Here is a 53,569-nt window from a genome sequence, read left to right on the forward strand (position 1 = left end):
GGAGGCCACCTGTTCGGCCGGTCCCGCGCCGTGCTCTACGAGCTGGCCCGCTCGGCCCACTGGTGGGAACGGCGCACCGCCATCGTCGCGACCTCCTACTTCATCCGGCAGGACGATCTCGCCGACACCTTCGGCATCGCCGACGTCCTGGTGGATGATCCGGCCGACCTGGTGCAGAAGGCCTATGGCGGCTGGATCCGTGAGGCGGGCAAGCGGGATCGGGCGCTGTTGCTGGCCTTCCTGGATCGGCACGCCGCCACCATGCCCCGCACCGCCCTGCGCTACGCCGTCGAACATCTCGACGGCGGTCTCAGGGCGCACTACATGGGCCTGGCGAGACACGCTCCCGAAAGCGACTGAAGTAACGGGCACGGCTCAGGTGCCGGGACGAGGCCGGTAGTTCCGAGGAACTAGGCAGGTCAGTGCCGTCGGCCGATGTGGCGGAGGCGGCCCGGATCCTACGCTCGGGCCGTGATCAACCGTCTGACCTCGGTCCTGCTCGCCCTCGTGGCCGTGCTCGCCTGGGCGTCCCCCGCGGCCGCGCACGGCCTGGACGCCGAGGCCGATGTGCGTTTCGCGCAGACGATCGGCGGCATGGAGCTCACCGTCGTGGTGCGGGCGAGCATCCGGGTGCCGGCTCCGCTGCAGGTGGACGTGGTCGCGCACGACCCGGGGAAGGGCGGGCCGGTCGAGCTGGCCGTCCGGTCCGTCGAGGACGGCGGCTCGTCCACCGCCTCGGTGCGGATCGAGGCCGGGCGGCCCGGCATGTACCCGGCCGTCCTGCGCGCCGGGCAGGTGGGACCGCACGAGCTGGAGGTGCGGGCGGGCGGTGAACGGTCGGTGCTGCCGTTCAACCTGCTGGTGCCGCGCACGCCGCGGTGGGAGGTCGTCGTGTACGCGGCCTTCGCGTGCGGGGCGGTGGCGCTGCTCGGCGCACTGGCGAGTGCGGCGCTCCGGCGCAGGGGCACGGCGGCCGGGTTCGCGGGGACGTTCGCGGTGGCGATCGTCGTGGCGTTCACCACCGGAGCGCTCTCGCCCTGGATCGCGCCGGAGGAGGCGCCGGCTCCCGAGACGCTCACCCGGCCGAACGCGCAGCCGCTGGTGGAGGTGTCTCCGGAGCGACCCCCCATCCGGTCGGACTACCGGCTGCGGGTGACGTTGTTCGACGGCTCCACCGGGGCCCCGGCGGACGACCTGGTCGAGCACCACGCCGCACTGGCGCACCTCGTGGTGACCGGCGACGACGGCCGCTTCTTCCGGCACGTGCACCCGATCAGGACCGCGCCGGGCGTGTACGAGGTGCGGCTGCGCGCGGAGCGGCCGGGGCGGCACCTCGTGTATGTCGAGTTCGAACGCACCGGTGCGGGCGGCCAACTCGTATCGGGCGCGTTCACCGTGCCCGGCCCGGACGAGCGTGATCCGGGGGAGAGCCCGGTGACCGTCACCACCGGTGCCGTGCCGGTGATCGAGCCCGCGCGACCCGTCGCCGGACGGCCCGTCCGCCTCACGCTCGACACCGGCGCCACCGCCCTGCGGCCCTGGCTCGGCATGGCCGGCCATCTGATCCTGCGCAGCCGGGACGGCGGCTACCTGGGCCACGTCCACGAGGCCCGTTCCATGGCCGATGCCACCGCCGACGCCACCGCCGCCCGGGCGCCGGACGAGTCGGTCGCCCGTTACGGGCCACGGCTGGAGTTCGTCTTCAGCTTCCCCCGGCCGGGCCGCTATCTGGTCTGGATCCAGTACGCCCAGGACTACCGGATCGTCACCGTGCCTCACGTCGTCGAGGTCGCCGAGGAAGGGAGCGGCCGATGAGGCGCCGCTGGTACATCGTCCCGCCTGTGCTGCTGATCGTGGCCGGGATCGTCTGGCTCGTCCGAGGGGGTCCCGCTCCCGCCCCGGCCGAGCTGCGTGGCCGGGGTCCCCACCACGCCGTCGTGGTGCGCCTCGAACCCCGTACCGGCCCCCTCGAAGCGCGTGTCGAGCTCCGACCGGCTTCCCCGGCGAAGGTCTCGATCTTCGCGGTCATGCCGCACATGGGGCACACCACACCCGAGATCCCCGCCCGGCCCGACGGGCCCGGGCGCTATGTGGCCGGCGGCGAGCTGTTCACCATGACGGGCCCATGGGAGATCGGCATCCGCGTCCAGGGCGCCTCGGGCACCGAGGTCATCAAAGTCAACGCATTAGTCGCAGAGTAGGAGAAACTCCCATGTCATCCGAACTTCCGCACATACCCCGCCGGGAGGTCACCGGCGCCTGGGTCCTGCTCCTCGGCTACGCCACGCTGCTGACCGGCATGGTCTGGGACGGGCAGTGGCACGGCGACGTCGGCCCCGACGACTTCTGGACCGCCCCCCACCTGCTCCTCTACGCCGGCACCGGCATCATCGGGATCACCTGCCTGACCGTGGTGCTGCTGTCCACCTGGGCGCGCGGCGCCGCCACCAGTACGCCCTCCGTGACGGTGTGGCGTACGTTCCGGGCGCCGTGGCCGTTCCTGGTGGGCGGGCTGGGCGCTTCGGGCAACCTCCTGTACGCGGGCTCCGACCTGTGGTGGCACGAGGTCTACGGCTTCGACATCGCCGCCGGGGCCACCCCGTCGCATTTCGGGCTCGGGCTGTCCATCCAGGTCGAGATCTTCGCCATGATCATGGCGTTCGCCGTGCTGAGGCGTACCCGGGCCGAGCGATGGGGCCTGGCCCTGGCCATCGGCCTGGCCACCCTCGGCTCGACGTCGGCCTTCGGCATGGTGTCCGAGATGATCTTCGAATGGCTGCCCGGGGTGGCGCCGCGCGTCCTGGGCCTGGGCGCGGCGGCGGCGCTCATCCTGAGCCTGGTCATCGGCCTCACCCGTTCCTGGCACTGGCCCGCCGCGACAGGACTGACGTTCGTGCTCGTCCAAGGCGGGCTCTCACTGTTCGCCCCGGCCGCCACCCGATGGTACGCCGAGGCGATCGGCCAGCCGATGCGCGACTACGCCGCCAACATGCCACAGGCGCTGATCGGGTTCCCGGTCACCTATCCGCTCGTCGCGCTGCTGGCCGGGGGCATGACGGCGTGGGCGGTCCGGCGCGCGGTGAACCCGGTGCGGATCGCGGTGGCGGCCGGCGCGCTGGCCGGACTCAACACGGCGCTCTTCTACGGCGTGCTCGGCATCCTGGAGATGAACCTGGTGGTCACGCTGGTCGCGGCGACCGCCCTGGGCGCGGGGACGGGATGGCTGGGCTGGCAGTGCGCCGTCATGCTGCGCCGATTCAGCGAGCGCGGCCTCTCCGTCCCGCGGGCGGTGACGGCATGAGGCGCGTCCTGATGGCCCTGGCGGCGGCCCTGGCCGTGCTGACCGTCGCGGTACCGGCCGCCGCCGCCCCGCTCCCCGGCGAGATCGTGCACACCGAGACCGTCTCCATGAGCGACGGGGCACCGATCACCGTAGGGTTCACGGAGTGGCCGGTCCGCGCTCTGCAGTCCCTCGACTTCACCTTCGAGCCGGCGGGCGGCATCGACGGGCGCACCGGCCTGGTCACGACCGTGTCGCCCAGCGGCGACCGCAAGGGGCTGAAGGGCATCGTCCTGCAGCGCCGTGGCGATGCCATCGTGTTGCCGAGGCATCCCCGCGCGAAGCAGGTCTGGGGCCTGGACGTCGTCTCACTGCCGGAGGAGGGCACATGGCGGTTCGAGTTCGCCGTGGAGAGAGCGGGCGTGACCTCGACGGGCGTCCTTCCGGTCCAGGCGATCGTCCAGCCGGGGCCGCCGCTCGGGGTGAGCTGGACGATCGCGCTGCTGCCGTGGGCACCGGTGGCGGTGCTGGTGGCGGGCGGCTGGGTGCGCACGAGGACGATCCGGCGCGGCGCGAGACCAAGCTGGAGTGGCTGAGCGACGGCCTGCCCGCCCTGCTGCCGCCGCTGGCCGCCTGGCTGCTCGTGCCCGGTGCCGAGCCGCATGCGCAACTGGCGCTGGCCGGCGCGCAGTCGGCGGCGCTGATGTGGTCGCGCCGCTTCCCGCTCTCCGCGCTCGGGGTGAGCGTCGCCCTGGAGCTGACGCTGATCCTGGTCAAGATGCCCGTCCTGGTGGCGCCCCTGGTCGCCGCGTCCCGTCTCGGGGCGTGGGGCCGGGGCGGCCACCGGGTGCTCGGCATCGCGGCGGTGCTGGCGCTGCTGGGCATCGGGCTGCCGGTCACGCTGGTGTCACTCGGTGACCCACTGCGGGTGGTGGCCGTGTACGTGGTCGCGGCGGTGCTCGTCGTCGGGTTCTGGGTCATGGGACGGATGGACGGGCGCCGCCGTGACCGCATCCTCGAACTCCAGGCCCGCTCGCGGCGGCTGGAGGCCGAACGTGAGCTGGCCGGGCGACGCGCGGCGGAGCGCGAGCGCACCCTGCTGGCCAGGGAACTGCACGACATCCTCAACCACTCGGTCACCACCATGGTGGTCGACGCGGAGGCCGGCGCCGACACCCGTGACGACATGGAGGAGACGCTGCGGCGGGTCGCCCGCACCGGCCGGGAGTCCCTGGCCGAGCTGCGGCGGCTGCTCGGCGTGCTCAGGCAGGCGCCGCCCGGCCACGATCCGCTCGCCCCTCCTCCGCGGCTCGAACAGCTCGACGCCCTGGTGGCGGCCATCCCGCCGGGCGGGCCCCGGGCGACGCTGGCCCGCTCGGGCGACGTACGCCAGGTCGACACCAGCATCGAGCTGGCCGCCTACCGCGTCGTCCAGGAGGCGCTGACCAATGTCACCAAGCACGCCGGGCCCGTGGACGTACGGGTGTCGCTCGACTACACCGCCACCCGCCTGAGGGTCACGGTCGCCAACGCCGTCCCCGCCGAGGCCCCCGCGGGCGGGCCGAGCGGGGTGGGGCTGATCGGCATGCGCGAACGCGTCGGGCTCCTCGGCGGCACCGTCGAGGTGAGCGCGGGGCGCGAGACGTTCGAGGTGTGCGCGACGCTGCCGCTGCGGGAGGTGTCGTGACCGCCATCCGCGTCCTGGTCTGCGACGACGAACAGCTGCTTCGCGAGGCGCTGGTCCGCCTGGTCGGGGCGGCGGACGACCTGACGGTGGTGGCCGGCGTGGGTGACGGCGCCGCCGCCCTGGCCGCCGTCGCGGAGCACCGGCCGGACGTGGTGCTGATGGACATCCGGCTGCCCGGCATGGACGGCATCGAAGCCACCCGCCGCATCGCCGGCGGGCACAGCCGGGTGCTCATCCTCACGACGTACGACCTGGACAGCTACGTCTACGCCGGGTTGCAGGCCGGAGCCAGCGGCTTCCTGCTCAAGGACGCGCCGGGCGAGCGCATCCGCGACGGCATCAGGATCGTCGCCGCCGGCCAGTCGGTGCTGGCGCCTGAGGCGACGACCCGGATGATCGAGGCGTTGCAGCCCGCGCTGCCCACCGACGCCGACAGAGCCCTGCTGGCGGCGGCCGACCGGCTCACCGATCGCGAACGGCAGGTGTGCGAGCTGATCGCCGAGGGGTTGTCCAACGACGAGATCGCCCGCCGGCTCGTCATCAGCCGCTACACCGTGAAGGTGCACGTGTCGAGCATCCTGACCAAGCTGGGCCTGCCGGACCGGGTGCACGTGCTGCTGTCGTGGACCCGGCTGCGCGGCCTGCGCCTGCCGTAGGCGGCCGGCCCGTCCGGGCCCCCGGAGGCCGCCGGTCGTCGCGATCCTCGTGCCGCCCCGGGTTCGGCGGCAGCGGCCACCGCGATCCGCAGGAAGCGGCTCTGCGCCCAGAACCAGCCGGGCCGGTGCACGGCACGCAGCCTCGCGCGGAACCCGAAACGGCTGCGCGCCAGGAGTTCCACCTGTTCACCGTCCGGCGATACCCAGCTGCCCGGTGGCGGCGACGCGATTGCCCAGCGTGATTGGCGTCCAAGGTAGACGCGCCCGTAGCCGCCGTTCGGGTCGTGCGGTGAATCATCTGGGCCTCACGGGATCGGATCCGCTGCAAGGATGACGGCCGTGCGCCGGTACGAGACGAGTATGTACGACAGCACCCGCTGGGGCGGCTTCGAGCTCCGCCCCGGCGACATCATCATCAGCACCCCGCCCAAGTGCGGGACGACGTGGACGCAGATGATCTGCGCCCTGCTCGTACTGCAGGAACCGGAGCTCCCGCTCCCGTTGGACGTGCTCTCGCCGTGGATCGACATGGTGACTCGCGCCCGCACAGACGTGTTCGCGGACCTGGAAGCCCAGACGCACCGCCGGTTCATCAAGACCCACACGCCGCTCGACGGGATACCCAACGATCCGACAGTCACGTACATCTGCGTCGGGCGGGACCCGCGCGACGTGGGGCTGTCGATCGACCGCCATATCGACAACACCGACATCGGCGCGTTCCTCAACCAACGCGAACGGGCGGCCGCGATCGACGGCATCGAGCTCGGACCATTGCGGCCACTGCGGCCGCGCCCCGACGGCGAGCGGGACCGCTTCTGGCAGTGGGTCGACGACGAGACGCCATCGACGCAGGTCGGGTCGTCGCTGCGGCGCACTGTAGAGCACCTGCAGACGTTCCGGGACGCCGCCGACGATCTCGACATCGTGTACTTGCACTACGACGACCTGAAGGCCGACCTGGAGGAGCGGATGCGGCAGCTGGCCGCGCGCCTCGGCATCGACGTCGACGAGCACCGATGGCCCCGCCTGGTCCAGGCGGCGACGTTCGAGTCGATGCGCAGCAGGGCCGACACGACCGTCCCCGCCGGCGGTCCGGAGCACTGGATCGATCCCGCCGCGTTCTTCAGCCGCGGCACGAGCGGCCAGTGGCGCGACCTCCTCGACGACGCCGACCTCGCCCGGTATGCCGCGCGCGTGCGGGCGCTCGCGTCCGACGATCTCGTCGAGTGGCTGCATCGCGAGCCGATCGACTGAGATCCCCGTCCGGCGGCGACCGCCACGAGAACCGCCACCGACAGCGCGGCTCCCAGGTACGCGGCCCCGCGTAACGCGGATCCCTCCACCACGATCGTTCCGCTCATCCTGGCATCGTCACATGCCGGCTCCTGAGCATTCAGGGAGATGCCCGCCTCGGCCGATCACGATCGACTGTAGTCATGACAGGCAGAATCGTGATGGCGGCGATGCTGGTGGTCGCCGCGTTCGTCGTCGCGCCCCAGGCAGCGGCGGCGCGATCGGCATGCACCTGGCGGATGCAGGCGCTCCAGGCCCCCACCGGCGCGACGCAGCACCAGGTCGCCGCCACCGATCACAACGGCGGATACTCCGGCAGCGCCTACTTCCCCGACACCGGCTGGCGGATCATCTACTGGAAGGACGGCCGGGTCATCGACTACGGATCGTCCGGCCACGGCACCGACCGGGTCGTGGACCAGAACAGCAGCGGGACCATCGCCGGAACGTCCGTGACGGGCCTCTGGGGAGCGTCCGCGATCTCCTTCCGCATCCGCGACGGCCGGCGGGAGAGACTGACCCCGCTGCCCGGCGCGGAGCTGAACAGCAGGGCCATCGGGATCACCGAGAGCGGCGACGTCTACGGCTCCGCCGTGGTCTGGGAGGGCACGACCAGCGTCGGCGTGGTGGTGCGCTGGCCGTACGACCGGCCCGGCGTCGTCGAGCGGGTGCCGGGCCTGCCCGAGGGCATGAAGGTGATCGACGTGGACCACGACGGCACCTTGCTGGTGGGGACCGAAGCCACCTATCCGTGGCCGCACCTGTGGCGCGACGGCCGGCTCACCCGCCTGCCGGAGGCGCCTGACATGCAGTTCGGGTACGCCCGGGCCATCGCCGACGGCCTGGTGGCCGGATCGATCCGGCTGGGCTCCGACCCGAACCGGCCGGCGTACTGGGACCGGAACGGACAGCCGCACGTGCTGTCGCAGAGCTCGCAGGCCGATCACATCAACAGGAACGGGCTCGTCGTCAGCTCCCTGACGTCCACGCCGTACCGGGTCTGGCGGTTCGGAACGCTGGTGGGCGAGCTCACCGGTGCCGCCTCCGTCACGACGATCGGAGACGACGACACCATCGGCGGTACGACGCGCGGCCAGAACAGTTTGCCGGCCGCGGCCGTCTGGCGCTGCACCTGAGTTCTCCGTCCTCCTCGATCTCGCACGTGTGGCGGATCACGAAAGGTCGGCCGGACCCGGCTGAACACCTGCCGAGGCCGAGGCGTCGAGGCCGGCCATGATGTCCGGAACCTCGGTTCGCGAAGTGTAGTCAGGGTGGACGTCGATCCATCGAAGGACGTGAGCGCCGTCGACGATGGCGACCGTGGGCATCGGCACCGTCACCGTGCCATCGGCATTGGCGGCGGCCACGTCGATGCCCAGCCCGGCCAGTGATGCCAGGGCGTCCGGCGTCGGCCGCGTAAGGATGCCGAGACAGGCGGCCAACCGGTTTCCCACGTCGGAAAGGACCGGAAACGTCAGCTCGTTCTTCTGCCGCATGGCCAGCGAACCCCGGGAGGTCTGGGGGCTGATGCCCAGTAGTTCCACGCCCCGGCCGGCCAGTTGCGGCAGCAGCCGCTCCTGGTACGTCCGCAGCGCCAGGTTGCAGTACGGTCCCCACACGCCCCGGTAGAACACCAGCACGGTCGTCCGGCTGCCCGTGATCGCATACAGCGACGTCGCCTGGCCGCCGACCTCGACGAGGGGCAGGTCGGGCACGACGAATCCCGGCCTGGCGAGCCCGGCGGGAATCCCCTCGGCTCGCAGGGCGGCCTGTTCGGCGGTGAACGGGCTGAGCGCGCCGGCGGGTGCCTGGCTCGTCATGGTCGCCGTCAGTTCTCGCGCCTGCTCGGCTATCGACGTGTCATGTGTGTGGATGGTCATAGGAGCCCTCATGAACGAGTGAGTCCCGCGTGGCCGGCGGGACACGCGGTTGTACGGGTGGACGGCGTACATGGCGTACATGGCGTAGGAACTGGGGCGGGCGGGCATCCCGGCCGGCCGGCGAAGACACCCGCCCGGCGGCTTTCAGGTAGGTGGCGTCAGGCGAGACCCAGCCGGGGGCGCACCCACTCGGCCAGTTTCCTGATCGCCTCGTCGGCGGCCGGGGCGCGACCGGCGCCCATGTGCCAGGTGTGCTGCTGCCCTTCGAAGATCTCCACCTCGACTTCCACGCCCGCCTTCTCGGCGAGCGCGGCGAGCCTGTAGCTGTCGTCGAGGATCATCTCGGTGCTGCTGGCCTGGATGTACAGCGGGGGCAGGCCGGCCAGGTCGGCGTAGAGAGCGTTGATGGCCGGGTCCTTGGGGTCGCCGTGCTCGCCCAGCAGAATCTGCACCAGGAATGCCAGGTTCATCGGGGTCTCGCCGCCGAACAGGACGTCCGTCATCCGGTTGGCCGTGCGGGTCTCGCCGCCGTTCTCGAGGTCGAACCAGGGTGACAGCGGCATGACGGCCGCCGCGACCGGCATGCCGCTGTCGCGGGCGTGCAGCATGGTCTGCACGCTGAGCATGCCGCCTGCCGAGTCGCCGGTGACGGCGACGTGCTCGGCCTTGACACCCTGATCGAGCAGCCAACTGTAGGCCGCGCCGGCGTCGTCGATCTGGGCGGGGTGCTGGTGCTCGGGCGTCAGGCGGTAGTCGACGATGAGGGCTCTGGCCCCGACGGCCTTGGCGAGATGCGCGAACATCTTGCGATGGGTGTACATCGAACCGCCGATGAACCCACCTCCGTGCAGGCACAGAAGCACCCGATCCGCCACGCCGGCCTTCGGCGTGGCCCACATGGCCGGCACGCCGCCCGCGTCCACCTCGGCATAGTCGACCCCACCGGGTTCGGTGGTCGCGTCGCTCCAGTGGTCGTTGAGGTCACGGGACTCTTCCAGCGAGATCGGCGGGTTCTGTGCGAACCCCGCGTTGACCTGCCGATAGTGCTCGGTCAGCCAATCGGTCTTGCCTGCCATGTGCAGAGTTCCTTCCGGTATACGCCGCCGTGCCATGCGGTCGCGCAGGGACGGCATCGGTTTCCTGAGTGGTCGCGGGACTTCCCGCCGGGCGAGGCGGGCTTCGGCAAGGGAGACAAGCCGCACACTGAGAAGGAATCGCGACCCTCGGCAGCGATTCCTTTCGCCGTCCGGGATGGTCCCCATTGGTACGGCTCCGCAGGAGTCGACAGAAGAGACGGGGGAGGACCACGGTGAGCTCGATCGAGGACTTCGCCACGCTCGCGGAGCCGTACCGTCGCGAGCTGCTGGCACACTGTTACCGCATGATGGGCTCGGTGTACGAGGCCGAGGACCTGGTGCAGGAGACCTACTTGCGCGCCTGGCGCGGCTTCGAGAAGTTCGAGGGCCGGTCGTCCCTGCGCACCTGGCTCTACACGATCGCCACCAACGCCTGCCTGAACGAGCGGAGGCAACGCAGCCGGCGTCCGCTGCCCTCCGGTCTCGGACCGGCGGAGGGCGACCCCGACGCCCCTCCCGAAGCCGCGGGCGGAGACGTGCTCTGGTTGCAGCCGATCCCCGATGCGATGGTCATGCCCGGCCCGGGCGACCCCGCCTCGATCGTCACCTCGCGAGAACAACTGCGCCTCGCGCTCATCGCCAGTCTCCAGAAGCTGACGCCGAGGCAGCGGGCGGTCTACCTGCTGCGCGAGGTGCTGGAGTTCCCTGCCGCGAACGTGGCGGCCATGCTGGAGACCTCCGTGGCCGCGGTCAAGAGCTCGCTGCAGCGCGCTCGCGCGGCCATGGCCGAGGCCGGCACCGCGGACCAGGAGCTCACCGGGCTCGATGCCCAGGACCTGCTGGAGCAATACATGACCGCCTTCGAGAAGGCGGATCTGGCGGCTCTGGAGCGGGCCTTGCGCAAGGATGCCGCGCTGGAGATGGTCGGGTACTCCAGTTGGTTCTCCGGGCTGGACACCTGTCTGCGTTACCTCGTCCGGGTGCTGGGCTCTCCCGGTACCTGGCGGATGCTTCCCGTCCGGGCCAACGGGCAGCCCGCCGCTGCCGCCTACCTGCGCCGTGACGACGGCACCTACGAGGCCTTCGGCCTCGCCGTCCTCACCGTCACGTCGGGCGGCATCAGCCGGATCACCGTGTTCGGCAAGGAGGACCTGCTTCCCTGGTTCGACGTACCGGGCGCTCCGGCGCGCCAGGCGAGGGGCGGGTGATCGTGCTGGTCAGACGGCCCCGGTGCGGGCGTGGTGGCGGCAGAGCACCGGCGGGCCGGCCTCTCCGGCGAGCCACTTGTCCCCCCAGCGGGTCATGACCATGAGCAGGTCGATGAGCTCGGCGCCCTTGGCCGTCAGGTGGTACTCGTAGCGCGGCCGGTTGTCGTAGGGGCGGCGCTCCAGCACGCCGTGCTCGACTAGGTGGTTGAGCCGCCCGGTCAGCACCTTGCGGGAGATCCCGAGATCGGCCTGGATGCGGTCGAACCGCGCCATGCCTGCCGAAATGTCATGCAGGATCAGCGGCGACCACGGCTCCCCGATCACGTCGAGCGTACGCGCGACGGAGCAGGCCATCTCCCCGAACTTCGTGCGTTGCATGCGACTATTCTAGCATTCGGGGTTCCTTCAAGGAACTCCGAGTCGCTTCGGCATCGTCGATCGAAACGCCTCACAGGCCGACGGCGGTCAGGAAGCGCCGGGCCGCTGCGACGTCGCCGGCCAGGGTCAGCCGTCCGGACTCGACGGCGGCGTCGGTCGGCTCCTCGTGGTTGACCAGCATCCCGAGAGTTTTGTTGTCGGTGGTGATGATCGCGTCGGCGGGCGTGGCCGACTGACCCCGGGCCATCTCGGCCAGCCGGTCGCCGGCGATGCGCACGCTGAACATGTCGGATCCGATGTGGATCTCGTAGTTCGCCGTCCAGCCCCGCTCGTCCTGTGACGTGAAGGCGGAGCGCAGGGAGAGCATCAGCGAGTCGGCGCGCATCTCGCCCTCACGCCGCATGACCGGCGTGCGGGAGCCCCACAGTCCGAGCGCCATGACGATCGGCTCGAGCTCGGCACCCCACTCGGTCAGCTCGTACACGCGGGAGGCCGAGGGCCGGGGCAGGGTGCGGACCCGGAGCACGCCGGTGGTCTGAAGGTCGCGCAGCCGCTGGGACAGCACGTTGGGGCTGATGTCCGGCAGGCCCGCCTGGAGGTCGGTGAACCGCTTGGGGCCGAGCAGCAGGTCGCGCACGACGAGCACCGACCAGCGCTCGCCGAGGACGTCCATCGCGAGCGCCACACCGCATCCGTCGTCGTATCTGCGTTTCGTCGCCACACCCCGAGAATACCGCCTCCTCATCAAACCAGGATTATTTACTCCTAAATAAGAAGTAGATGCTACTGTTCGAGGAGTAGCAATCCGGGCGGCGCGGCTGCCTCGCGAGGCCGCGCCCACGGCTGACTGTTCGACGCGTCGCCGATGTCACGACCGTCCCCGGTGTGAACCTGCTCCACCTCGCCCCTACGGCCGGCCGGACAGAGCCGCGTCCCAGTGACCCGAGAGGAACCACGAAGCGATGTCCCAGAAAATGCTTGACGGAGCAGCCGGGGAGGCCGGGGCATGAACGCCGGCGCTTCCGCTGCGACGCTGCGTGCCATCCGGCCCGGCTGGAGCCTCGGCCTGGTGTCGGTCGGCGCGTTCTTGACCTCGCTGGACGTGATGGTGGTGGTGACCGCGCTGCCGACCATCCAGAAGGACCTCGACGCGAGCCTGGCCGACCTCGAATGGACGGTCAACGCCTACAACCTGGCCTTCGCGTGCCTCATGCTGATCGGGTCCGCGATCGGCGACCGGTTCGGCCGCCTGCGGGCCTATGTGCTCGGGCTGGCCGTGTTCACGGTGGCCTCGGCGCTGGCCGCGCTGGCCCCGACGATCGGTGTGCTGATCATCGCCCGTGTCGTACAGGGAGTGGCGGCGGGGATCGCGATCCCGGTGAGCCTCACCCTGCTCGGCACCGCCTACCCGCCGGACAGACGCGGCTGGGCGATGGGCGTCTGGGGCAGCGTCTCGGGTGCGGCGGTGGCCGCCGGGCCGGTGGTCGGCGGCCTCATCACGCAGGGCCTGTCGTGGCAGTGGATCTTCTGGCTGAACGTGCCGTTCGGGGTGGTCGCCACCGTCCTCGCGGCGGCACTCATGCGAGAGAGCTTCGGCCCACGTCCCAAACTGGACATCATCGGCCTGGGGCTGGCCTCGCTCGGCCTGTTCGGCCTGGTCTGGGCAGCCGCGCGGGTGCCCGGACTGGGCTGGGGACACTCCGAGGTGATCCTCATGGCGGCGGGCGGTGCCGTGCTGCTGGCGATGTTCCTGTTGTGGGAGCGCCGCGCGGAGCACCCCGTGCTCCCCCTGAGCTACTTCCGCCTGCGAGGCTTCGCCGTCTCGAACGGATCGGCCTTCTTCATGCATTGCGCTCTGATCGGTTCGCTGTTCATCATCTCGCAGATGTTCCAGCTCGGCATGGGGGAGGACCCCCTGGGCGCCGGCCTGCGCCTGCTGGCCTGGACCGCGATGGTGCTCATCGTCGCCCCTGTCGCGGGCCGCCTCACCGACAAGCTGGGCACCCGCCCGTTCATCGTCGGCGGGCTGCTCCTCCAGGGGGCGGGGCTGATCTGGCTCGGCGCGGTGGCCGCAACCGACACCGGCTACCTCGTCCTGTTCGCCCCGCTGGCGCTCGGCGGCATCGGCATCGCCATGTGCCTGCCGAGCACGATCAACCTCGCGCTCAGCTCGGTACCTCCGCAGGACATGGGCGTCGCCTCCGGGGCCAACAACGCGGTACGGGAGTTCGGCGGGGTGTTCGGCGTCGCGTTCCTCGGCGCGATGTTCGCCGCCCACGGCAGCTACGCCACGCCCGCCTCGGCCATGGACGGCTTCCAGGCCGCGCTGCTGCTGGGCGGTGCGATCTCCCTGGCCGGAATGGCCGTCGCGCTGTTCGCCCCGAGACGACGCCCGGTCGAGACGGCGCCGTCGATGGTCACGGCGGTCGAGGCCGGGGAGAGCGGCGGCTGATCGGCCGGCATCCCGGCCCGCCTCTGAGATGCGTCGGCCATGGAGGCCGAGTCAGCAGTCCTCTCGGCGGTCCGCGGTCAGGCGGTCGAGCCATTCGCCGAGCAGGTGTTGTTCCGCGTTGCTGAGCGTCGTCTGCTCGGGCAGCAGGGCACGCAGCGCCTGGGCGGCGCCCGCCGGGCCTGCGTCGCGTACGGCGGGCTCGTCGAGGGTGACGGCGGCGACCATCGCTTCGCGCATGGCGGTGAGAAGAGCGGGGTTGCGCCGATCGCCGGGCAGCGACAGCCAGGTGAGCACGGCTCCGCGGGCGGTCGCGTGGATGAGGGCGGCTGCGAGCTCTTCGTCGACGCGCAGCCGGCCGCTGGTGGCGACGCGGTGGATACGGTCGAGCAGGATCTTCATGCCGGCTCGGAAAGCGGCTGAGTCCGTGCCGCGTCTGGGCTCGCCGTACATCAGCGCGTACAGCTCGGAATTGACGAGCCCGAACTCGACGGCCAGGTCCCAGCCCGCGCGCAGGTCCTCGACGGGATCTTGCGGGCGGGCGTCGGCGTGCTTGGCGGCGAGGAACGTGGCGTAGCCGTGCTCGGCCACCGCGTCGAGCAGCCCGTCCTTGTCGCCGAACAAGCGATAGATCGCCGGGGCCTGCACCCCGGCGGCGGCCGCGACCGCCCGGGTGGTGACCGCCTCGCGTCCCTCGTGCGCGAGCAGGTCCGCCGCCGCCTCGACGATCCGCTGCCGGGAGACCTCACGTACCTCGACCTCTGCATGATCCGACTCACCAGCCATGTATCAACGATAGCAGGCGATTGTTTCCAACGATGATTCCAGTGATACGCTTTCGCCGATATCACTGGAAACAGCAAGTGAAGGAGTCGTTGGCATGTCCGAGAAGCTGCGCATCATCGGTCTTGAGGAACACGTGGTCCTGCCGGTTCTGCTCGACGCATGGAAGAGGGCCGGAGTGCAGCCGCACCGTTACGGTGACGACCACCCGGTCACGCGACGGCTGAGTGACGTCGGTGATCGGCGTCTCGCCGACATGGACGACCAGGGCGTCGACGTCGCGGTGCTGTCCCTGGCCTCGCCGGGCGTGCAGAACCTGGCAGCGGCCGACGCCGTGAGCGTCGCGCGTGCGGCCAACGACGCGCTCGCCGAGCTCGTCGCCGCCCATCCGCTGCGGTTCCAGGCGTTCGCGTGCATCCCGACGTCCGCCCCCGAAGCGGCCGCGGCGGAGCTGGAGCGTGCGATCACCAGGCTCGGCTTCCGCGGCGCCATGCTGTACGGCCGCACCGGCGACAAACTGGCCGACGCGGCGGAGTTCGACGACCTCTACGCAACGGCCGAACGGCTTCGCGTCCCGCTGCACTTCCACCCGCAGGCCCCGGTGCGGGCGGTCCACGAGGCGTACTACTCGGGGCTGCCCGACGGCGTGGGCCCGATGCTGGCGACCGCCGGGCTGGGCTGGTACTACGACCTCGGCGTGCAGTATCTGCGGATGATCTTCTCCGGGGTGTTCGACCGGCACCCCGGCCTTCAGGTGATCGCCGGACACTGGGGCGAGGTCGTCCTGTTCTACCTGGATCATGTCGGCGTCATGCAGGGCATGGCCGGGTTGCGGCGGCCGCTGGCCGACTACTTCCGCCAGAACTTCTGGGTGGCCGGCAGCGGCACGGTCAGCGAGCGCTACCTGCGCTGGACGGCCGAGGTCGTCGGAACCGGCCGCATGCTCTACTCGACCGACTACCCGTACACCTTCGGCACCCGCCCCGGCGGCTTTCCCTACCTGGACACCAGCGGCGGCGTCGCCAGGTCCTTCCTCGAGAACGCGCCGTTCACCGACGAGGAGAAGGTCGCCATCGGATCCGGCAACTGGGAACGGTTGACCGGCCACCTCGCGGCCGACCACGGCCGTCACCGCTGAGCCTGACGCCTCCCCGGCCGGTGGGCGGTGGATCACTCGTGGATCGGCCGGTACTTCATGAGGACGACCCCTGAGGGGAGGGCGTGGGCCGAGGCCAGCTTGAGCGGCACGGGCCGGTCGCCCTGGAACAGGGCCTTGCCCTGGCGCAGGAAGACCGGATGCGCCAGAAGGTGGTATTCATCGACGAGCCCGAGATCGGCTAGTGCGCGGATCACCGTGAGGCTGCCATAAAGCACGATGTCGCCGCCGGGACCGTGCTTGAGTTCGCTGATCCGATCGGGATCGACGGTTTCGAGGCGGCGGGTGTTCTGCCACGGGGTGGTGTTGCCGGAGGCGGAGACGACGATCTTCTCCATGGCGTGAACCCGGCGGGCGTAGTTTCTGACCTCGTCCGGTTCGCCCGGATCGTTGATGACTTCGGGCCAGTAGGAGGCGAAGTCGGTGTGGGTGATCCGGCCGAGCAGGAGGGTGTCGGCGCCTTCCACGAGGTCTTGCTCGTATCGCATGAGCTGGTCGTCGATCTTCAGCCAGTCCATCTCATCGTCAGGGCCGGCGACGAATCCGTCCAGGGTGATCCACATCGAGACGATGAGCTTTCTCATGCTTGCTGTCTCCTTCGGAGCTGCCGTCGGCCGGATCGGTGCGGCGGTAGGTGCTGATGATCACTCCGGTGTCCGAGGTCGTCGTCCCGGTCAGTCGCAGTCTCAGCGGGGTGTCGCCGGTGAACAGCCGCTTCCCGTTGCCGACGGTGAGGGGGTAGGTCAGCAGGACGAATTCGTCGATGAGGTCGTCGCGGAGCAGTGTGGCGATCAGTCTGCTGCTGCCCCAGATGCTGATCTCGTCGTATGTGTCCCTGAGGTCGGCGACCTGCTTGGTGATGTCCCCGTCGAGGATGGTGGTGTTGGTCCACTCGGCTGTCTGCAGGGTGTGTGAGGCGACGTACTTGGGCTGGCTGTTGAGCTTGCCGGTGCGGGGGTCGTCGGGGTCGGCGGTCGGCCAGTAGCCGGAGAACAGTTCATAGGTCCGCCTGCCGAGCAGCAGGGCGTCCGCCGCCAGCACTGACGTGGTGGCTCGTCGGCCGATCGCCGGATCGGGGTACGCCTGTGTCCAGCCACCACGTTCGAACCCGCCGTCGCGATCCTCGTCCGGAAAGCCGGGCGCCTGAATCACGCCGTCAAGGGTGACGAACGCGGTCACAACGATCTTGCCCATCCGCTATGTCCCTTCTCTGGCTTCCGCTGTCTTGGGCCGGGCCGTGTCATCGACCGCCGGGAGCGGCCAGGGCGGGTCGGGGTGTCAAGATCGGGAAGCGTTGCTGGAAGTCCAGCACGCCGACCCAACTGGGGCGCAGGCCGATGCGCACCATGCGCAGGCCGGGGCGGTCGACGGCCACCAGGCAGGCGGTACCGGCCTCCTCACCCATACCCCGGCGATGCGCGGTGGCGTATTCGGGCAGGACGCCCTCCACCTCGGTCAGGGTGACCCTGCCGCGCAGCATGAGCACCTGGGGCGGGCCGTCGGCGGTATCGATGGTGATCGCGACGTCGGGGCGGGCGCGCAGGTCGCGGACCTTGTAGGTGTCGGCGAACGCGCCGATGACGACCTCGTCGCCGGTCCACACGAAGTGCACCGGGATCAGTCGCGGGGTGCCGTCCTTGCCGTTGTAGGCCAGCCGCGCCGGCTGCGGGGTGGCGAGCAGGCGCTGTGCCGTGGGGGTGCGCAGGAGGTTCACGTCGCCCTGGGGCAGCCCCGCCGCCTTGCTGCTGGAGTGGCTCATGGTTCGAACCTAGACCTACTAACTCCTAAAAAACAAGTAGCACTCCTAAAAGAGGATTACTCCGGTAATCTGGGAGTCATGAGCGGCAGGCGCAGTTATGGGGATCCGTGTGGCGTGGCCCGGGGTCTGGATGTCGTCGGCGAGCGGTGGGCCCTCCTGGTGATCCGTGACCTGCTCCTGGGCCCCAAGCGCTTCAACGATCTGCTGGGCGGCCTGCCCGGCGTGAGCCCGAACGTCCTCAGCCAGCGGCTGCGCGACCTCGTCGACCACGGCGTCGTCCACCGCCGCGACCTGGGCGCGCCCGCACGGGTCCATCTCTACGAGCTGACCGCATGGGGCCGCGAACTGGAGCCGATGCTCCTGCACCTGGGCCGATGGGGGAGCCGGGCCCCGCAACCGCCCGGCGACCTCGGCATCGACTCACTGCTGCTCAGCGTCAAGGCGGGATTCGACCCGGCATGCGCCGGCACGCTGCGCGGCACGTACGAGCTCCGCATCGACGACGATGCCTACCTGGCCGAGGTCACCGACGACGCCCTCACCATCAGCCGGGCGGCCTCCGGCCACCCCGACGCCACACTCAGCACCGACATCGACACCCTCCGAGCCCTGTCCGACGGCCGGTGCACCATCACCGACGCCGTCCGATCCGGGAACCTCCACCTCACCGGCGACCAGCCGGCGGTGCAGCGGCTGACCGGCCTGCTCCTGGCGTCCTTCTCGCCGTCCGAGCTCGATCAGGACAGGCCGATCTGACGCCCCTGTTCGATCGAGGCGGTCAGTGGCCGGTCGTCGAGGCGGCGAGCCGCCCCTCGCAGTGCCCGGAGTGCCACGCTGGGCGCGGATCGCTGCTGTCGATTCCCGGGCTGCCGACGGTGGCGCGCGCGAATACCCGCGGCGTGTCCCTCACGCCTGCTCCGGACACTGTCCACGCCCGTAGGCGTCATGAACCTGGCCGAGAAGCCGCACATAGTGCTCTCGCTCCACTGACGTGAGGGCGGCGTACGGTGCGGCGGCGAGCTCGTCCGTTCGCTGCTCCGCCCCGGCGAGGGCAACGGCGTCGGTCGCCGGCACTGACGGCCACGGCCCGCTCCATCCGTTCGCCCTCGCCTTGTCGGCACCCGGTCCGGCGAGGACAGCTCTGAGCGGGGTGAGGCCATGCTCATGGATGGCGATCAGATGAGAGGCGCCCCGATGTTCGCGCAACCGCAGCAATGCGAGAGCAACCCGGGATGCCGGATCGTCATCGGCCACCGCAAGCGATCGCCATGCTGCGAAGAGCGGGCGGGCGGTCGACTCGGCCGCCTCCACGGCGTGCTCGGCCAGGTCGGCCAACTGATCAAGCTCCGGGAGGTCACCGTACGTGGTGCGCGCCCAATGCGTGCACTCCGCCACGTCTGCCGCAACGAGGCTGGTGAGCGGAACCATGGCCCGCGCGGTGTCCCACGCGTCACGGACCAGGTCGGGCGAGAAGAAGCCGCACGCCGCGGTCACCACCTCGGCGTCCACCTCACCCAGCACCCCCGCGCGTGCACCGAAGTAGAACGGCCAGTGCGAAAGCCCCAGGCTTTCCCCGCGAGCCCTGAAGCGGTCGGTCTTGCCGAATGCGGCACCCACCGTGATCACGATCTGCTTCGTTTGCCGCGCCACATCCTCGGGCGTCACCTCGCGCTCCCTTCGCCGCGTGCGCCTGAGGGGTGTGCTCCGGGCGGTCGCCGACAAGGTGGCGCGGCCGTGCGCCGATGAAATTTTCATCGATGCCGGTGCGCGATGGTCGAATCGAAACTCTCAGAACCCGTACGTGCGACCGAAGAGGTGCAGCATGGCATGCAGGCGTTCACCAGTGGCCAGACAAAATTCGCCTGCCACCGGAGTCCGGAACCTCGCAGTGGAAAAGGCTTCGTCCCGACCGTTGACAGTGGCCCTGGCAGCGATCACAGTATGCATGTTTGTAGATCTCGAGGCGGCACTCGTGAGCGACTCGGCAGCGCGGTCGCATGACGAGACCGGCCGATATTCGGGCCGGCTGACCTTAAAGTGAATCGCACGACCCGGCAGATAGAAAATCCACTGAATGGGCAATTCCCCGGAGTTCCCATAGCCATGAGAATTCTTGTGGCCAGGTGCGACGCCGCCGCTATATCGATCTGCGCTGAATTGATACCGATCGTCAAATGCTCGTCCCCGTAAGGAGTAGCATGCGAAAAGTCACTTGGCTCCGCCGGTGCGGACTCGTCTCAGCGGTGGTGGCGGTCGGCCTGGCAACCACGCCCATGGCCGCGCACGCGGACGGCTACGACACTCCCCGCAGCGCCACTGCTGTGGGGGCGGGCAACACCTACGCGGAGGGGGTGGCGGCGGCTGAAGGGCGGGCCCGGCAGGCCGTCCTCGCGGTCGGCCACGACTGCACCCCTGGGACCTACAACACTTCCGGGATCTACACCTCTCCGGGTGGCGGCACATGGGTCTTCCGGTCCACCCACGAGGCGATGTGCGTCGATTGATCGGTTCCTCCGTCGGCATCGCCCGGTGATCAAGGCGGACAGATCGACGGCGTCGTGCTCGCCGGTGCGGATCCAGTGGTTGGCGGCCTGGCGTACGCGCTCGCCGTACTCGCTGGGGCCGGCCGCCCGGGCTCTGCTGCCGCGACTGGAGGCGGCCTGGGTGGTGCTGACCCTGGACGCGCCGCACACCACCAAGGCCACCGCCCCGCCTGATCACCCAACAGCCGGCCGCCCACTACGATCACGGGCACCACCGCACCACCCCCCGCCGATGAGTCCCTGTTCCCCGGCGCCCGGCGATCCTTCCGACCGGCGTCGTCACTGCATCCGCGACGTGAGACTCCGGGAAGATCACACTCAGGTCGGGACGGGACCGCCCGTCCGGCCGATCGCGCCAACATCGCCCCACAACATCTGATCACCTGAGGGTGTATCTAAGTGCACCCAGGGCGGTATCCAGCGGCATTACCCCGCCGTACCGGCGTCCCTAGGCTCGCCGCATGACATTCATGCGTACTCTTGGCTCAGCTGTTGTGATCTTGACAGCCGTGATAGCAGGGGCCGCACCGGCGGACGCGGCCACGCGAAACGCCGTACGGACCGATGCGGGTTGGGTGCGAGGCGAGGTCGCCCGGGACCACCGGACCTTCCAGGGCATCCCCTACGCCGCTCCTCCCGTGGACAACCTGCGCTGGCGGTCTCCCCAGCCGGTGACTCCCTGGCAGGGCGTCCGCGCCGCGACACGCCCCGGCAACAGGTGTGCCCAGTCCACGGATCTGTGGGGGTTGCCCGCCAGCGACAGCGAGGACTGCCTGTACCTCAACGTGACCGTCCCGCGCTCGGCCACTCCGCGCCGCCCCCGGCCCGTCATGGTCTGGCTGCACGGCGGCAGCCTCACGAAGGGGGCCGGCAGCGACTACGACGCCACCCGCCTGGCCACGCGCGGCGACGTCGTGGTGGTCACCGTCAACTACCGGCTCGGCGTGTTCGGCTTCTTCGGGCATCCCGGACTGGCGGACGGCGGGGCCTACGGGCTGGAGGACCAGCAGGCGGCGTTGCGCTGGGTCCAGCGCAACGCCGCGGCCTTCGGCGGCGACCCACGCAACGTCACGTTGTTCGGGGAGTCCGCCGGAGCGCACTCGGTGTGCGCCCAGCTGGCGTCGCCCGCCGCCGCCGGCCTCTTCCACCGGGCGATCACCCAGAGCACGTTCTGCTCCCAGACCGCCTTCACCGGCAGCCGTCTGAGGCCGGTCATGGACCTCCCGATGTGGGTTCCCAAGGCCGCCCACGAGGCGCACGGAGCGACCATCGCCACCGCGCTCGGCTGCACCGAGCCGAAGACGGCCGTCGCCTGCCTGCGCGGCAAACCCGTCTCCCAGCTCCTCGCGCGGGAGCCGCTCGCCCTTCCGGGCTACGGCAACACCGTGCTGCCCGCCGACCCCGCGACCGTCTTCGCGCAGGGCCGCTTCCACCGCATGCCGATCCTCACCGGCATCACCCGTGACGAGGGGACGCTGTTCACCTCGCTGATCTTCCCCGGTCTCACCGAGCAGGCATACCAGGACGGCCTGCGGGACATCTTCGGCGACAACGCCGCGGCGATCGCGGCGAAGTACCCGTCCCGAGGGCGGCCGACGCAAGCCGTAGCGGCGATCATGAGCGATCTCGACTGGGCGTGGGCCGGTCGTGCCAGTGACCGACTGCTCAGCGAGCGCACCCCGGTCTACTCCTACGGGTTCGCCGACCGTACCGCGCCGCCGATCTTCCCCCTGCCCGGTGGCGTGGAGCCGCTCGCCTCGCACGGATCGGAACTGTCGTTCCTGTTCCCAGGGGCCCCGCTCACCCGCGAGCAGCGGAAGCTCGGCGACATGATGATCAAATACTGGTCGCGTTTCGCGGCGACCGGCGACCCCAACGCTCCTGGCCTGCCGCGCTGGAGCCCCGTACGCACCGGGCACGTCCATCGCCTGGCCCCGGGCCCCGGTGGCGTCGGCGTCTACGATCAGGACGGCCTCCACAACCTGGCCTTCTGGGACCGCCTGGCCGCCCGCTGACGAGCCCTGCGGGCCGGTGTTTCGCGTGGTGATGGGTTCGAGCCGACCATCACCACGCCTGGCTATCCGGCGAGGGCCGCCAGCTTGACGGCTGCCGCCGGGTCGACGCCCAGTTCGGCCGCCGCTGCCATGACCGCGTCGGCGGGGTCGGCGTGCTGAGCGAGGTGGCGGGTGGTGGCGGCCATGAGCTTGGCGGGGGTGTCGGGCGGCAGGCCGAAGTCGTCGGCGATGGCGCGTACGGCCAGGGTTACCGAGCAGACGCCGGTCTCGGGGCAGGTCGAGCTGGACGTCGCGGGCGGCCGCCCAGTCACCGTCCAGGGCGGCAACGACGGAACGGGCTTGCTCGTGGCCGGTGGCCAGCAGGAAGGTCGGGGCGCGACCGTAGCTCTTCATGCCGATGACGTGGTAGCCCGGCTCGGGGTGCGTCAGTTCGTCCACACCGTGTGGACGTACGGTGCCGCAGGAGTGGTCGTTGGGGTCGATCAGGGGAGCCAGCAGGCGGGTGGTGCCGAGGATGGGATCCAGGTCCAGCCGCAGCTCACTGGTGATGGAGTGATCCGGCCGGTAGCCCGTGGCGGCGATGATGTGGTCGGCTCTGATCGTCCGATCGCCGCCCCGGGAGCGCAGCTCGACCGTGCCGTCGGTGAGGACGTGCACACCGCTCACCCTGAAGCCCGCCGCCAGCTCGACCAATCCTTTGTCCACGAGCAGGCGCAGGCCCGAGCCGAGGGAGCCGCGGGCGGGCAGGGCGTCGTCGTGCCCGCCGCCGTAGGCGCGGTCCGGCGCATCCGCGCGGATGGCCCAGGTGACGCGGGTGCCCGGCGCCTGCTCCACCAGGTCGGCGAGCGCCAGGAGAGTGGTGGCGGCCGAGTGCCCGGCTCCGACCACGACCATGTGGCGGCCTGCGAAGCGGTCGCGGTCGGCGCCGAGCACGTCGGGCAGCGCGTGGTCGATCCAGTCGGCCGCCTGCCGCTCGCCGTGGGCGGGAAGCCCGTTGGCGCCGAGCACGTTCGGGGTGGCCCAGGTGCCGGAGACGTCGATCACCGCCCGGGCGCGGATCTCGCTGTCGTCCTCCAAGCGCACGACGAACGGCGTGTCCCCACGGCCCGCCGTACGCAGCCGGTCGACGTCCACTCGGCTGATCGCCGACACTCGCGCGCAAGGTGGGCCGCGGCGGCCAGGCCCACGGGGCCGGCGCCGACGACGGCCACGGGCAGGGCGGGGTTCATCAGGCGAAGTCCTTTCCAAGGCGAGCGGTTCGGCGTAGCGGTGCCAGGGCCAGGCCGGAGACGGCGTACGTCACCAGGCCGTAGGCCGGCAGGATGAGGCTGACGAGGGCCGCGTCGGCGGACAGGCCGGCGACCAGGAGGGCGAGGGACAGGTTGCGGATGGTGGTCAGCTGGTCGGCGGTGGTGATACCGCATCCCGGCGGCGATCGGGATGAGCTGGGCCAGCAGCATCGCCACCACTTGCAGACCCGCCTCACCTCCCACGGGCGCGCCTTCGTACGGGGCGGCAGGGCCGCGAAGCCGGCGAGCGTCAGCGAGGTGCCGACGGGCAGCACGGTGGCCGGCAGCAGCATGACCAGCGCCAGGGGGATCAACGGGGAGCTCACGTCACAGCGCCTCTGGTCACAGGCCGTAGGCGGCCAGGGCGCCGACGGCGTAGGCGGCCAGCGGCGCGGCGACGTGCTGGGCGTCGCGGTACACGCCGCGCAGGGTGTTGGAGGCGAACGAGCGCTGGAACTCCAGCCCCACGTAGCCGAGGCCGGGATGGGTGGTGGAGATGCCGTCGGCGTGCAGGGGCAGCCCGTTGGCGTCGAGGGCGCCGAGCGGCGTGAGGTAGTCCAGGTGCGGCAGGTAGCCGGTGGCGTAGATGACCGTATCGACGTGCTCGCGGGCACCGTCCGCCCACACGACTTGGTGACCGTCGAGGGCGGTGAACATCGGCCGCCGCGCCATCCGGCCGTCGGCCAGTGAGGCGGCGTAGTCGCCGGTGTCCATGACCAGGGTGCCGGTGGCGATGCGGGCCAGCCAGTGCGGGGGCAGGGTGTCGAAGCCGGTGGTGGTGTGCCAGTAGTGGGCGTCATGGCCGCCGATGACCTGCGGGAAGAACTGCAGCGGTCCGCGGGAGGCGATGGTGACGGTGGCCACGTCGGCGAGTTCGTGGGCCACCTGGACGGCGGAGTTGCCGCCGCCGACCACCACGACGCGCTGTCCGGCATACGGCTTGGGGCTGCGGTAGTCGGCCACGTGCAGGGCCTGGCCGGTGAAGGCGTCGCGGCCGGGCAGCACGGGGGTGTAGGGGCGGCCGAAGGAGCCGGTGGCGGCCACGAGGCCCCGGGTGCGCAGGGTGTCGCCGCCGGCGGGGTGGACCAGGAAGCCGCCGTCGCCGTCGGCTTCCACGGCGGCGACACGGGTGCCGGTGCGGATCTCGACGCCGAGGCCGTCGGCGTAGCGCTGGAGGTAGGCGACGACCTCGTCGCGGCTGGGGTAGTGGTCGCCGTCGCCGGGGAACTCCTGGCCGGGCAGCGCGCTGTATCGGGCGGGGGAGAACAGGGTGAGGCTGTCGTAGTAGTGCGCCCAGGAGCCGGTGGGCGCCTGGGCTGCTTCGAGGATGACGGGGGTCAGGCCACGCCGGCGCAGGGCGTGAGCGGCGGCCAGGCCGGACTGGCCGGCGCCGATGACGATGGTGTCCATGCAGCCGCATCATATACTCATATCGGGAAATGACAATATGATGGGTCGGGGGTGATGCTATGACCATGGCGACGAATGCGATCGAGCTGAGTGGCGAGGCGCGCGGCTTCCTCAAGGCGATGGCCAGCGAGACGCGCCAGCAGATCATGGAGCTGTTCGCCGGCGGCGTCGAGCTGACCGTGGGCGAGGTCGCCGAGCGCATGTCGCTGGCCCAGTCGGCCACGTCCACCCATCTGGCCACGCTGCGCGACGGCGGAGTCCTGACCTCCCGGCGGGAGTGGAAGACGGTCTACTACCGGGCCGACCCCGCCAGGATCGGCAAGGCGTTGTCGGATCTGCAAGCCAGCCTGGCCGCCTGCTGCCCGCCGCCGTCAGAGGCCGAAGCGGGCTGCGGCTGCGACTAGAGCGATCGTCCCGGCGGGCGCACGGGCCCGGACCGTCCGCGCGGACCTCGCCGCGGACGTCGAGGGCGATCCGGCAGCGCCCCGGGGCGGTTCGTCTCCTTCGACCGGCCAGGCGCGTTCGGTCGCCGGGCGGGCGTGGAGGTTCCCGGCGCGGACCGGCTTGCGTCGGTGATCGGCTGTCGCGCCCGACTGTGCCGGCCCGGAAGGGCGCACCCAATGCTTAGATAGCCATCTAATTTGACAAGCCTCTAAGCCATGTTGCAGACTCAGGCGTACTTCGACAAACTTCTAAGCAGGAGGTGCGCGGTGCGCGCTCTGTTCCGTCGCTCTCGTCAGCTCCAGCACATCTCGTTCAACGAGGCCACCGGTGAGGTGTGTGACGCGGCCTGCCGATCGGACGCTGTCCGGGAGCGCGCCCGGGTCCACGCCGCCGGGTTGCTGTTCCGCTGAGACCCGAAGCCAAGGAGGAATCATCATGAGTGACAGTTGCTGCGGCACCACCGCCTCACACGAACTGGAGCAGGTCCCGGCCGCGGGCGACGTCGGCGCGCTGCCCGTGGTGGTGATCGGCGCCGGTCCGGTCGGCCTGGCCGCCGCCGCGCACCTGGCCGAACGCGGCCTGGACTTCCTGGTGCTGGAAGCCGGACCCCAGGTCGGCGCGTCGATCGCGCAGTGGGGACACGTCCGCGTGTTCAGTCCCTGGAAGTACGACATCGACGACGCCGCCCGGCGCCTGCTGGAGGCCGAAGGCTGGAGCGCCCCGGACCCCGAGTGGCTGCCCACCGGCGCAGAGCTCATCGCCGACTACCTGGCACCGCTGGGCAAGCTGTTCGCCGACCGGATCCGGTTCGGCGCCCGCGTCAGCGCGATCAGCCGGCTCGGCTACGACCGCGTCCGCACGGGCGGCCGCGAACTCGCACCGTTCCTGATCCGCCTGGAAGACGGCACCGAACTGCAGGCCCGCGCGATCGTCGACGCCTCCGGCACCTACGCCAGCCCGAACGTGCTCGGTGCCAGCGGTCTGCTCGCCCACGGCGAGGAGAGCATCGACGTCGACCACGCGCTGCCCGACGTGCTCGGCGCCGATCGTGACCGCTACGAGGGCAAGCACGTGCTGGTGGTCGGCGCGGGCCACTCGGCCGCGACCACCCTGCTGGCCCTGGCCGAAATGCCCGATACGCCGGTCACCTGGGCGATCCGCGCCGACAACGCCACCCGCACCTACGGCGGCGGCGACGCCGACGCGCTGCCTGCCCGGGGCGCACTGGGCACCAGGCTGCGCGCCCACGTCGACTCCGGTCGCATCCAGCTGCTGACCGGCTTCTTCACCCACCGCGTGAACGCGACCCCCGACGGCCTCGAAGTGATCAGCCGGGACCCGTCCGGCCACGAGCAGTCGGTCACCGTGGAGCGGATCGTGTCGGCCACGGGATACCGCCCCGACCACTCGATCGCCGCCGAGCTGCGCCTGGACCTGGATCCGGTCCTCGGTTCCACGCGCCGGCTCGCGCCGCTGATCGACCCGAACCAGCACTCCTGCGGCACCGTCCCGGCGCACGGCGTGGACGAGCTGGCCCACCCCGAGCCGGGCTACTACGCGGTCGGGGTCAAGAGCTACGGCCGCGCGCCGACGTTCCTGATGGCCACCGGTTACGAGCAGGTCCGCTCCGTGGTCGCCGCTCTGGCCGGTGACTGGGACGCCGCCCGGGACGTACAGCTCGACCTGCCCGAGACCGGGGTGTGCTCCTCCGGCCTCGCCGAGGCCCAGGAGCAGCGCGTCGGCCTGGCCACCGGCATCAGCGGCGGTCTGCTGTCCACCCCGCTGCCCCTCGCCACCGTCTCCGCCGGCGACGGTGGCAGCTGCTGCGGCTGAAAGGTGCTGATCATGTCCGACGGCTACCCCACCGCCGCCCAGAAGGAGACGTTGCGCCTCATCTGCGACCATGAGCCGATGCCCGCCCACCGGCTGGCCGACGAACTGGTAGCCGCCCGCAGGCCCGGCACCGATCCCGGCTACGCGCGCGCGATCGCCCGGATGGCTGGAACCCTCGCCTGGCGGCTGCAGGCTCAAGGCTTCATCATCGAGACCCGTACCGGTGACTGGCGCACCACGTCAGACGGGCGCGCCCTCATCTCCTGCGCGGGCGCGTGAGCTCCACTGCCGAGGCCGTCGTCCCCGAGGTCGGGGGTGACGGCCACCCCCGTTCCCGACGTGCTTGGCAGGTGGTCGGGGCGCTGGCCGTCACCCAGACCGTCGGCTACGGCGTGCTCTACTACGCCTTTTCCGTCTTCCTCGCTCCCATGGCCCGCGACCTGCGCGCCACCAACGCGCAGATCGCCGCCGCGCTCACCCTGTCCGTCCTGGTCGCGGCCTTCTGCGCGCCGCTGGTCGGCCGCCGGCTGGACGCCCACGGCGGGCGCGCCCTGATGACCGTGGGGTCGCTGCTCGGCACCGCAGCCGTGCTGGCCTGGTCACGGGTGGAGAGCCTGCCGCAGTTGTACGCGGTCTTCGCCGCCATCGGCGTCGCCTGCTCCATGGTGCTGTACGAGGCAGCCTTCGCCGTCATCGTCTCGATCTTCGCCGGCCATGAACGCGGCCGGGCGAACGGCCTGCTGGCGCTCACCGTCGTCGCCGGGTTCGCCTCCTCGATCTTCCTCCCGCTCACCGGCCTGCTCGTCGACCGGTACGGCTGGCGTACGGCGCTGGTGATCCTCGCCCTGGTCTACGGGGTGGCGGCTATCCCGCTGCACGCGTTCGTCGTACGCCGCCGTACGTCGAAGGGCAGCGCGGAGGCGTCCGCCACGGGACGGGCCGGGATCGTCAGAGCGGCCACCCGCCGCCGGCCGTTCTGGCTGCTGGTGATCGCCTTCACCGCCAACGGCGGCGCGGCGGCCGTGATGGCGGTGCTGCTCATCACCTACCTGCTCCACCTCGGCCACCCGCCGGTGCTGGCCGCCACGCTCGCCGGGCTGCTGGGCGTGCTGTCGGTGACCGGAAGACTGATCACCACCGGGCTGCAGACGCGTCTGCCGGCCGCCCTCATCGCCGCCACGATCTTCGCCCTGCAAGGGGTGGCTGTCCTGCTGCTCCCGCTGATCGGCCGGAGTGTGGCGGGCGCGATCGGCGCGGTGCTGCTGTTCGGGCTCGGCTTCGGCATCGCCTCCATCACCCTGCCGCACCTGCTGGTCAAACGCTACGGCACCGCGGCCTACGCTTCCCTGGCCGGCCGCATCGCCGTCTTCTCCGTCGCCGACAAGGCCCTGGCGCCGTTGGGCGCGGTCGCGCTGGCCCAGGTGGCGGGCTACGGCTGGGTGATGGGGGCCGTGGCCGCCGCCTGCTCGATCTCGGCGTTGGCGCTGCTGGCTTACCATCGCCTACAATTTAGACCAGCATCGAATTAAGGAGTCGCGTCATGGCCGCCCCCGCCACCATCCAGTGCTGCGCGCCGATCGCTCGCGAGCCGTTGGCCGAGGCCGAGGCCGCCGAGCTGGCGGCCCTGCTCAAGGCCGTCGCCGACCCCGTACGCCTGCGGCTGCTGTCGATGATCGGCTCGCACGCCGGCGGCGAGGCGTGCGTGTGCGACCTGACCGACTCCTTCGACCTGACCGCGCCCACCATCTCCCACCATCTGAAGGTGCTGCGCACCGCCGGGCTGATCGACGGCGAGCGGCGCGGCACCTGGGTCTACTACCGCATCGTCCCCGAGACGGTGAACAAGCTCGGCGCCCTGTTCGCCCCACTCGCCGAGCCCGCCGCCACGGGACGTGTCGAGCTGGAGCTGCTGCCTGTATGACGGCGCCTTCCCGGCCCGTCGACGTTCTGGTGATCGGCGGCGGTCAGGCAGGGCTGGCGGCGGGCTACTACCTGCGCCGCGCCAAGGCCGACTTCGTCATCCTCGACGCCCAGGAGGAGCCCGGCGGCGCTTGGCGGCACGCCTGGCCGTCGTTGCGCCTGTTCTCGCCGGCCCAGTACAGCTCGCTGCCCGGCCGCATGATGCCCTCGCCGAACGGTGGCGGCTGTCCCGGCGCCGAGGACGTCGTCGCCTACCTGACCGACTACGAGCGGCGCTACGAACTGCCGGTCGTCCGGCCCGTACGAGTGCGGGCCGTACGACGTGGCGACGGGCACCTCGCCGTCGAGACCGACAAGGGCACCTGGCCGGCGCGCCAGGTGATCAGCGCGACCGGCACGTGGTGGCGTCCGTACGTGCCCCACTATCCAGGCATGGGCGGATTCCAAGGCCGGCAGTTCCACACCGCCTCCTACCGGGGCCCGGAACCGTTCCGCGACCAGCGGGTGGTCGTCGTGGGCGGCGGCAACAGCGGCGCGCAGATCCTCGCCGAGATCTCCACCGTCGCGCACACCACGTGGACGACGCCGCGCCCGCCCCGCCTGCTGCCCGACGAGGTGGACGGCCGCGCGCTGTTCGCCCTCGCCACCCGCCGCCACCGGGCCGCCCTCGCAGGCCAGACCGCGCCGGCGATCGGCGACCTGGGGGACATCGTCGCCGTCCCGCCCGTACGCGAGGCGCGAGACCGGGGCGCGTTGAAGGCCGAGCCCATGTTCGCCCGGATCACGCCGGACGGCGTCGCCTGGGCCGACGGCACCGAGCTGACCTGCGACGCGATCATCTGGTGCACCGGCTTCCGCCCCGCCCTGGGCCACCTGGCCCCGCTGCGCCTGCGCGGACCCGGCGGGGTCGTCCCGACGGAGGGCACCCGGGCGGCCGGCGAGCCACGCCTGCACCTGCTCGGCTACGGCGACTGGACCGGCCCCGCCTCCGCCACCCTCATCGGTGCCGCACGCACCGCGCGCGAGGCGGTCGCTGAACTGCTCCGCGGCCCGTCCGCCGTCGACATCGCTGACTCTCACCGATCACTGGGATGCCCGTCTCCTGCACCCATGCGTTGACCACATCCCGATATCCGCCCCAGGCATACCGGCTGACGCTGCGAGCCAGCCGGACGGATCGACTTCCCGAGACGCGGCTGGATACGGAGAACTTGGTGGGTGTCAGCAACTCGATCCTGTACGGGACAACCCCAAGAGCTCGTTGCGCGCCCGCCCGGAGCCGATGCGTCCCACGCTGCCTGACGATCTGGGCGACAACCTGACCATGGACGCCGTGGCGGACCTGCTCAGGATCACGCGCAACGAGGCCGGCCATCCCCACGGGGCCGCTGCCCGATCATCCGCGACCGGCACCTGAGCACAGCGGCTCCTCTTCCCATGGCGTTCTCGTGAGCGCGATCAGGCCGGCGTTCGCGCGGCCAGTAGTCCTACGGTGGCGACCAGCAGTCGCGCCGCCGCCACGAGCGTGTCCGGCTCGACGCGATCGGGGGTTTCGACAGGGGTCTGATAGCCGGGCATGCCCATGCCGATGCCGATCGCGGCCAGTCCGGCGGCGGCGTAACGGCGGTTGTCGGAGGCCATCGCACCGGCCCGCAGGGCCAGGCCGGTCAGGCGGGCGGCCTGGTCCAGGGTGGTCAGCAGGGCGTGAGCGGGCCCTCCTGCTTCGACGGAGGCGGCCTGGTGCAGTCGCGCGGCGCCGTCGAGGTTGATCACCAGTGTGCCGGGTGGCAGGGCGGGCGCGTGGTGGGCTGAACCCCAGGCCCCGGCTTCCTCGGCGTCCAGGAAGGCCACTGTCAGATCCGGCCCGGCGGGCACGGTCAGGGCTGACAGGATGCGCGTGGCCTCCAGGACGGCGGCCACGCCCGAGGCGTTGTCAGCGGCTGCGGGCAGCCGCACACCGGGATCGTCGCCCACGCCGTCGTAGTGCGCGGTCAGCAGCACCCGCACCCGGCCCGCATCTCCCTCGGCGGGGTGCGGGAAGCGGGCGTGGACGTTGTGGCCACGGGCGGAGGTCTGCCGCAGCGGCATCGAGCCGGTCACCTGGACCGGGCCGCGGGCCAGGGCTTCGGCCAGACGGGCGTGCACCTCCGGGCGCAGGGCGATGACGGGCACCTGGCGAGTCGGTGGTCCGGCGATCATCTTGGGCATCCAGCCCTCGGCGTCGGTGGCGCGTGCGGTCAGCACTCCGGCGGCGCCGTGGGCCTCGGCTCGCTCGCACGCCCGCGCCCAGTCGCTGGGCTCGGCCAGTATCCACCGGCCGCGCAGGTCGCTGTCGGAGTGTGCGGCCAGCGGTGCGCGATGCGGGTGCGCCAGGTCGGCTGAGGCGAGGTGCTCGACGAAGTCCCGGCGGTGCTCCAGGCGCTGCGTCTTCCCGCCGGTGCTCCATTCCAGAACGGGCGTGGCGTACAGCTCGCGCACGTTCGCCACGTCGAAGCCGGACAGTTCTGTCGTGGCGCCCAGCTCGCCGAGTCGCTCGGCGAGCCAGGTGGCGGCGGCCTGACCGCCTGGCGTGCCCACGCGCCGTCCGGCGTAGCGGTCGCCGGCCAGTTCGTGCACCGTGGCCTGCATCCGCTCCGCCGAAACCGCTTCCAGCAGGGCGCCCAGCCCCGCCGCGGGCCGGGCCGCGGCGGAGGTCGTGGAGGTCATCCGCAGCATCCGGTGGACGTGGCGTCCGTGACCTGGGCGCCGGCGGGGGCCGGTGCCTGACCGCAGCAGCCGGCCTGCTCGGCCTCCTGAGCCACGGCCGGGCTGCCGCAGCAGCCCGTGGCCTCCTGATCAGCCTCGCTCGCGCTGGTGGCGGTGGCTCCGCAGCAGCCCCCGGCGGCGGGCGGGGCGAACGCTTCGGCGAGATCGCCGATGAAGCCGCCGCTGGTCGAGTTCGTCATGAGGGTCTCCCTTCACCGAGCGGAACGGCAGGCGCCACTCGATGGTTAGATGCGTATCTAATTAGCCCCCACGATTCCATACTGCTTAGATGTTCGTCAACATAGACGGCTGTCGAATCATGCTCAGGGCGCTGACATATCCGCGACGCTCCAGGTGAGCGAGGCCAAGATCATGTACGTCCGTGCCCCCGGTTCAAGCCGACCGGAAATGAACGGCGGCGGCCAAGGGTTGGGCACGGAGACAGGACCCGCGTACCCGAAGGAGCTCCATGAGCGCCCCCCAGGAGAGCCGCCCGGCCGTCCGCCAGCTCAGGCTGGTGGTGGAGGCGGAGGACTACGAGGCCGCCGTGGCCTTCTACCGCGACGTTCTCGGCCTGCCCGAGCAGGCGGCCTTCAGCAGCGGCGACGGGGCGCGGGTGGCGATCCTGGACGCCGGCCGGGCCACGCTCGAGATCGCCAACCCGGCGCAGAAGAAGATGATCGACGAGGTCGAGGTGGGCCGGCAGGTGGCGCCCAAGTTCCGGGTGGCGTTCGAGGTGGACGACGCCCGCGAGACCACCGGGCGGCTGGTCGCCGCGGGCGCGGACGAGGTCGCGCCGCCCACGGTCACCCCGTGGGAGTCGCTGAACGCCCGGCTCGACGCGCCCGGTGGCCTGCACATCACGGTCTTCCAGGAGCTGAGCACCCTTGAGGAGCGGATGTCGCACGACGGCTTCGGCACGGACGCCGGCCGCTCGGGGACCGACCCTCAAGGCGCCTGAGCCGGCAGCACGAAGCGGTAGCCGACGCCACGGACGGTGTGGATGATCGCGGGGTTCTGCTCGTCGTCGGCGATGAAGGCACCCGGCAGGGCGCGACCGATGCCGTACGCCTGGCAGCCGGGGTGGACGTGGATGCTGTGCTCGACCACTCCGGCATATACCGGCCGGGCCGGGACCGCCTCGGTGTCGGCGGCCACGTAGCGCAGGTGGCTCCCGCTGAATCGGCAGTCCCTTTCACCGTGATCAGCCCACACACCCTGCGCCCCCGGCTACCACGCGCCGAGAGGTTTCACGTCCCATGAGAGCCGGATTGTGGGCTTGGTCTGGAGCACAACCGGCTCCTTGCAGTCCTCCCGGAACCACAGCTTCAGCCCTTCGTAGCCGGACCGCTCGCGCCCGACCGACAGTCTCCCGAGACGGCACAGCCGCTTGATGTACGTGATCTCCGCGCCGTCCGCATAGAGGCTGATATGCGCCTCACCCGCCGTGGGATCGATGGAGAAGAGGGCCGTGGAACGGCCACCCGCTGGACCGCACCCGCACCAGCCACCTCGCTCGGCTCGAACTCGCACCGGCCACTTGATCAGAATTCGGCAACAGGGTCCGTCTGGAGGTCAGAGCCGCAGATCACGCACCACGCGATGAGTTATGAAGCGGTACAAGGTCGATTGACGCAGCCGAGTAAGGACGATGACCGATCCATTCGAGCGGACGCGGCGACACGCAGAAGTACGCACATTTTTTCGATTGCGGTACGCCGCCGTGGAAGCATCCGAAATATTGACGGGCGTCGGCTTTCCCCGTACCCGCCGAATCGCCTGATCCGCGAACGGCCGCTGTCAGACCTGTACGTAGAACCCGTCGTTGTCGAGGACGCGGTTTGCCGTGTAGAAGGTGGCGAGCCTGCCGCCCTGCTTGCTCTGTTCTTCGGCCGGCACCCACGCCCACATGGGCGTGCCCGCTCGTACCGGGACGCCGCCTTCGTAGGTGGACGCGAAGGGGTACTCGTCGCAGCTCTGGCCCTTGGGACGCGGACCGGTGACGCCGGGGTGGCAGACGATGTCGCGGTTCTTTTCGCGGAGTGCCTTGTCTTTCATGCGGTGCAGGGCAGTCGCCACGCTGTTGGGCACGCCCAGCTTGGTGGCGGCCTGGACGCGGGCGATGTTGGCGGAGATCCCGGCCAGACCGGCCATCGAGGTGAGGACCGGGAAGACCTCCTGGATGACGCACCCGGCGTGGGTGGCGAAGGTGTCGTCGCAGCGGACCGTGCTGCCGGCCGTGATTCTGGACGGCGTGCCGAATCCGCGTGAGGGATGCCACGGCCTGATCTTGAACACCGCCTGTGAGGCATGCATCTTGTCGGCGGCGACGGCGTCGCGGAAGTTCAGGGTGCCGCCCCATTCCTGGCCGACCGTCGACAGCGGGCCGCTGACCTGCCCCGTGGAGGTGCACGAGCCGCCGCACTCTGCCGTGATGGTCGCCGTCAGGCCGTCGGCCGCCCTGCCCTTCACCCCGAGGACCTTGACGCGCACGACCGCGCGGTACTCCAGCTTGTTGACCTCGGTGTGCCAGCCGATGGTGAACTGGTAGTCGGCTCTGCCGATCGGGATCAGGGCGGCGAAGACGAACATGTTCGCCCGGCCGATGTCGCACGAGGTGAACCGTGTCACCACCGGGCAGTGCTCCGACGCCGCGCGGCCCCCCGAACGACGCGCCAGCGGCATCGGGCCGCCGTGGCCGGACGCCGGCGCCATCGCGCGGGCGGCCGTCGGCTGGCCGTGGATCGCGGGGGTCCACGGGGCGGACGTGGGCAGCAGGGCCAGCGCCGCCGCCAGCACCACCCGGATGCGTAGTCCCATCGTGAGCCCCCTCACCGGTAGGACAGGCCGACGATCCACCCATCACCACACCGGCGAAATACCCACATATCACGACATATCACTCACATACTCACAGGTCAGGGCCTGTCACCCGCTCATGTCCAGGTCCCGCCGCAACCGCTCGGCGATCGCGCGGAACCGCATGGACTCCTCGGCCCTGCCGACATCGGCCCGCTGCGCGCCTACGGCCGCCCACCGCTCCAGCGCGTCGACGACCAGGGACCACTGCGGGTCGGTGAGCGCGATGGTGACCCGGCGACCGGGCTGCGGCCAGTCCGCGAACCCGGCGGGATCGACCGGCCAGTCCGGCAACGCGTCCCACCCGGCCTCGCGCACCGCCGACCCCAGCGCCACCACGCCCCTGGAGTCGCCGTCCACAGCCTCCACGCTGACCTCGTTGTCCACCACCGCGTCGATGAGCAGCCAGTCCGTCACAAGGATCTCCACCGGCTGCCGCGCGGGCTCCCCCATCTCCATACGGGCCACCTGCCCCCCGGCCCCGCTCCCACTCCATCGGACGCTGTTGGCGAATAGAGGATTTGTCCTTATGCAGCCAATGCCGCAAAGTGTGAGGTCCTCGTCGGGGCGAGGGGCACACCCATCAGCCACGTGTCGATCCGCGTGAGGTTCATCGCCGGGCGGTGAGCAGGTGCTGAAGATGGGTCTTGGCGGTCCCGCGATAGCGGGACCGCCTGGCCCTGAAACCATTGACGGCCTGGGCGATGGTGCCCCCGACGCCCTGACGGACCTGGTAGCGGGCCTTCAAATCGGGGCTGTCTTGGTTGATACGGCCTGCTGGAGCACCTCATATTGCTCTCGGACTCGCAGCGTGATCCGGCGGCGGGGAATGCTGGCCCGGGTGCATTGAGGCCGGACAGGACACGGCGCGCAGTCCTTCCGGGCGAACTGGACCCTGATGACCTCTCTGCCGCCCTTGGCAACCTCGTGCGCCCATCGCTTACTGACCTTGCCATGCGAGCAGATGATCGTCTCGTTGTCCCAGTCGATGGTGAAGGCGCTGACGGGGATGGTCCCCTCGCCAGACTTCTGCCAGCTGGTGCTGGGCATCATGGGCCCGACCATCTCGACGTTGTGGTCGCGCTTGGCCGCCACGACCGCGTCGGCACTCATGTATCCGGCGTCGACCAGGTGCTCGGCCGGCAGCAGCCCGCGCTCGACCAATCCCTCGTGGACGATGGGCAGCACGCCGTAGTCGTTGCCGGGCGCCGGGGTCGTCGCAACGTCCGTAATCAGATGGGGCCCGTCGTCGTCGCAGGTCTCGGTGAGGTGGACTTCGAAGCCGTCCCACTGGGTATCGCGCTTGACCCCGACGCGTGCGTCCTCGTCGTAGGGGGAGACCAGGCGCGCGGATGAAGTCGGCTGCATCCGTAGATGCGCGCCACCGGCCCCGTCCTTCCTCGTCGCGGAACTCCTGAATCCAGATCCGCCGCAGCATCTCCACCGCCGGGACGTCTCTGAGCCACGGCGGAGCTTGCTTGGAATGGACGGCGAGCAGCAGTCGCATTCCGTCCACTCCGATCTGGTTGGCGAGTTCGACCTTGGCCGCCATCCGCTTGGGCATCCGGAACTCTTCGGCGCGGGCGTCGTAGCGGTCCCACCACTCTGTTCGGCCACTGTGACCAGCCAGTCAGGGGCTACCACGGCCAGCGCGTTCAGCGCCGCGCCGGCCCAGCTGACCACCCGGCACATCAGCCGCATGTTCGCCGCCCTCGCCGGGCGGCGCACCCGATACGGCAAGCCGATCGCACCCTCCACCCTGCACCGCATCCGCGCCACGCTGCGCGCGGCACTGAACGCCGCCGTGCGTGAGGGCCTGATCGCCGCCAACCCGGCGCGCATGATCCGGCTGCCCGCGCCCTTCCGGCCGTATCCGCAGGTATGGACCGACCGGCGGGTGGCCGCCTGGCGGCGCGAGGGCGAACACCCGACGGTGGCGGTGTGGACCGCCGACCAACTGGCCGCGTTCCTCGCCTTCACCCGACGCGATCGGCTGCACCTGCTGTGGCAGTTGATCGCGCTGCGCGGGCTACGCCGCGGAGAGGCGGCCGGGCTACGCTGGATCGACCTGGACCTGGACCTGGACCGGCGGGAACTGTCCGTCAACCGGCAACTGGTGCACACCGGCGACGGACTGATCGCCTGCCCACCGAAAAGCGCCGCCAGCAGGCGGATCATCGCCCTGGACCCGGAAACCGTCCGCCTGCTGCGCTGTCACGAGCGGACCGAACGGCAGCGACTGGGCGACGCCTCGTCCGCGCTAGTGGTCTGCCCCCGATCCGGCTGCACGACCTGCGCCACGGCACCGCCAGCCTCGCCTTGGCCTGCGGCTCCGACTTGCGGGTCGTGCAGGGCACGCTCGGACACGGCAGCATCGTGGTGACCTCCGACATCTACATCTCGGTGCTGCCGGAGGTGTATCACCGCTCAGCCCAGGCAATCGCACGGCTGATCCTGGGCAAGACGCGCGCAGGACCGCCCGCAACCTTCGGAAGGCGGCGGCATGACCAAGTGACCCAGGTGTGACCCACACGTGTCTCACGATCAGCAAGAAACCTTCCCATAAGGGAAGGAGCCGCCGGTGGAGGTGGTAGGGCGCCCGGGGCTCGAACCCGGAACCTACGGATTAAAAGATCCAGTCTGAGCCGTTCCAGGCCATTCAGTGCAGGTCACCGGGCACGAGCGGTCTGTTCTGAACGGCCTGGCACGGGCTCGAACTGCAACAGCTAATGCAACTGGGCTGATCGCTTGTAGGGCAGCGCCCGCGTGCTCCTACAGTAGCCGAGAGTGGTGATGGTGGGCTGTATGCGTATACGTGCTGGGGCAGATGCGGCAAGATGGAGGAGTGTCCATGCCCGACCCCACATCGGCCTCAGACCGCGGGTACGTTGTCGTCTGGTGTGACGAAGACGATCGCGAGACCCTTGCTGACCAGTCCGTATCTGATGATGTACACCGCATTCTTGGAGGTGTCGTCAGGATACTGCTCAGAGGAGATAACGTCGAGTTCACTGACCAAGAGAGGTCGGCTGCGAAACAACTTATCGAGCCCCTTATGTCAGTGCGCAAGATCGTCCTGTATCAATGGAATTGGCGCGTGAACTGGACGCTTCAGCTACTGCCGGAACACTTGCAGGCAATACAAGACGAGGCTAATAAAAAGATTCTTGACCGCGCTTTCGGTGACGCGGTGAGTCGCATATTTGCAGGCGTCTCTCACCATGATCGTCTTGATGTGGAAAAGCTGGACTTCGAGGTTTTTCGTGAACCCGAGGATGTTCCGCTAGATTGGCATCACCTACTACGGCAGGCGAAGCAGGCCGGTAATCAGGGCAGACGACCACGTTCAGAAACAGCTCGTAGCACATCTGTCGCCTCGCCCGCAGTGAGGCCTCCAGCGGAGGATGGCCTTACCTTCACGAATCTGGGTGAGTTGGCTGTTTATAGAGCCCTCAAAGAAATACAAGCCGGTCTGCCCTTGCACGAAACTATTGGGATATTCCCTCTACCTGGCGCTAGGGTACTCAACCAAACATTTGAGCCAGATATTCTCGTCACCTATAGAGGTCGCGTCGGAATTCTTGAGATAGACGGGCCCAAACACAGGGGTAGATATGCTAACGATCGAAGCAGGGATCGACTGTTTATGAATGCTGGCATTCCGATTGTAGAACGCTTAGGCGCAGAAGAGGTGTCTGATCAGGATGCCCTAGATGCCTTCCTGCGGATCTTCATCGACCGCCTGGCCAAATAGTGCGATAGTGAGCTATGGCTGCGAGTGCTGGGATGGGATAGAGAACGGTATCTCATGCCTCTCGAAGAGACTTATGAAGAAGTCCCATAGCATCGTAGTGATGGAGGCAGAGTCGCTTCCATCCCGATCCTCGGGAGTAAGTTCCGCTCCCCCGAATCGGTAGAGATCGTAGCCGGCAAGGCGTAGTCGACGATCCTCGGATACCATCTCGGCGTACAGATGGGTATTGGCGCGCCCGTCCTTCGAATAATGGTGTGCTCCGTCAACTTCGATGACAACACGCGCCTGATGAGGTAGAAGCAGTAGGAAATCCATGCGTTGCCGGATTGCCTTTCCCTGGCCTAACTGCTGTATCCACTTTTGCGTGTACGGCGTGTAGTGAAGATAAACCTGCGGTATTAGTGCGGGCAGGTCCCAGCCACCCGACATGCGATAGAGGTAGCCGTAGGCATTGAATAGGCGTTCTTCGGCCGGTGATGCCAGTGAAGCCGAGAGGCGCCTAAAAAGCGAAGCAGCAGTCTCGATATCATCTGCCGGCCGGTCGGTTTTTTCGGCCCACCATGCCACAAGGTCTCGCCAGGTCAGGCCGGATGGCTGAAGCGGTTGATGATAAACAAGGCAATGTTGCTCATTCTTGATGATTTCGAGCACATTGTTCACCGCGTCACTCAAAATAATCTTTGGCTTTGGGCCATTAGCTGCAAAGATCAGATTTCGGAACTCTCCTTGAACGCTTCGTGCGCCTAGGCGTGTGAGAAGCGTCTCCAAATAGTCGTCGCCGTACTCATCAACGATGCGACGTGCAATCGCTGCTACTTGGGGCAGAGCAAGCCCATCGATTCTTCGGAGAACGTACAAGCGCTTACTCCTGAAGGCTTCATCGTCGTCCCCATCCTCTAGGCCGTAACGAGTGCATACAGCAGGTAGTTGATAGGACTTAAGAAGCGATGCGAGTGACTCTGCGACTGCTGTGGAAAGTTCGTGGAGTCTCACGGGGCCCGACATGATGCCACGGTACAACTTATCGAGGCATAGAGGGATAGGAGTGGTGATCCTCTTAAGAGAGACGAGCATGTGTACTAGACGGGATACGAAATTTGGCCCAGGGCTGATGTCTATGATCAACCACGTCGCTCGGTGATCCAGGGTGAGGAACGAACCCTGGATCGTCGATCGCCCCCAAGCACGTACGGCGTCCAGCCATGCAGTGGCGATCGTAGGGCTGCATCTGTGCGGCGGTGCGGCAACCCCGGTCGGAGCGTTCGGTCAGTACGGCGGGGCCGGTGTGCGGTGGCCGGCCCGGTGTCCCGCCGCCGTCCGGGACCGGCCCCCAGGCCGCACGCCCGGACGGCGGGCGGGCGGAGGGCCGGGGGTACGGCGGCGCGCCGCGCCGCCGCTTGATACCTAAGAGCTCAATTCGGCAAGTTCTGCAAGGCCAGCGTCCAGGGGTAGGTGTCGATGCGTTCGGGGCCGGTGCTGGGTGGGTGGGGCTCGAACTGGCCGGGGCCGAGCAGGACGCGGATGCCTTCGGCGCGAAGGTCCTCCACGCTGCGCCGGAAGGGGGCGCGGGAGGCGAGGGCGGTGTTGACGAAGGGCAAGACGACGACGGGGATGCCGAGTCCGGGTGCTTCCGAGAGCAGGCCGAGTGCGTAGGTGTCGGCGATGCCCTGGGCGAACTTGTTGATGGTGTTGTAGGTGGCGGGGGCGACGATGATGGCATCCGCTCGTGGGGACTTGGGCTCTCCGGGCTTGCGGTACTGGCTGCGAACGGGGCGGCCGGTCTGCTTCTCCAGTTCGGCAACGTCGATGAAGTCCAGAGCGGGCGGGGTGGCGATGATCTGGACGGTCCAGCCGGCCTCTTGGGACTGGGTGACGAGGCGGCCGACGTCGGGGGCGGGTCCGGCTGCGCAGACGATGATGTAGAGGACCTTGCCGGGTTGGGTCACGCGCTGACTCCCAGGGTGGCGGCGTATTCGCGGGCCTCGCGGCGGACGCTGATCGGGGCCGTTGCCAGGATGTCACGTACGAGCCGGAGAGCTGCGGGGCGGCCTGCCACTTCCTCGGGGGCGAGTTCGCCTGCGGCGCGCAGGATGTGCAGAGCCTTGTCGTGCTGGCTGCACATGAGGAAGGCGCGGGAGGTGTCGAGGAGCACGGTGGCCTTGCGCTCGTTGATCGGGAGCTGGTCCAGTTCGATGCGGCGGGCGTAGTCGATGGCAGTGCCCGCGTCGCCGAAGCGCAGGGCGATGTTGACCCGGTGGCACAGCACGTTGTTGGGGCCGAAGGCGGTCCACATGTGGTTGGCGTCATGGCCGAGCCGGGTGCCGGCCTCTGCGGCTTCGTCGAGAAGCTCGGTGGTGTTGTGCCGGTTACCGGCGCTGGCTGCGGCGACGGCTCCACGCAGGAGCAGGGATCCGTAGATGGAGAGGTCATCGGCGGATGGGCTGGTGAGATCGGCGTCCATGCGTTCGGCTGCACCGCGTGCGGCGTCGGTGGCGGCGCGGTGGTGGCCGCCGTCCATGAGGGCGTGGGTGATGATGCGGGAGCTTGATCCGATCATGAGAGGGCTCTGGCTCAGGTGTGCGGCTTGGACGCTGCGGTCGGCTGCGAGCCAGGCCAGGCCCTTGTCTTCCTGCTTGAGCAGGATGGAGGCGGTGACGTGGTACGCCTCGGCCGTCAGGGCTTGGGCGCGTAGCCGGTCGTCGCCGTCGAGGGCTGTGCAGGCGGCACGGAGCTTGCGGAGGAGCGCGGGTAGGTTGGCCGTTACCCGGCCGTAGTGGCATGCCTGGTAGTTGCTCTTGGCTGCGGCGACGGCGTCGGCGAGTGCGTCCAGGTTGGTGACGTTGTCGGCGGGGGCGGTGTAGTCGACGAGTACGGCGGCGATTCTCTCAATGTCGAGGCGTGTGCTCTGGGCGGGCTCTGGCTGCGCGAGTACGGCGCTGAAAAGTGCAGATCCCGTCAACCCGACGAATTCGCGGCGTCGCACGTTGCTTTCGTCCTCTCCGTGTCCGAGAAGATCCATGGCCTGTGGCGCCATTGCAGGGCGTCTCATGGCTACTGGCTTCATTCCCCCTGAACGTGCGCGCCTGGTGGGGGTGAAGCCTAGATCTTCTGGCGCCTGGCCGGTGATCTCGCTCAAGGCCAGTCGGTACGGCTCGCGAGGCCAGGTGACCTCACCTGCTTCCCAACGGCGGATGCGTTCTTCGTCGCAGGCAAGGGAATTCTTGATTCCGCTCTTGGTGAGGTTGACCCTTTTGGCCATTTCGGCACGAGTCAAACCGGCCTGCTCGCGCCAGCCCCGAAGCCTCTCATTTGGTTTCACTTCGGGCATTCCTGGCCTGCTTTCAAGGGTGGAGATCGAATAAGGGGTTAAGAGGGGGGTCTATCAGCGGGTCCCCTCATTCTGCTTTGCCGGTGGACTTGCCATCAATCAACAACGTAAGTGAAACGGGCTTCCGCCACAGGGAGTACCCGAATGACTCGCGAGGAGATGGCGACGGTGACCCGGCCAGACGAGAAGTGCGAGGCAAGGCCCTGCCCTGCGTGCCGGGGACGCGGTTACAAGCTCATGAGCTCGCGCCGCGCCCTCCTGATCGGCACTGGCGGGGAGGAGGCGGAACTGATGAGGGAGCGCAAGTGTCTCGACTGCCTCGGCGGCGGCCAGGACGAAGGGAGCGGGAAATGAACTCAGCCATGCTGGCTGCCCTGGCAGGACTCGGGCAGCAGGAGGAGGCCAACGCCCTGATCCGCCTGCGAGATGTGCTCGCCAGCCGGGGCGTCAACGCCGAGCTACGCGACAACAACAGTGCCTTGATGGTGCATCGCCCCGACCCTGGCATGCCGGTCTGGGTGTTCGTCGGGTACGGCGGGGCCTACTACTCCTGGCAGAACGCCGAGAAGCGTCACACGGTCGAGGACCCAGAGGGGGCGGCGAACGTCTTGGCTGAGTACATCGCCAAGTAATAGACGGGTGCGACGGTGCGGTGACGCCCATGTCCTGGAGGGGGGCAGGGGTCGTTCCTCCCCACCGTCGCACCTTCCGGCCTGGCAGGTGGTCAGGTCCACGCCCAGGGAGGGGCCTGCCCCCGGGCCCCTTGTTGTCGGCCACCTGCCAGGCTCAGCGGTCGCCCTGCCTCACGTCGTGGACAGTGAGGGGCGACCACGTTACGCTCAAACTTGGTAAAACAACCTGTCGGGTGCTGGACGGTCAAAATGTCACTAGAGTCCGTGCCGCCGAAGTATGCCCAGCTTGTGCAGGCCCTTCAACGGCGTATCGAGTCGGGGACCTATCCGCCCGGCTCTCTCCTCCCCAGCGAGCACCAGCTCATCCAAGAGTTCAGTGTGTCGCGTCCCACTGTTGTGGCGGCACTCCGGGTCCTGCGTGAGCAGGGCTGGATCGAGTCCCAGCAGGGCAAGGGGCGCTTCGTACGTGGCCGGCCCGCGATGGCATCTGTTGAGCAGAAGCGGCCCGGGCAGGCGTATCTCACCCGGCCGGAGATCGACTCCGCAGGAGAGATCGTCGAAGTGGGTGCGGTCACCGCGCCTAATCGGGTCGGTGTGCTGCTGGACGCCCAGCCCAAGAGCAAGGCGTTCGTCCGCCGCCGACTGATCACGCGCGAGGGTGAGCCAACTGAGCTGGTGTCGCTCTGGCTGCCTCTTGAACTGTCCGAGGGGACGGATCTCACCAGCGGAGACCCGCTGCGACAGGGCTTCCGTGAGCATCTTCAGTCCCGCAAGAGCGTACGTTTCGACCACATCGTGGAGCAGATCACCGCCCGCCTGCCCACCGCCGAAGAGGCCAAGCAGCTTGGCATGCCCAAGAACGTGCCGCTCCTGGTGGTATTCGGAGCTGTCCGAGACGCTTCGGGTCGGCCCCTCGCCGTGGTTGAGGTGCTACTTCCCGCCGATCGCCACGAGCTAGAGGACGCCTATCCGGTCGGGTGAGCGCTTGCAGCACTGCTCAGCATCCTGGAACCTCCAGCATTCTCTCAGGCGGGGCGGTACAAACCATGGGAGGTTCTGTGTGGACGCTCCTGATGCGGTTCTCTTCTTTGGGGCTGCCCTGCATTCCGCTCAGGAAAGCCATCGCGATGATCATGGCGACCGTCGCTCCGACGCCGAAGAGCGCGGCCATGCCGCCCCGGCCGGTCTTACCTGCGATTATGGCGGCGATAGCAGGCGCGGCGATTGAGGTGATCGCGACGGCGATGGTGTACTCCTCCAGAAGGCCATCCGGTTCCTTATCGGTGAACTGAACGGCGTATCGCAGTCGTAATACCTCTTTGACTATCAAAGATAGAAGCGCCGGCGTTCCCATGAGCCACAGGGTGGCGAGCAGGGCGAGAGTGACCCCAGCTCCGCCTTTCCGCTTAGTGTGGATTTCCTCCATTGCTACATCATTGCCCGACTTGACATCAATGGACGAAAGCGTCGGAGATCGTCACCAATATTCCACCGACCTGCAACTCTTCACCGAATAACTTCGCCGAAGACACTTGACCTAGCAAGTTTGAGCGACCTACTCTCAGAGCATCACTTGATAGATCAAGTGTCTGTCAGTCAAGAGAGGAGAGCCATCATGGCTCTGCAAGGTCCCATCCCCGTCACCTACGCCATGGTCTTCCCGCACGGCTGCTACGTCGTCGGCACCGTCGAGCCCGTCAAGGACTTCGACGCCTCGACCAACGGCCGCTTCGTGCAGTCCCGCGACAAGCAGACCGGAGAGCTGGTCTGGCAGGTCGCGGTCATGGACGGTGACCCGACCCTCAAGCCCGCCCAGAAGACGGTGGCGGTCAAGATCCTGGCCCCGGTCCAGCCGGTGCCGCCCGCCCCCATCCAGGGGCTTCCGTTCACGCCCGTCGAGTTCGACGGCATCACGGTCACGCCGTACGTCAACGGCAACGGCCGGCTCGCCTACTCGATCAAGGTCCGCGAGATGCGGGCTCCCCACCAGGCCGCCCAGGCCAAGGCCGGAAAGGACGCCGCCTAAATGACCCGACGACGTACCCCACGCAACAGCGTGATCCGGCTGACCACCGGAAACGCCGCCCGGACCCTCAACCACCCTCGCGCCCGCCACGAGCCCGTCCTGGCGCTCGACTTCGGCGCCACCTCCGTCCTGGTCACCACCAGCGGCCCCGTGACGAAGGATGACCTGAACTTCGCCCGCCAGCTCGCCAGAGAGGCTCACCGCTTCGCCCGCTCGGTGGAGCGCAGCTTCTACGGCCTGCCCGACGGCCAGGGGGTCGCGGCGTGAACGAGCACCGGCCCTACACCTACCTCACCTGCTCCCTGCGACCGGAGTCCACGCCGCACCTCGGCGTCTCCTTCTATACGCCGGACCTGCGAGTCCGCGCCGGAATCCTGCTCAGCAACCCGCGCCCGTACCTGGAGTTCAGCTCTCCTGAGGCGCACGTCCACATCTCCACCACCGGGGCGGGACCGATCAGCGACGCTGACCTGTCCCTGGCCCGGGACATCTTCAACGCCGCCGCTCGCTACCTGGCCGACTGCGAGTGCCTGCACGCCGAACAGGCCGACAAGGACGCCACCGATACAGCGGCCTGACAGATGAGGCGGGGCCGCTGGAAGCGGCAACTTCCGGCGGCCCCTCGGTTCTCCCACGACTTGCTCAATCACGAGAGGTTCCCAGCTTATGTTCAAGCGGCTGCCTGGCGACGAGGCGCGCAACCTCGTCTCCACCACGCCCGACACGGCCGTCGTCTTCCGCCCGGCCGTACTCAAGACGCCCGCCATCGTTACTCTCCTCGTCTACGCCTTCCGCTTCCTCGTCGCCCTCGTGCGTACGGTCTGCCGGCACCCCGTAGCGGTCGCCGTGCCCGTTGTGCTGGGTGCCGCCTGGTTCTTCTACGGCTGGCCCCTGGCCGTGTCCGTGCTCGGGCTCGCCGTCCTGGCGCTGCTCGGCTGGGCGTTCACCGACCGGGCCTCGTTCGCCCGTCTTGTCGGCTGGCGGCTGCTGGCCTGGTGGCGGCTCGTGTCGGTCTATCGCCGTCACTGGCAAGGCGTCATGGACGTCTCCGGCCTCGCCCGGCGCGTTCACGGTCGGGACTACCTGCCCCGGCTCGTCCGCGTCCAATGCGACGGCTGGGCCGACCGGATCACCGTCCGCATGCTCAAGGGCCAAGCCGTCAAGGACTGGACCGACCGCACCGACAACCTCGCCCACGGCTTCGGCGCGACCTCCTGCCGCGTCACGCTGGTCAAGGGGGGCCGGTTGCTGCTCACCTTCCCGCGCAGCGACCCACTCGCCGCACCGATACCGGCCCTGCCCATCCCGGAAGAACCAACGGTCGGCCCGGTCGAGATCGGCAAGCAGGAGGACGGCAAGCCGCTGCGGCTCAAAGTCCACGGCACCCACGTCCTGATCGCCGGAGCCACCGGGGCCGGCAAAGGCTCGTTCCTATGGGACACGATCCGCGGCTTGCTCCCCGCCATGCGTGCGGGCCTTGTCCAGGTGTGGGCGCTCGATCCCAAACTGATGGAACTGTCCTACGGGCGCGAACTCTTCCAAGGCCGGTACGCCGCCGACCCGGGCGACTGCGCCGACCTGCTCGACGAGGCTGTCACCGTCATGCAGAAACGCGCCGCCCGCTTCTCCGGTCTCCAGCGCTCCCACTGCCCGACCATCGAGGACCCGTTCGTCCTGGTGCTCGTCGACGAAGTGGCCTTCCTGACCGCCTACCAGCCCGACAAGCAACTCCGGCACCGCATCTCCGCCGCCCTGGCCACCCTCGCCACCCAAGGCCGCTCAGTCGGCGTCGGCGTCATGGCCGCACTCCAAGACCCACGCAAGGAGGTCATGAACATCCGCAACCTGTTCCCCGACAAGATCGCCCTCCGCCTCGACGAATCCGAACAAGTGGACATGGTCCTCGGCGACGGCGCACGCGACCGGGGCGCACTCGCCGACCACATCTCACCCATCCCCGAACAGGGCGCAGGCGTCGCCTACATGCGCCTGGAGACCAGCCCCGAACCGATCCGCGTCCGCGCCGCCTACGTCTCCGACACCGACATCCGAGACATGGTCGCCACCTTCACCGAACCAGGTGAGGCCGCATGAGACTGACCCACGTCCTCGACGGCCTACGCTGCGCCGTCTGCCACACCGTGAACGGCATGTGGCTCGACCCGGTACGCGGCCTGGTCGAGTGCCGCGAGTGCGGCCAGACCGCACTCACTGTCCCCGTCCCCGACGCAAGGAGGTCCCTATGACGCATGCGCACGACCGCGCACTTCCCCGAGCAGTACGACAGGCCATGCCGATGGCCCGTGAAGTCCTCGAAGAGGTCGCCAAGCTCCATGGAGTCTGCATCCGGCCCATCCCGCTCAAGCGGCTCGACACCGCAACCGGCAAAACCGAGATCATCGATGTACCGTGCGGGGCCACCCTCGACGCCAAGTGCCCGCCCTGTGCCGAGCGCAACCGGCACCTGCGCATGGCCCAATGCCGCGAGGGCTGGCACCTCGACGCCGAACCTGCCATCACACCCGACGAGCCGAACGACGAACAGCGCTGGCTCGTCGAGTTCCGCGCCGACATCCAAGCCCAACGCGACGACGCCGAAAAGGCCGGCGACGACACCACCGACCTGGACGCGCTCATCGAGGGCCTGGACGAAGAGATCAACAACGCCGGAATGCGCGGCAACGTCCTCGGCCGCACCGCTCCGAAGCGCACCCGTTCCACCAAACGCCGACAGGACGCACCCGACCTGCCCAAGCGCACGATGACCAACACCACCCTCGGACGCACCTTCCACGCCCCGGACGGCAAGACCTACCGGCCGTCCCTGTTCGTCACGCTCACCCTGCCCTCCTACGGCAAGATCCGCGACGGGGTACCCGTCGACCCGGAAACGTACGACTACCAGCGGGCCGCCCGCGACGCGCTGCACTTCTCCAAGCTGATCGACCGATTCGTACAGAACCTACGCCGCGTCGCCGGATACGACGTGCAGTACTTCGCCACCGTCGAGCCTCAGAAGCGCCTCGCCCCGCACCTGCACATGGCCATCCGGGGCACCCTGCCCCGCACCGAGATCAAGAAGATCGCCGCCGCCACCTACCACCAGGTCTGGTGGCCCCAGGCCAGCGAAGTCATCTTCGACGGCGAACACCTCCCCACCTGGCAGGACGGCACCGGCTACCTGAACCCGGCCACCGGCGAAATCCTGCCCACCTGGGACCAAGCCCTCGACCAGCTCGACACCGACGACGACGCCGAGCCGCTGCACATGATTCGCTTCGGTGACCAGGTGGACGTCAAAGGCGTGCTCTCCGGCACCCCGGACGCTGACCAGTGCATCCGCTACCTGTCCAAGTACCTCACCAAGAGCCTCGGCCAACCCCTCGACGGCGACCAGGCCCAACGCGAGCACGCCGCCCGCTTCGTTGATGCCCTGCGCTACGAACCCTGCTCACCCACCTGCGCCAACTGGCTCCGCTACGGCATCCAGCCCAAGAACGCCAAGCCCGGCATGCTCCCCGGCCGCTGCCGCTCCAAGGCCCACAAGCCCGAACACCTCGGCTACGCCGGACGCCGCGTCCTGGTCTCCCGCAAGTGGTCCAACAAGACCCTCAACGAGCACAAACAGGACCGCCGCACCTGGGTCCTTCAAGCCCTCGGCCAACCCGACGAACCCACCGACCCACACCGCTACATCTGGCGCCCCGTCCCGGCCGGAGACGCCAATGTGCCACCCCTCGCCGTACGCCTCCTGCGCTCCGTCCACGAACGCCAACGCTGGCGAGCCCACCTGCAACACCTCGAACAACAAAGTCTTTCGGCAACAGAGGGGAGGGCCGCGTGATGGAACGGCTCTTCTACCGGCCGAACGACGCGGCGACGGTCTTGGCGATGAGCCGTACGGCTGTCTTCCGACTGATCAAGACCGGCGAACTCCGGTCGATCAAGCGGGATGGGTACCGCCTCATTCCCGCTGCCGCGTTGCTGGACTTCGCCCGTCATCTGGAAAGCAAGGAGGTGGCGTGATGACTCGCAAGCCCAACGGACGTTCCTCGATCTATCTCGGCAAAGACGGCAAGTGGCACGGCTGGGTGACCATGGGCGTCAAGGACGACGGCTCTGCAGACCGCCGCCACCGCATCGGCAGCACCGAGGCCGAGGTGACGCGGAAGGTTCGGGAACTGGAGAAGCAACGGGACTCCGGCAAGACCGACAAGCCGGGCCGGGCTCCCACCGTCGCCGAATGGATGCGTACCTATCTCGATGAGATCGCACCGTTGAAGGTCAGCGATCGGACGTTGGAGAGCACCTACCGGCCCAAGGTAGAGCACTGGATCATCCCGCGCCTGGGTGCTCACCGGCTCGATCGTCTCCGTCCTGAACATCTGGACGCCTTCTATGCCTACCTCGCTCAGCAGCAGCTCGCCCAGAACACGATCGTGCAGATCCACCGCATCCTCTCCCGAGCGCTCAAGATCGCCGTACGCCGCGAGAAGATCGCCCGAAACGTCTGTACGTTGATCGACGCTCCCGCTGTGGAGGACGTCGAGATAGAGCCGCTGGACGCCGACGAGGCCCGAGACGTCCTGGACGTGGCCCACCACCAGAGGAACGGAACCCGCTGGTCTGTGGCGCTCGCTCTCGGCCTTCGGCAATGTGAAGCGCTCGGACTGCGCTGGAAGTACGTGGACCTCAAGCGGGGCGTCATCCGGGTCTTCTGGCAGATCAAGCACCAGCGCTACCGTCACGGCTGCAAGGACCCGCACGCCTGCGGCGAACGGCTCCACCGCTACCCGTGCCCGGAGGACTGCCCCAAGGCTCGACGCACCTCCGGCCGCAAGCACGTCTGCACCAAGGAGGGGCAGAAGTTCTGCGCGCCTGACTGCGTGAAACACGCCCCCTCCTGCCCCGAACGGGTAGGTGGCTGGGTCTTCGTCAAGCCCAAGGGCAAGAGCAAGCGAACCGTGATGATCCCGCCCCCGCTGATCCCGCTTCTCAAGCTCCACCAACAAGCCCAGCAGGCCGAGAAGGAGTCGGCGGGGGAGCGGTGGCAGGACTATGACCTCGTCTGGTGCCACCCAGACGGACGCCCCATAGACGCCGGCCAGGACTGGGACGAATGGAAAGAACTCCTCCGCATGGCCGAAGTCGACAAGGACGCCCGCGTCCACGACGCGAGACACACCGCCGCGACACTCCTCATCGAACAGGGCGTGGACATCAGCGTCGTTCAGGAGATCCTCGGCCACTCACAACTGACCACGACCAAGCGCTACACCCACATCACAGCCACACTCTCGACCGAAGCAGCAGCTCGCATGGGCCGCGCACTCTGGGGCTAACTGCAACTGGAAATGCAACTGGGCGGGCTTCCTGATCATGGAGATCAGAGAGTCCGCCCAGGTCATGTGGGGTAGGGCGCCCGGGGCTCGAACCCGGAACCTACGGATTAAAAGTCCGCAGCTCTGCCAATTGAGCTAACGCCCCTCGCAACGACAAGCGTACAGAGATTACCGCCCCGCCCGCGACGCCATTCGCACTCGTCTCGTCACCGGTAGGCCGCCAGCCCGGTCAGCGCCTCGCCGAGCACCAGGGTGTGGATCTCCTGGGTGCCCTCGTAGGTCAGCACGGACTCGAGGTTGTTCATGTGCCGGATGACAGGGTACTCCAGGGTGATCCCGTTGCCGCCGAGGATCGTCCGCGCCTCCCGGGCGATGTCCAGGGCGGCCCGGACGTTGGCCAGTTTCCCGAAGCTGATCTGCCGGGGCTCCAGGGCGCCGGCGTCCTTCAGGGCGCCGAGATGCAGCGCGGTGAGCCCGGCCTGGGCGGCGCCCACGTACATCCAGGCGAGCTTGTCCTGCGTCAGCTGGAAGGCGCCGATCGGCTTGCCGAACTGGACGCGCGTCTTCGCGTACTCCACCGCCGCCTCAAGGCACGCGCGGGCGGCGCCCACCACCCCCCACAGGATCCCGAAGCGCGCCTCCGACAGGCACGACAGCGGCCCCTTCAGGCCGCGTACGGCGGGCAGCACGGCCGACTCGGGCAGGCGGACGTCGTCGAAGTACAGGGACGAGGTGACCGATGCCCTAAGGGACAGCTTCTTGTGGATCTCAGGGGCGGAGAAGCCGGGGGCGTCGGTGGGGACGACGAAGCCGCGGATGCCGTCGTCGGTCTGCGCCCAGACGACCGCGACGTCGGCGATCGAGCCGTTGGTGATCCACATCTTGGAGCCGTTGAGGATCCAGTCGGTGCCGTCGCGCTTGGCGTAGGTGCGCATGTTGGCGGGGTCTGAGCCGTGGTCGGGCTCCGTCAGGCCGAAGCAGCCGATGGCCTCGCCGGCGGACATGCGCGGCAGCCACTGCTCCTTCTGCTCGTCGGACCCGTAGCGCCAGATGGGGAACATCGCCAGCGAGCCCTGCACCGACACGAACGAGCGCAGCCCGGAGTCGCCGGCTTCCAGCTCGCGGCAGGCGACGCCGTACGAGGTCGCGTCGGTGCCGGCGCAGCCGTAGCCCTCCAGGTGCATGCCGAGCAGGCCGAGCGCGCCGAGTTCGGGGGCGAGCTCGCGCGCGGGGAAGGTCGCCTCCTCGAACCAGTCGCCGACGTGCGGCAGGACACGGTCGGCGACGAAGGACCTGACGGTGTCGCGGATGAGCCGCTGGTCGGCGTTGAGCCGGTCGTCAAGGCGCAGCAGGTCGTCCATGGCGCGTCCTCTCCTCGCTTAGGGGGCTACCAGGGTTCTACCAGGGGCAATCCCGATGTGCGAACGCAGGGTGGCAGGGCAGTCTTGAGGCATGAGCGAATACAACAGCAAGCAGCTGCGCAGGACCCGCAAGGGCAGGATCATCGCGGGCGTGTGCTCGGGCGCCGGGGAGTACATCGGGATCGACGCGAACCTCATCCGCATCGGCCTCGCGGTCATGACGCTGTTCGGCGGGCTGGGCGTGGGCGTGTACGCGATCGGCTGGCTGCTCATGCCCGAGGAGGGCAAGGACACGTCGATCGTCCAGGACCTCATCAACAAGCAGCAGAACGGCGCCGGCAGCAACCCCTGGAGCGACGAGCAGAAGCCGCAGCAGTGATCAGGTCGCGGTCTGCGGCCGCACCCGGCCGCGGGACTCGGTCCAGATCATGGCCAGCACGGCCGCCACGGTGAGGCCGGTGATGCCCGAAAGAGCTACCACCGGCTCGGGGCCGAGTTTCTCCGCGGCGTAGCCGCCGATCAGGATCGCGATGCCCTGCGCGGCCATGAGCCCGGACTGCACCAGGCCGAACGCCTGCCCGCGCTGGTCGGCGGGCACTCGCTGGACGAATGCCGCGTTCGCGGCCAGTTGGTACGCGCCCCCGATCCCCGACAGGACCCACGCCGCCAGCACCACCTCCAGCGGCGGCCGCATGGCCGTGACGATGAGCGGCGCGCAGCTCAGCATGGCCAGCCAGCCCATCAGCCGCATCCGCCCGGGCGGCGAGACGAACCTGCTGAACAGGAACGCCCCCAGCACGGTCCCCAGCGGCATCGCCGCCATCAGCAGACCGGTGATCACGGGGATGGGCAGCACGCCGGTGTAGAGCTCGACGGCGTACGGCACCGCGATGCCCTCCGGCAGCACGTAGAAGCCGCACAGCCAGGCGAACAGCACCAGCGTCCGCAGCTTCCGGTCGCCGAACACGAGACGGGCGCCGGCCCTGGTCATCTTCCACATGGACGGCTTGTCGCCGTCCTGCCCGCTCGCGGGGCGCCGTCGTACGCCGGTGACGATGATCAGCGCCGAGGCCAGGAACGTGGCCGCGTTGATGGCCAGCGCCCGGTAGGGGCCCATGGCGGCGATCACGGCGCCGCCGGCGGCGAAGCCGAGCATCTGCACGGCCTGGTTCGTCATGTTCTGCAATGCAGAGCCGACGACGTAGCGGTCGCCTTCCAGCACTTCGGGCAGCAGCGCGGCCCGCGCGGCCGAGAACGGGGCACTGAGCAGCACCACCAGGAACACCAGCCCGCACAGCACGGGGAACGGCATGAACGGCAGCGCCATCACGCCCACCAGCGCGGCCCGGAGCAGGTCGCAGGCCACCATCACGCCGCGGCGCGCGAACCGGTCGGCCAGCCCGGCCAGCAGCGGCCCGCCCAGGATCGACGGCAGGTAGGTCAGCGCGTAGACGGCGGCCGTGGCCAGGGCCGATCCGGTGCGGTCGTACACGAGGACGGCCAGCGCCACCTGGGCGAGCTGATCGCCGAGGAGCGAGAGCCCCTGGCCGTACCAGAGCGCTCTGAACTCCTTGACGGCGATGACCTCACCGTAAGTGGCTTGGCGCTCTGTGGCACGGCGATGCCGCCCCGGCAGCCGTCGCGTCCGCATGGCCCCCATTGGACTCCGCTGTGCCTGACTGAGAGTGTTCAGTATGTCACCTAAGGTGCCCGATCATTGGGCAAGGCGCAACCCATAGCCGCGAGCCGAAAGTTAAAGCGTCACCAACCCAGCTCATGCAGCCGGGCATCGTCGATGCCGAAGTGGTGACCGACTTCGTGAATCACCGTGATCCGTACCTCGTCGATCACCTCCTCCTCGGTCCGGCAGATCTGACAGATCGGATTGCGGTAGATCTCGATGCGGTCGGGCAGGACTGCGGAGTACCAGTCGCCGCGCTCGGTAAGGGGAATGCCGGTGTACAGGCCCAGTAGGTGGGGTTCTGGCGGATCGTCCACCACTGTGACGACGACATTGCTCATGACACGGGTCAGCTCCGGAGGGATCGTGTCCAGTGCCTCGGCCACGAGCTCCTCGAACTTCTCCGGGGAAACCTCGATCACACCTGCCATTCTGCCTCGCGGGCTGGGTAAGCAAGAAACCGTATGAAGTTCCTGGACAGGTTGAAAGCAGTCATCAAGTCGCGGGCGTCCAGGGCCGTGGCGGTGCTTCTCGTCGCCGCGGCCGGCGCCTGGCTCGGCATCTTCCTCAGCGGGACCGTACGTGCGCAGGTCGGCCCCGTGGAGACCGGCATGTCCGTCACCCCTTCCTGGGGCGGCGAGACGATCGTCGACGCCAGCCCGCTCGGCACGCTCACGTTCCGCACCCACGACGCCCCGCTGACCCTGCGCATCACGCTGGAGAACATCGACCAGGAACGCGCCAAATCACTCCTGGAAGACCCTCGCCTCACCGACCGG

65 protein-coding genes and 1 tRNA gene (2 of these 66 running past the window's edge) are annotated in these 53,569 nt (G+C 69.1%); 39 read left to right on the plus strand and 27 right to left on the minus strand.

Features of this window, described 5'->3' with window-relative positions; all coding sequences use genetic code 11:
* The 9 genes from ADY59_RS06335 to ADY59_RS06375 form a co-directional block, all read left to right on the plus strand.
* Positions 1-360 carry the 3' portion of a DNA alkylation repair protein gene (locus tag ADY59_RS06335; RefSeq protein WP_053174491.1) on the plus strand. The gene continues 345 nt to the left of window position 1, outside the view, so only the last 360 of its 705 coding nucleotides appear in the window; its start codon lies off the left edge, out of view; it ends in the stop codon at positions 358-360.
* 111 nt (positions 361-471) lie between these two features.
* Positions 472-1,815, plus strand: a complete 1,344-nt coding sequence (locus tag ADY59_RS06340; protein WP_156325333.1) for a hypothetical protein — start codon at positions 472-474, stop codon at positions 1,813-1,815.
* Complete coding sequence (locus ADY59_RS06345; RefSeq protein WP_049558851.1) at positions 1,812-2,201, plus strand: hypothetical protein; 390 nt, start codon at positions 1,812-1,814, stop codon at positions 2,199-2,201. The genes ADY59_RS06340 and ADY59_RS06345 overlap by 4 nt, the downstream gene beginning before the upstream one ends.
* An 11-nt stretch (positions 2,202-2,212) precedes the next feature.
* Complete coding sequence (locus ADY59_RS06350) at positions 2,213-3,301, plus strand: hypothetical protein (RefSeq protein ID WP_049558852.1); 1,089 nt, start codon at positions 2,213-2,215, stop codon at positions 3,299-3,301.
* Entirely contained in the window at positions 3,298-3,876 is a 579-nt protein-coding gene (locus tag ADY59_RS06355) for a hypothetical protein (protein WP_063780574.1), read from the plus strand. The genes ADY59_RS06350 and ADY59_RS06355 overlap by 4 nt, the downstream gene beginning before the upstream one ends.
* On the plus strand, positions 3,789-4,967 hold the full coding sequence (locus tag ADY59_RS06360) for a sensor histidine kinase (RefSeq protein ID WP_049558857.1): 1,179 nt from the start codon (positions 3,789-3,791) through the stop codon (positions 4,965-4,967). Before ADY59_RS06355 ends, ADY59_RS06360 begins: the two co-directional genes overlap by 88 nt.
* On the plus strand, positions 4,964-5,623 hold the full coding sequence (locus tag ADY59_RS06365) for a response regulator (protein WP_049558858.1): 660 nt from the start codon (positions 4,964-4,966) through the stop codon (positions 5,621-5,623). The genes ADY59_RS06360 and ADY59_RS06365 overlap by 4 nt, the downstream gene beginning before the upstream one ends.
* A gap of 360 nt (positions 5,624-5,983) precedes the next feature.
* Positions 5,984-6,880, plus strand: a complete 897-nt coding sequence (locus ADY59_RS06370) for a sulfotransferase domain-containing protein (RefSeq protein WP_049558860.1) — start codon at positions 5,984-5,986, stop codon at positions 6,878-6,880.
* Positions 6,881-7,062: 182 nt separating this feature from the next.
* On the plus strand, positions 7,063-8,055 hold the full coding sequence (locus ADY59_RS06375; protein ID WP_156325334.1) for a hypothetical protein: 993 nt from the start codon (positions 7,063-7,065) through the stop codon (positions 8,053-8,055).
* Positions 8,056-8,091: 36 nt separating this feature from the next.
* Here ADY59_RS06375 and ADY59_RS06380 read toward each other — a convergent pair whose 3' ends face one another.
* Positions 8,092-8,871, minus strand: a complete 780-nt coding sequence (locus ADY59_RS06380; RefSeq protein ID WP_197093471.1) for a peroxiredoxin-like family protein — start codon at positions 8,869-8,871, stop codon at positions 8,092-8,094.
* An 86-nt stretch (positions 8,872-8,957) separates the two neighbouring features.
* Positions 8,958-9,875: an alpha/beta hydrolase gene (locus tag ADY59_RS06385; protein ID WP_049558864.1), complete on the minus strand. Its 918-nt coding sequence runs from the start codon at positions 9,873-9,875 to the stop codon at positions 8,958-8,960.
* A 185-nt stretch (positions 9,876-10,060) separates the two neighbouring features.
* Here ADY59_RS06385 and ADY59_RS06390 point away from each other — a divergent pair, with 185 nt between their 5' ends.
* Positions 10,061-11,083, plus strand: coding sequence for a sigma-70 family RNA polymerase sigma factor (locus tag ADY59_RS06390; protein WP_082309901.1), 1,023 nt, complete (start codon positions 10,061-10,063; stop codon positions 11,081-11,083).
* Positions 11,084-11,092: 9 nt separating this feature from the next.
* Here the strand turns inward: ADY59_RS06390 and ADY59_RS06395 are convergent, their stop codons facing one another.
* Complete coding sequence (locus tag ADY59_RS06395) at positions 11,093-11,461, minus strand: winged helix-turn-helix transcriptional regulator (protein WP_049558999.1); 369 nt, start codon at positions 11,459-11,461, stop codon at positions 11,093-11,095.
* A 70-nt stretch (positions 11,462-11,531) separates the two neighbouring features.
* Positions 11,532-12,182: a winged helix-turn-helix transcriptional regulator gene (locus ADY59_RS06400; protein WP_049558869.1), complete on the minus strand. Its 651-nt coding sequence runs from the start codon at positions 12,180-12,182 to the stop codon at positions 11,532-11,534.
* A gap of 285 nt (positions 12,183-12,467) precedes the next feature.
* Between ADY59_RS06400 and ADY59_RS06405 the strand changes: the two genes are divergently transcribed.
* The gene (locus ADY59_RS06405; RefSeq protein ID WP_049558871.1) at positions 12,468-13,913 is read left to right on the plus strand and encodes an MFS transporter; all 1,446 of its coding nucleotides are present in this window, start codon (positions 12,468-12,470) and stop codon (positions 13,911-13,913) included.
* Positions 13,914-13,964: 51 nt separating this feature from the next.
* Here ADY59_RS06405 and ADY59_RS06410 read toward each other — a convergent pair whose 3' ends face one another.
* Positions 13,965-14,696 carry a TetR/AcrR family transcriptional regulator gene (locus tag ADY59_RS06410; RefSeq protein ID WP_049558873.1) on the minus strand — a complete coding sequence of 244 codons (732 nt, stop codon included), beginning with the start codon at positions 14,694-14,696 and terminating at the stop codon, positions 13,965-13,967.
* A 94-nt stretch (positions 14,697-14,790) separates the two neighbouring features.
* On the opposite strand from ADY59_RS06410, the gene ADY59_RS06415 reads away from it, so the two are divergent.
* Positions 14,791-15,831: an amidohydrolase family protein gene (locus tag ADY59_RS06415; RefSeq protein WP_049558875.1), complete on the plus strand. Its 1,041-nt coding sequence runs from the start codon at positions 14,791-14,793 to the stop codon at positions 15,829-15,831.
* Positions 15,832-15,863: 32 nt separating this feature from the next.
* Here ADY59_RS06415 and ADY59_RS06420 read toward each other — a convergent pair whose 3' ends face one another.
* From ADY59_RS06420 to ADY59_RS06430, 3 genes are all read right to left on the minus strand, one after another.
* Complete coding sequence (locus tag ADY59_RS06420) at positions 15,864-16,433, minus strand: dihydrofolate reductase family protein (protein WP_063780577.1); 570 nt, start codon at positions 16,431-16,433, stop codon at positions 15,864-15,866.
* Positions 16,375-17,028: a dihydrofolate reductase family protein gene (locus tag ADY59_RS06425; protein WP_197093472.1), complete on the minus strand. Its 654-nt coding sequence runs from the start codon at positions 17,026-17,028 to the stop codon at positions 16,375-16,377. Before ADY59_RS06425 ends, ADY59_RS06420 begins: the two co-directional genes overlap by 59 nt.
* 61 nt (positions 17,029-17,089) lie before the next feature.
* Entirely contained in the window at positions 17,090-17,608 is a 519-nt protein-coding gene (locus ADY59_RS06430; protein ID WP_049558880.1) for a pyridoxamine 5'-phosphate oxidase family protein, read from the minus strand.
* 114 nt (positions 17,609-17,722) lie between these two features.
* Here ADY59_RS06430 and ADY59_RS06435 point away from each other — a divergent pair, with 114 nt between their 5' ends.
* Positions 17,723-18,364 (plus strand): winged helix-turn-helix transcriptional regulator, encoded by a 642-nt coding sequence (locus ADY59_RS06435; protein WP_231618573.1) that lies wholly within the window; start codon positions 17,723-17,725, stop codon positions 18,362-18,364.
* Positions 18,365-18,514: 150 nt separating this feature from the next.
* On the opposite strand, the gene ADY59_RS06440 is transcribed toward ADY59_RS06435, so the two are convergent.
* A complete protein-coding gene (locus ADY59_RS06440; protein WP_049558883.1) occupies positions 18,515-19,273 on the minus strand; it encodes an SCO6745 family protein in 759 nt (252 codons plus the stop codon).
* A gap of 533 nt (positions 19,274-19,806) precedes the next feature.
* Between ADY59_RS06440 and ADY59_RS06445 the strand changes: the two genes are divergently transcribed.
* Together ADY59_RS06445 and ADY59_RS06450 are read left to right on the plus strand one after the other, a co-directional pair.
* On the plus strand, positions 19,807-20,112 hold the full coding sequence (locus ADY59_RS06445) for a hypothetical protein (protein ID WP_049559006.1): 306 nt from the start codon (positions 19,807-19,809) through the stop codon (positions 20,110-20,112).
* A gap of 509 nt (positions 20,113-20,621) precedes the next feature.
* The gene (locus ADY59_RS06450) at positions 20,622-22,166 is read left to right on the plus strand and encodes a carboxylesterase/lipase family protein (RefSeq protein WP_269433559.1); all 1,545 of its coding nucleotides are present in this window, start codon (positions 20,622-20,624) and stop codon (positions 22,164-22,166) included.
* Positions 22,167-22,228: 62 nt separating this feature from the next.
* On the opposite strand, the gene ADY59_RS47420 is transcribed toward ADY59_RS06450, so the two are convergent.
* The 3 genes from ADY59_RS47420 to ADY59_RS06465 form a co-directional block, all read right to left on the minus strand.
* Positions 22,229-22,477 carry a hypothetical protein gene (locus tag ADY59_RS47420; protein ID WP_053174494.1) on the minus strand — a complete coding sequence of 83 codons (249 nt, stop codon included), beginning with the start codon at positions 22,475-22,477 and terminating at the stop codon, positions 22,229-22,231.
* A gap of 917 nt (positions 22,478-23,394) precedes the next feature.
* On the minus strand, positions 23,395-23,781 hold the full coding sequence (locus ADY59_RS06460) for a hypothetical protein (RefSeq protein WP_156325336.1): 387 nt from the start codon (positions 23,779-23,781) through the stop codon (positions 23,395-23,397).
* A gap of 16 nt (positions 23,782-23,797) precedes the next feature.
* Positions 23,798-24,865: a flavin-containing monooxygenase gene (locus ADY59_RS06465; protein WP_049558889.1), complete on the minus strand. Its 1,068-nt coding sequence runs from the start codon at positions 24,863-24,865 to the stop codon at positions 23,798-23,800.
* Between the two features lie 65 nt (positions 24,866-24,930).
* On the opposite strand from ADY59_RS06465, the gene ADY59_RS06470 reads away from it, so the two are divergent.
* The 8 genes from ADY59_RS06470 (at position 24,931) to ADY59_RS53260 (ending at position 30,479) form a co-directional block, all read left to right on the plus strand.
* Positions 24,931-25,269, plus strand: a complete 339-nt coding sequence (locus tag ADY59_RS06470) for an ArsR/SmtB family transcription factor (RefSeq protein ID WP_049559009.1) — start codon at positions 24,931-24,933, stop codon at positions 25,267-25,269.
* 306 nt (positions 25,270-25,575) lie between these two features.
* Positions 25,576-25,719 (plus strand): hypothetical protein, encoded by a 144-nt coding sequence (locus ADY59_RS51105; protein WP_197093474.1) that lies wholly within the window; start codon positions 25,576-25,578, stop codon positions 25,717-25,719.
* Between the two features lie 25 nt (positions 25,720-25,744).
* Positions 25,745-27,142, plus strand: a complete 1,398-nt coding sequence (locus ADY59_RS06480) for an FAD-dependent oxidoreductase (RefSeq protein ID WP_082309903.1) — start codon at positions 25,745-25,747, stop codon at positions 27,140-27,142.
* A 12-nt stretch (positions 27,143-27,154) separates the two neighbouring features.
* Positions 27,155-27,421 (plus strand): hypothetical protein, encoded by a 267-nt coding sequence (locus ADY59_RS06485; protein ID WP_156325337.1) that lies wholly within the window; start codon positions 27,155-27,157, stop codon positions 27,419-27,421.
* Positions 27,418-28,671 carry an MFS transporter gene (locus ADY59_RS06490; protein ID WP_049558896.1) on the plus strand — a complete coding sequence of 418 codons (1,254 nt, stop codon included), beginning with the start codon at positions 27,418-27,420 and terminating at the stop codon, positions 28,669-28,671. Before ADY59_RS06485 ends, ADY59_RS06490 begins: the two co-directional genes overlap by 4 nt.
* Positions 28,672-28,682: 11 nt before the next feature.
* Entirely contained in the window at positions 28,683-29,063 is a 381-nt protein-coding gene (locus ADY59_RS06495) for an ArsR/SmtB family transcription factor (protein WP_049558899.1), read from the plus strand.
* Entirely contained in the window at positions 29,060-30,181 is a 1,122-nt protein-coding gene (locus ADY59_RS06500) for an ArsO family NAD(P)H-dependent flavin-containing monooxygenase (RefSeq protein ID WP_049558901.1), read from the plus strand. Before ADY59_RS06495 ends, ADY59_RS06500 begins: the two co-directional genes overlap by 4 nt.
* Positions 30,182-30,344: 163 nt before the next feature.
* Positions 30,345-30,479 carry a hypothetical protein gene (locus tag ADY59_RS53260; RefSeq protein WP_269433557.1) on the plus strand — a complete coding sequence of 45 codons (135 nt, stop codon included), beginning with the start codon at positions 30,345-30,347 and terminating at the stop codon, positions 30,477-30,479.
* 41 nt (positions 30,480-30,520) lie between these two features.
* Here ADY59_RS53260 and ADY59_RS06505 read toward each other — a convergent pair whose 3' ends face one another.
* Positions 30,521-31,768, minus strand: a complete 1,248-nt coding sequence (locus ADY59_RS06505; RefSeq protein ID WP_231618574.1) for a M28 family metallopeptidase — start codon at positions 31,766-31,768, stop codon at positions 30,521-30,523.
* The gene (locus ADY59_RS06510; RefSeq protein ID WP_049558905.1) at positions 31,765-32,007 is read right to left on the minus strand and encodes a hypothetical protein; all 243 of its coding nucleotides are present in this window, start codon (positions 32,005-32,007) and stop codon (positions 31,765-31,767) included. The genes ADY59_RS06505 and ADY59_RS06510 overlap by 4 nt, the downstream gene beginning before the upstream one ends.
* Positions 32,008-32,276: 269 nt before the next feature.
* Here ADY59_RS06510 and ADY59_RS06515 point away from each other — a divergent pair, with 269 nt between their 5' ends.
* The gene (locus ADY59_RS06515; protein WP_049558907.1) at positions 32,277-32,768 is read left to right on the plus strand and encodes a VOC family protein; all 492 of its coding nucleotides are present in this window, start codon (positions 32,277-32,279) and stop codon (positions 32,766-32,768) included.
* On the opposite strand, the gene ADY59_RS06520 is transcribed toward ADY59_RS06515, so the two are convergent.
* The 5 genes from ADY59_RS06520 to ADY59_RS51110 all read right to left on the minus strand — a co-directional run bounded on the left by ADY59_RS06520 (position 32,756) and on the right by ADY59_RS51110 (position 36,034).
* Positions 32,756-32,965, minus strand: coding sequence for a hypothetical protein (locus tag ADY59_RS06520; protein WP_053174498.1), 210 nt, complete (start codon positions 32,963-32,965; stop codon positions 32,756-32,758). The two genes, ADY59_RS06515 and ADY59_RS06520, sit on opposite strands and share 13 nt — an antisense overlap.
* A gap of 642 nt (positions 32,966-33,607) precedes the next feature.
* Positions 33,608-34,627: a NucA/NucB deoxyribonuclease domain-containing protein gene (locus ADY59_RS06525; RefSeq protein WP_082309904.1), complete on the minus strand. Its 1,020-nt coding sequence runs from the start codon at positions 34,625-34,627 to the stop codon at positions 33,608-33,610.
* Positions 34,628-34,735: 108 nt separating this feature from the next.
* Complete coding sequence (locus ADY59_RS06530) at positions 34,736-35,125, minus strand: hypothetical protein (RefSeq protein ID WP_049558912.1); 390 nt, start codon at positions 35,123-35,125, stop codon at positions 34,736-34,738.
* Positions 35,126-35,276: 151 nt separating this feature from the next.
* Positions 35,277-35,414, minus strand: coding sequence for a transposase (locus ADY59_RS53900; RefSeq protein ID WP_197093475.1), 138 nt, complete (start codon positions 35,412-35,414; stop codon positions 35,277-35,279).
* Entirely contained in the window at positions 35,411-36,034 is a 624-nt protein-coding gene (locus ADY59_RS51110) for a transposase (protein WP_049558914.1), read from the minus strand. The genes ADY59_RS53900 and ADY59_RS51110 overlap by 4 nt, the downstream gene beginning before the upstream one ends.
* Before the next feature lie 115 nt (positions 36,035-36,149).
* On the opposite strand from ADY59_RS51110, the gene ADY59_RS52330 reads away from it, so the two are divergent.
* From ADY59_RS52330 to ADY59_RS49670, 3 genes are all read left to right on the plus strand, one after another.
* Positions 36,150-37,049, plus strand: coding sequence for a site-specific integrase (locus ADY59_RS52330; protein ID WP_231618575.1), 900 nt, complete (start codon positions 36,150-36,152; stop codon positions 37,047-37,049).
* On the plus strand, positions 36,959-37,192 hold the full coding sequence (locus tag ADY59_RS53905) for a hypothetical protein (RefSeq protein WP_442937680.1): 234 nt from the start codon (positions 36,959-36,961) through the stop codon (positions 37,190-37,192). The genes ADY59_RS52330 and ADY59_RS53905 overlap by 91 nt, the downstream gene beginning before the upstream one ends.
* 325 nt (positions 37,193-37,517) lie before the next feature.
* Positions 37,518-38,420 (plus strand): hypothetical protein, encoded by a 903-nt coding sequence (locus ADY59_RS49670; protein WP_156325338.1) that lies wholly within the window; start codon positions 37,518-37,520, stop codon positions 38,418-38,420.
* Between the two features lie 12 nt (positions 38,421-38,432).
* Here ADY59_RS49670 and ADY59_RS49675 read toward each other — a convergent pair whose 3' ends face one another.
* The 3 genes from ADY59_RS49675 to ADY59_RS06550 all read right to left on the minus strand — a co-directional run bounded on the left by ADY59_RS49675 (position 38,433) and on the right by ADY59_RS06550 (position 41,748).
* Positions 38,433-39,278 carry a hypothetical protein gene (locus tag ADY59_RS49675; RefSeq protein WP_156325339.1) on the minus strand — a complete coding sequence of 282 codons (846 nt, stop codon included), beginning with the start codon at positions 39,276-39,278 and terminating at the stop codon, positions 38,433-38,435.
* Positions 39,279-39,832: 554 nt separating this feature from the next.
* Complete coding sequence (locus tag ADY59_RS06545; protein WP_049558918.1) at positions 39,833-40,366, minus strand: flavoprotein; 534 nt, start codon at positions 40,364-40,366, stop codon at positions 39,833-39,835.
* On the minus strand, positions 40,363-41,748 hold the full coding sequence (locus tag ADY59_RS06550; protein ID WP_156325340.1) for a helix-turn-helix domain-containing protein: 1,386 nt from the start codon (positions 41,746-41,748) through the stop codon (positions 40,363-40,365). Before ADY59_RS06550 ends, ADY59_RS06545 begins: the two co-directional genes overlap by 4 nt.
* A gap of 350 nt (positions 41,749-42,098) precedes the next feature.
* On the opposite strand from ADY59_RS06550, the gene ADY59_RS06560 reads away from it, so the two are divergent.
* Positions 42,099-42,380 carry a hypothetical protein gene (locus tag ADY59_RS06560; RefSeq protein ID WP_156325341.1) on the plus strand — a complete coding sequence of 94 codons (282 nt, stop codon included), beginning with the start codon at positions 42,099-42,101 and terminating at the stop codon, positions 42,378-42,380.
* Positions 42,381-42,629: 249 nt separating this feature from the next.
* The gene (locus ADY59_RS06565; protein WP_049558925.1) at positions 42,630-43,361 is read left to right on the plus strand and encodes a GntR family transcriptional regulator; all 732 of its coding nucleotides are present in this window, start codon (positions 42,630-42,632) and stop codon (positions 43,359-43,361) included.
* A 16-nt stretch (positions 43,362-43,377) separates the two neighbouring features.
* On the opposite strand, the gene ADY59_RS06570 is transcribed toward ADY59_RS06565, so the two are convergent.
* Complete coding sequence (locus ADY59_RS06570; protein ID WP_049558927.1) at positions 43,378-43,806, minus strand: hypothetical protein; 429 nt, start codon at positions 43,804-43,806, stop codon at positions 43,378-43,380.
* Between the two features lie 189 nt (positions 43,807-43,995).
* On the opposite strand from ADY59_RS06570, the gene ADY59_RS06575 reads away from it, so the two are divergent.
* The 8 genes from ADY59_RS06575 (at position 43,996) to ADY59_RS06605 (ending at position 49,748) form a co-directional block, all read left to right on the plus strand.
* Positions 43,996-44,406, plus strand: coding sequence for a hypothetical protein (locus ADY59_RS06575; RefSeq protein WP_049558930.1), 411 nt, complete (start codon positions 43,996-43,998; stop codon positions 44,404-44,406).
* A complete protein-coding gene (locus tag ADY59_RS06580; RefSeq protein WP_156325342.1) occupies positions 44,407-44,673 on the plus strand; it encodes a hypothetical protein in 267 nt (88 codons plus the stop codon).
* Positions 44,670-44,984, plus strand: a complete 315-nt coding sequence (locus ADY59_RS06585; protein WP_049558934.1) for a hypothetical protein — start codon at positions 44,670-44,672, stop codon at positions 44,982-44,984. The genes ADY59_RS06580 and ADY59_RS06585 overlap by 4 nt, the downstream gene beginning before the upstream one ends.
* An 88-nt stretch (positions 44,985-45,072) precedes the next feature.
* Positions 45,073-46,500: an FtsK/SpoIIIE domain-containing protein gene (locus ADY59_RS06590; protein WP_049558936.1), complete on the plus strand. Its 1,428-nt coding sequence runs from the start codon at positions 45,073-45,075 to the stop codon at positions 46,498-46,500.
* On the plus strand, positions 46,497-46,652 hold the full coding sequence (locus ADY59_RS49680; RefSeq protein ID WP_156325343.1) for a hypothetical protein: 156 nt from the start codon (positions 46,497-46,499) through the stop codon (positions 46,650-46,652). Before ADY59_RS06590 ends, ADY59_RS49680 begins: the two co-directional genes overlap by 4 nt.
* The gene (locus ADY59_RS06595) at positions 46,649-48,250 is read left to right on the plus strand and encodes a replication initiator (RefSeq protein WP_049558938.1); all 1,602 of its coding nucleotides are present in this window, start codon (positions 46,649-46,651) and stop codon (positions 48,248-48,250) included. Before ADY59_RS49680 ends, ADY59_RS06595 begins: the two co-directional genes overlap by 4 nt.
* Positions 48,247-48,432: a helix-turn-helix domain-containing protein gene (locus tag ADY59_RS06600; protein WP_049558940.1), complete on the plus strand. Its 186-nt coding sequence runs from the start codon at positions 48,247-48,249 to the stop codon at positions 48,430-48,432. The genes ADY59_RS06595 and ADY59_RS06600 overlap by 4 nt, the downstream gene beginning before the upstream one ends.
* A complete protein-coding gene (locus ADY59_RS06605) occupies positions 48,432-49,748 on the plus strand; it encodes a tyrosine-type recombinase/integrase (RefSeq protein ID WP_231618577.1) in 1,317 nt (438 codons plus the stop codon). The genes ADY59_RS06600 and ADY59_RS06605 overlap by 1 nt, the downstream gene beginning before the upstream one ends.
* 72 nt (positions 49,749-49,820) lie before the next feature.
* On the opposite strand, the gene ADY59_RS06610 is transcribed toward ADY59_RS06605, so the two are convergent.
* Positions 49,821-49,893 (minus strand) — tRNA-Lys (locus ADY59_RS06610).
* 61 nt (positions 49,894-49,954) lie between these two features.
* Entirely contained in the window at positions 49,955-51,109 is a 1,155-nt protein-coding gene (locus tag ADY59_RS06615; RefSeq protein WP_049558942.1) for an acyl-CoA dehydrogenase family protein, read from the minus strand.
* A 91-nt stretch (positions 51,110-51,200) separates the two neighbouring features.
* On the opposite strand from ADY59_RS06615, the gene ADY59_RS06620 reads away from it, so the two are divergent.
* The gene (locus ADY59_RS06620) at positions 51,201-51,488 is read left to right on the plus strand and encodes a PspC domain-containing protein (protein WP_049558946.1); all 288 of its coding nucleotides are present in this window, start codon (positions 51,201-51,203) and stop codon (positions 51,486-51,488) included.
* On the opposite strand, the gene ADY59_RS06625 is transcribed toward ADY59_RS06620, so the two are convergent.
* Both ADY59_RS06625 and ADY59_RS06630 read right to left on the minus strand, forming a co-directional pair.
* A complete protein-coding gene (locus tag ADY59_RS06625) occupies positions 51,489-52,760 on the minus strand; it encodes an MFS transporter (protein WP_231618576.1) in 1,272 nt (423 codons plus the stop codon). It abuts the gene before it with no gap.
* A 110-nt stretch (positions 52,761-52,870) separates the two neighbouring features.
* Positions 52,871-53,221 (minus strand): metallopeptidase family protein, encoded by a 351-nt coding sequence (locus tag ADY59_RS06630; protein ID WP_197093478.1) that lies wholly within the window; start codon positions 53,219-53,221, stop codon positions 52,871-52,873.
* A gap of 33 nt (positions 53,222-53,254) precedes the next feature.
* On the opposite strand from ADY59_RS06630, the gene ADY59_RS06635 reads away from it, so the two are divergent.
* Positions 53,255-53,569 carry the beginning of a metallophosphoesterase family protein gene (locus ADY59_RS06635; protein ID WP_049558951.1) on the plus strand. The gene runs 1,245 nt beyond the window's last position, so the window shows 315 of its 1,560 coding nt (coding positions 1-315); its start codon is at positions 53,255-53,257; the stop codon falls past the right edge of the window.

This window comes from Nonomuraea sp. SBT364, assembly GCF_001083785.1.
Taxonomy (GTDB): Bacteria; Actinomycetota; Actinomycetes; order Streptosporangiales; family Streptosporangiaceae; genus Nonomuraea.

Excerpts from the sequence above, each read along its gene's own strand:
- ADY59_RS06345 (WP_049558851.1), top strand. The coding sequence starts at position 1,812 with ATGAGGCGCCGCTGGTACATCGTCCCGCCTGTGCTGCTGATCGTGGCC.
- ADY59_RS06350 (WP_049558852.1), top strand. The coding sequence starts at position 2,213 with ATGTCATCCGAACTTCCGCACATACCCCGCCGGGAGGTCACCGGCGCC.
- ADY59_RS06355 (WP_063780574.1), top strand. The coding sequence starts at position 3,298 with ATGAGGCGCGTCCTGATGGCCCTGGCGGCGGCCCTGGCCGTGCTGACC.
- ADY59_RS06370 (WP_049558860.1), top strand. The coding sequence starts at position 5,984 with ATGTACGACAGCACCCGCTGGGGCGGCTTCGAGCTCCGCCCCGGCGAC.
- ADY59_RS06375 (WP_156325334.1), top strand. The coding sequence starts at position 7,063 with ATGACAGGCAGAATCGTGATGGCGGCGATGCTGGTGGTCGCCGCGTTC.
- ADY59_RS06380 (WP_197093471.1), bottom strand. The coding sequence starts at position 8,871 with ATGTACGCCGTCCACCCGTACAACCGCGTGTCCCGCCGGCCACGCGGG.
- ADY59_RS06385 (WP_049558864.1), bottom strand. The coding sequence starts at position 9,875 with ATGGCAGGCAAGACCGATTGGCTGACCGAGCACTATCGGCAGGTCAAC.
- ADY59_RS06395 (WP_049558999.1), bottom strand. The coding sequence starts at position 11,461 with ATGCAACGCACGAAGTTCGGGGAGATGGCCTGCTCCGTCGCGCGTACG.
- ADY59_RS06405 (WP_049558871.1), top strand. The coding sequence starts at position 12,468 with ATGAACGCCGGCGCTTCCGCTGCGACGCTGCGTGCCATCCGGCCCGGC.
- ADY59_RS06410 (WP_049558873.1), bottom strand. The coding sequence starts at position 14,696 with ATGGCTGGTGAGTCGGATCATGCAGAGGTCGAGGTACGTGAGGTCTCC.
- ADY59_RS06415 (WP_049558875.1), top strand. The coding sequence starts at position 14,791 with ATGTCCGAGAAGCTGCGCATCATCGGTCTTGAGGAACACGTGGTCCTG.
- ADY59_RS06420 (WP_063780577.1), bottom strand. The coding sequence starts at position 16,433 with ATGAGAAAGCTCATCGTCTCGATGTGGATCACCCTGGACGGATTCGTC.
- ADY59_RS06430 (WP_049558880.1), bottom strand. The coding sequence starts at position 17,608 with ATGAGCCACTCCAGCAGCAAGGCGGCGGGGCTGCCCCAGGGCGACGTG.
- ADY59_RS06445 (WP_049559006.1), top strand. The coding sequence starts at position 19,807 with ATGCGAAAAGTCACTTGGCTCCGCCGGTGCGGACTCGTCTCAGCGGTG.
- ADY59_RS06450 (WP_269433559.1), top strand. The coding sequence starts at position 20,622 with ATGCGTACTCTTGGCTCAGCTGTTGTGATCTTGACAGCCGTGATAGCA.
- ADY59_RS06465 (WP_049558889.1), bottom strand. The coding sequence starts at position 24,865 with ATGGACACCATCGTCATCGGCGCCGGCCAGTCCGGCCTGGCCGCCGCT.
- ADY59_RS06470 (WP_049559009.1), top strand. The coding sequence starts at position 24,931 with ATGGCGACGAATGCGATCGAGCTGAGTGGCGAGGCGCGCGGCTTCCTC.
- ADY59_RS06480 (WP_082309903.1), top strand. The coding sequence starts at position 25,745 with ATGAGTGACAGTTGCTGCGGCACCACCGCCTCACACGAACTGGAGCAG.
- ADY59_RS06485 (WP_156325337.1), top strand. The coding sequence starts at position 27,155 with ATGTCCGACGGCTACCCCACCGCCGCCCAGAAGGAGACGTTGCGCCTC.
- ADY59_RS06495 (WP_049558899.1), top strand. The coding sequence starts at position 28,683 with ATGGCCGCCCCCGCCACCATCCAGTGCTGCGCGCCGATCGCTCGCGAG.
- ADY59_RS06500 (WP_049558901.1), top strand. The coding sequence starts at position 29,060 with ATGACGGCGCCTTCCCGGCCCGTCGACGTTCTGGTGATCGGCGGCGGT.
- ADY59_RS53260 (WP_269433557.1), top strand. The coding sequence starts at position 30,345 with ATGCGTCCCACGCTGCCTGACGATCTGGGCGACAACCTGACCATGGAC.
- ADY59_RS06505 (WP_231618574.1), bottom strand. The coding sequence starts at position 31,768 with ATGACCTCCACGACCTCCGCCGCGGCCCGGCCCGCGGCGGGGCTGGGC.
- ADY59_RS06510 (WP_049558905.1), bottom strand. The coding sequence starts at position 32,007 with ATGACGAACTCGACCAGCGGCGGCTTCATCGGCGATCTCGCCGAAGCG.
- ADY59_RS06515 (WP_049558907.1), top strand. The coding sequence starts at position 32,277 with ATGAGCGCCCCCCAGGAGAGCCGCCCGGCCGTCCGCCAGCTCAGGCTG.
- ADY59_RS06525 (WP_082309904.1), bottom strand. The coding sequence starts at position 34,627 with ATGGGACTACGCATCCGGGTGGTGCTGGCGGCGGCGCTGGCCCTGCTG.
- ADY59_RS06530 (WP_049558912.1), bottom strand. The coding sequence starts at position 35,125 with ATGGAGATGGGGGAGCCCGCGCGGCAGCCGGTGGAGATCCTTGTGACG.
- ADY59_RS51110 (WP_049558914.1), bottom strand. The coding sequence starts at position 36,034 with ATGCAGCCGACTTCATCCGCGCGCCTGGTCTCCCCCTACGACGAGGAC.
- ADY59_RS52330 (WP_231618575.1), top strand. The coding sequence starts at position 36,150 with ATGGACGGCGAGCAGCAGTCGCATTCCGTCCACTCCGATCTGGTTGGC.
- ADY59_RS49670 (WP_156325338.1), top strand. The coding sequence starts at position 37,518 with ATGCCCGACCCCACATCGGCCTCAGACCGCGGGTACGTTGTCGTCTGG.
- ADY59_RS06550 (WP_156325340.1), bottom strand. The coding sequence starts at position 41,748 with ATGCCCGAAGTGAAACCAAATGAGAGGCTTCGGGGCTGGCGCGAGCAG.
- ADY59_RS06560 (WP_156325341.1), top strand. The coding sequence starts at position 42,099 with ATGAACTCAGCCATGCTGGCTGCCCTGGCAGGACTCGGGCAGCAGGAG.
- ADY59_RS06565 (WP_049558925.1), top strand. The coding sequence starts at position 42,630 with ATGTCACTAGAGTCCGTGCCGCCGAAGTATGCCCAGCTTGTGCAGGCC.
- ADY59_RS06570 (WP_049558927.1), bottom strand. The coding sequence starts at position 43,806 with ATGGAGGAAATCCACACTAAGCGGAAAGGCGGAGCTGGGGTCACTCTC.
- ADY59_RS06575 (WP_049558930.1), top strand. The coding sequence starts at position 43,996 with ATGGCTCTGCAAGGTCCCATCCCCGTCACCTACGCCATGGTCTTCCCG.
- ADY59_RS06580 (WP_156325342.1), top strand. The coding sequence starts at position 44,407 with ATGACCCGACGACGTACCCCACGCAACAGCGTGATCCGGCTGACCACC.
- ADY59_RS06590 (WP_049558936.1), top strand. The coding sequence starts at position 45,073 with ATGTTCAAGCGGCTGCCTGGCGACGAGGCGCGCAACCTCGTCTCCACC.
- ADY59_RS49680 (WP_156325343.1), top strand. The coding sequence starts at position 46,497 with ATGAGACTGACCCACGTCCTCGACGGCCTACGCTGCGCCGTCTGCCAC.
- ADY59_RS06595 (WP_049558938.1), top strand. The coding sequence starts at position 46,649 with ATGACGCATGCGCACGACCGCGCACTTCCCCGAGCAGTACGACAGGCC.
- ADY59_RS06605 (WP_231618577.1), top strand. The coding sequence starts at position 48,432 with ATGACTCGCAAGCCCAACGGACGTTCCTCGATCTATCTCGGCAAAGAC.
- ADY59_RS06615 (WP_049558942.1), bottom strand. The coding sequence starts at position 51,109 with ATGGACGACCTGCTGCGCCTTGACGACCGGCTCAACGCCGACCAGCGG.
- ADY59_RS06620 (WP_049558946.1), top strand. The coding sequence starts at position 51,201 with ATGAGCGAATACAACAGCAAGCAGCTGCGCAGGACCCGCAAGGGCAGG.
- ADY59_RS06625 (WP_231618576.1), bottom strand. The coding sequence starts at position 52,760 with ATGCGGACGCGACGGCTGCCGGGGCGGCATCGCCGTGCCACAGAGCGC.
- ADY59_RS06630 (WP_197093478.1), bottom strand. The coding sequence starts at position 53,221 with ATGGCAGGTGTGATCGAGGTTTCCCCGGAGAAGTTCGAGGAGCTCGTG.